The sequence below is a fragment of the Moorena sp. SIO4A1 genome, from assembly GCF_010672065.1.
Classification (GTDB): domain Bacteria; phylum Cyanobacteriota; class Cyanobacteriia; order Cyanobacteriales; family Coleofasciculaceae; genus Moorena.
Window position 1 is genome coordinate 1 of record NZ_JAAHHX010000051.1, and the last position, 47,708, is coordinate 47,708.

Here is a 47,708-nt window from a genome sequence, read left to right on the forward strand (position 1 = left end):
GTAGTCGAAACCGCCATATCCATCTCGAAGTGCTCCTTCGGGTGGGGACGTAGCTTGAACCCTAGCTACATTGGGAGATTTCGGAATCTCCACTTCCTTGAGCGTCTTTCATCGGTCGCCCTTATCCTGACATGATATAAAAGGGCGTGGCTCAATTGTGGCATTATTGAGAATAATGGGTAATCGGTAATGGGTAATGACCTTCGGTCAGGCTCATTGACCAAAACCCTCCGTTGGTGATCGAGAAAAATTTGGTTAAGATCCTCTCAGCAACGGTTTAGCAAAGGGATAAGGATGGCAACTGCGGTTAAATTAATAGCTCCAGGTTTTTGTGTAAAGTACCCGAAAACCCCTTGGAGTGTGATATATGTCGAGGATGCTTCAGGCAAGTTTCATTTCCGCCTTAGTAGTCGAGACTTCAAATTTGAACCCCGCGATCGCTACCGTTACCCCACTCATGAGGCGGCTAAACGGGCAGCATTGTGTTTTCTGGAATTACTCAAACGTATAGAGCGATCGCGGATGCGCATGAGCATTCTGCTAGAAATTGGTATTCTTAAATTTCCCCAACAGACCTATCACTCTTATGAAATTTGGTTATTGATTGATCGCACTCGCTATAGTTGGGAGGCAATAACGCCCAATGGTTTTTGTTTCCGCTCCCAGCGCTGGTACAAAAGTCCTAACAGTCCGATTCTTAAAGCCAAGAAACATATAGACCGGGAGTTGGCGGTATATCAAATCAAAAATGCGGTTGGCTGGGTGTAGTGACTATAGCAAAAATCAAATAGGTGAGATACACAAGTTGTAGATTTTAGGGAACAGGGAATAGGGAACAGGGAATAAATCCTGTGTACCTTATGAATAAGATAAATGAATATTATTACCGCTATCCTTAAAAAGGACGAGTATCAAAAAATTTATGCCCGATAGTGCCATCAGGAAAAAGGTAAAGAGGACAATACGGTAATTCTATGGGTATGCTCACAATTGTGATAGGCTCCTGCTGCGGTTCGTGATTATGAGGCCAACGAATCGTGCGACTTTTACCACCGACAACATCAGGCATTTTCTGATCACTAATGTCAGAGACAAAGCTGTCACTTTCTAACCTCTCGACGAAACCTAGATCAAAGATTTCCATGATAACTATATATCCAATTAATTTATATTAAGTCTTAATATAAACTTCCAGCATGACTAATATAAAAGTCTGGCCATATTGGCTATAAGTTATAAAACTTTATAATCCTAAACTACCAATTAATTAAGGGAATCGGGAATCGGGAATCGGGAATCGGAATCCCCCCTAACCCCCCTTAATAAGGGGGGAAGGGAATCGGGAATCGGGAATCGGGAATCGGGAATCGGGACTAGAGAATAGTGATGCAGTAATATTAATCGTAGGGTGGGCAGTGCTTACCTTCCCGATGGCAAGCCAATTAATCACCAATCATGCACTGCCCACCCTACAGGAATTATTCTCCCCATCTCCCCATCTCCCCATCTCCCCATCTCCCCATCTCCCCACACTCCCTATTCCCTATTCCCTATTCCCTACTCCCTACTCCCTACTCCCTACTCCCTAAAACTATTAAACTTAACTGATACGACTTGCTTTTTCGCGGTACTTGTTAACAAGTTTATTGAACAATTGATTCAGCTGTCCAATGCAAAAAGTATTCGGTGTCATGAATTTAGTGTTAGGATAAAAATAGAATTTGTTTGAGCTAATAGACCCAGAATTAACTTCATTAAAGTTGATAGCAACCTGCTGATTTCCCACGGATATAACTTGAAACCAAGTTGCCATGGTAGCAGGTAATTTTGTACTCAGACGCAAGGAAATTTTGGGACTCGAAAGAGATTGAGCGTAGGCTGGGGTTAAAAATGGTTCATAGCGTTGAGCTTCTGGAGTTAGCTGCTTAATAAACGCTAAACTTACACCTTTGACCAGTTGCCGCAGGCTATGGGCATCGTCCCCAACCACCTCTTTGACTAAAGTACTTCTAGCGATCGCATCGTTAAGATTTTTCGGGTCAGTCACACTGAGGTGAGTGCCACCAATGGCGCTAATCAAATACTTAGAACCCCCCAACTGATTAAAAGACCGTAACTGATGGTCTAGAGCTGGTGTAATGGCATCCTCGGTACCCGTTAACATTAAGGTTGGTACAGTAACATGACGCAAACCCTTAGTACCAAACAAACGCCCCGTTACGCTATTTAATGCGATCGCTTGCACCACTCGCTGATCAGTAAGATTAACCTCGTCTTCTGGTAAATCAGCCGCTGCACATTGGAACCAATCTGCTGGGGATCTGCCCACAGGAGAGCGATTTTTACAAAACTGTCGCAGTTCCTCTAAATTTAGTTTTCCCCCAGCCAACGCTAAAGCCGTGTAGCCCCCCAATGAATGACCAATAATTGTAACTTGTTGAGTATTCAGTTTCCCAAGCATGGTAGAATATCTCTGATTGATGTCAGCCAACTCATCCAGGAGAAAGCTGACATCTTTGGGGCGGTCAATAAACTCCCCCGGAGGTAACAAATCCCCAAGTTTACCTGGTGCTGACAAGTTGTTAATCCTGGTAAAGTTGCTGCCAGGATGCTCTAGGGAAGCAACAGTAAGACCATGAGACGCTAGATGGCGTGCTAAATATCTCAGAAATTTGCGGTCTGCAGCAAATCCGTGGGAGAGAACTACCAAAGGTCCAGTAGTATCATCAGCCCAGTATAGATCTACAATAATAGTACGTTGCCGTTGTTGGTCTCTTAGTCTTAGTTTACGCTGTTTAACCAATTGAGGACCAATACTAGCAGGGTCAAATTTAGGGCGAAAGGTGGCAGCGTCCGCAACAGCCAAATCTTGCTCTAAAATTGGACCAACTGCTAAACTCTTCCAGTAGGAAGCATTGAGCTGTAGGGCAATGCCAACAGCAGACGAAGCATCCAAAGTGATATTTTCTCCTGGATAAGCCCGTAAAAAACTCAGCACACTTAAACCATTGACTTGCCTTGCTCCTAACAACAGCGCAGCTTTTAATTGCTCTAAACTACTATCAGGGAGTGCTAACCCTAGTCTTTCCAACAACCGTGCGCCATCGCTGGAGAGGAGAAGGTCATTAATAAAGGTTTCTGTGGTCTTAGGGTTGAGTTTGAGGCTATTGGTCAAAATCTTCCGGATCTGTGGCGTGAGGATATCTCCATAGGGTTGCAGTGCTGGTGATAACTCCCCTGTCTCAGCAAACTTTTCTAATTCCGTGATAGCGACCGATTGCTCAAATGGCCCTAAACGTAGAGTGAGATACTCAGCGGCAAAAACTGGTGGGGTAATTGCCCAAAACAGAGTCACAAAGAGACTACCTAGAGCACCCTGTCTGATTTTTTTAATTTGACCTATTGAACCATTACAGTGTTTTTTCTTCACAGAAGATTCAGAGGTATGGCGGCGATCAGACCATGGCAGCTGAAAATTCATCATTAGCGATTTATGCAGAATGTGAGTGCGGATATTTCGATCAAAGCCGACTTAATCAAGACTCGACAAGCCTATCGAAATATTTTTTCTGCACCACTTATGCACTAAAGGGTAAGCTATCAGCTATCAGCTATCAGTTATCAGCTATCAGTTATCAGCTATCAGTTAGCAGTTATCAGTTATCAGCTATCAGCTATCAGTTAGCAGTTATCAGTTATCAGCTATCAGCTATCAGCTATCAGCTATCAGTTATCAGCCATCAGCCATCAGCCTATGGGCTACTTGAGGTGCTACTTAAGGTGCTATCAGCGCTCAGGCAAAGGCTGACCGCTGACCGCTGACTGCTGACCGCTGACTGCTGACTACTGAATGCTGACTACTGAATGCTTACTATTAATGAAGTAGACACACCTATTTCTTCCCTACTCCCTGTTCCCTACTCCCTACTCCCTACTCCCTACTCCCTACTCCCTACTCCCTACTCCCTACTCCCTACTCCCTTTCCTATATAACTAAATACTCGTATTCAATATCACCCCATCAAGTTCCGCTTCAATCAGATTAGCCCCCCGAAGGTTGGCATGAGTTAAATCAGCTCCGGTAAGATTCGCTTTTCTGAGGTTGGTTTCACTAAGGTTAGCTTCTCTGAGGTTGGTATAACTAAGATTAGCTTGACTAAGGTTAGCCCCTTTCAGATTAGCCTTAACCAGATCTGCTCCTGTTAAATTAGCTTTATCAAAATTACTACCAATCAGTTGAGCTTCATTAAGATTAGCCCCAGTCATCACCGCCTCAGTGAAGTTGACCCTACTCAGATTGGCTTTGGTGAAATTCACAGCAATCAGGTTAGTTCTATACAAATTAGCTCCCTCAAGGTCTGCCAGAGAAAAGTTAACCCTAATTAGATTAGCCTCTTCCAAAGATGTCATAGTCAGGTCTGCTCTTTGAAAGGATGTACGGGTAAGCTTGGCTCTATTCAAGTAAGCGTGACGAAGAATAGCTTTATCAAAAATTGCCCCAACTACACAAGCCTCAGTCAGGTCAGTATAAATCAGCAATGACCCACTCAAGTTAGCTCCCATTAGCTCCGCTTGAAAGAGATTGAAACCATTGAGGTTTTTCCCACTCAGGTCTACCTCCATCAGGTCAGGGATCAGTTTGGGATGATTGTCTCTCCATTGATTCCAGAGTTTTATACCCTGCTCAAGCTCAGCCAGATGGGTTGGTTCCGCCATGTAGTTGATTAGTCCTCTAGGTACGAATGCTTAAGAAAGTCTTAAATTTAATGTAACATAACGAAAACAAAGTTTACATTTTTGTTAAGATTTTCCCTTATAGCCGCCGTTTTTGTATAAAATAGCCGCCTAAAAAGCCACACCCAAGCCGTTATAGCTTGGGTGTGGCTTTTGTTTCAAAACCAGACATTCTCCCCATCTCCCCATCTCCCCACCTCCCCATCTCCCTACTCCCTACTCCCTACTCCCGACTCCCGAAACCTCAAAGCCGTATTCTAGGACGCCCCAAAGTCGTAATATAAACAACCGCTTCATCAACAGGAATACCCAAAACCTCATTTACCTGGTCATCAAAGAAGCCACCAATACCACTTACTCCTAAACCCAAGTAAATCGCTGCTAGATTCAGCCGCTGTCCTAGATGACCAGCATCCATGTGCAAGTAACGGTAAGCGCGATCGCCTAATCGAGCCACTGCTTTTTGTAAGTCTGCCGTGTGGAACACCACTGCTCTGGCATCTCGACCCAAATCTTGCCCTAAACACAGAAAATGCAATTCCTGCCGGAAGTTTTTAAAGCGAATTTGCCGCAATTCTTGAGCCTTAGGGGCGTAATAATAGCAGCCTTCTTCTAGATCATTTACTCCAGATACTGCTATAAATGTTTCGATTAAACTTAAATCAAAATAATCCGGTGTTCCATCTAACCCTTTTTCAATGTAATGCTGAGGTTGGTATGTAAAATCCAGAAGCGCTTTTAGCTCATCCAAGGTCAGATTAGCTGCACTATAAGCTCGGGTAGAGCGTCGTTTTAGAATAGTATCTAAACATGCTTTCGGAGCATTACCTGACTTGGTCAACTCCCCCCAATCTATGGGTTTTGTAGCCGTCGAAACTTTATCACAAAACGGAAAATTGTACTTGTCTTCTAACTGCTGGTCAATTTCTGTACTCTTTGAATTATTACCTTTAGCCTTCCAATCACCACCCTGCTTAATTTCCGTAGCGCGGTGCAAATACCCCAATAATTCTCCATCTGGAATGTCTGGGTAATTAACCTCAGTAGGAGATGCTAACACAGTTGGGGCGATGGGCAAGTTTTGTTCAACTTTGAGCTGATCGGCCAGGGGAATTACTGCGATCGCTCCTTCTTGTTCCAGGTCTAGATAAAGCAGTTCATTAACTTTTTCATCAGCAAACCCACCAATTAGGTGAGGTCGGTAATCACTCAAAGCCCCAGCTAACTCAATATTACCTAGCAGATGACCAGTGTCTAGAAAAATTCTGCGGTATGCCCGGTCTTCATAGCGCCAGGCGGAGCGATAAAATACCGCTGTAGTTACAATAGCGAGTTCCGTACTCTCCAAAACTGGGTGCCAGAAGCAAGCCTCTTGCAGTGTACTCCAAACGTCACTCTGCCAAAAATGAACTAGAGAATGGGTAAGACACTGATAGTTGTACAGTCCTGATGGTAATACGGGAGTACCACGGGAAATCAAATAAACTTCAGCTGGGTATAAGCCACCAGCAGAGGGAGCTGCCCTCAGATAAAGTGGTGGTCCCATTGTCTCCAGCCTAGCCGTCAAACCATAACTACACAGTAGTAACTGGGACAGCCGCCACCAAGTCTTACTCGGTTCAGAGGTAAACTGCTCCCGGTCTTGTGAGAAGTATGGTTTTAGGTCAAAGTTAGTCCCAACTTTGTAGTCTTTAAAAGGTATCGGCTGCTTCTCCCAGTCTAAGCCCTTATTTTTGGCTGATATGGTTTCTGGAGCATATTTGGTGCGCTCGTGGTAGTGCTGAGCGATTGATACTGGCAGTTGTGACATCTTAGTTGCAACAGAACAGGAAGCTTTGCTTAATATCTTTACACCAATAGACTTCTTGCAGTTGTCGGGAACAGGGAATAGGGAACAGGGAATAGGGAACAGGGAACAGTGGACAAGAATTTACGTAAACACTATCAGAAAAATACTTTTGCAAGAGGTCTAATCTAGACTTATACTTCCTGGATAGCTCCCGACCTTGACCACTAGGCAGTTTCCCCAGTGGCTCTCCCTGCTGATAACATCACTTTTTTCTGTTTGATACCTTGAGCGGTCAGCTATCACCACTCAGCAGCTACTCCCTGCAAAATCTTATCACTGTTCCCTGTTCCCTGTTCCCTGTTCCCTACCTTTACCGATAAAATAAAAACTTCATAACAAAAAAAACTTAGATTGTCAAGTATTTTTATTTTTACGTAGCAAATGTTCACAAATATTAAAAAAAAATTAGAATAAGTGTGTAACGCGCTACAAAGCTATACATTTATAAAAGAATTAAGCATAAATACGCATTGACATGATTTTAGAAATTGGTACGAGGCGGCAAAAGCTGACCTATCTATAGCGCAGTCACGAACCCACCGTTAAACCTAACGGCTATAACGGGGGCTTGAGAAAGTCCACAACGTGACCAGCTTAAGACTTTTGAGTCTACGTTTTTTGAGCCATCACACCTTTGGATGCGTCGCTAGTCCTCTGCTCTGTGGTTAATAGTTAAACAGTTGTAAGTGGGTTAAGACAGTGCTATTAGCTTGACAAACTCAAAAAACATTGGCGAAGCGAACTTTACCCTAGTAATAGGAGAATGCTCACATTATGCGAGTTTTTGTACTTGATCAAAACAGGACTCCTTTAGACCCTTGTAAACCTGCTAGAGCCAGAATCCTACTCAAACAAGGTAGGGCTAAAGTTTTTAGAACATATCCATTTACAATCATTTTGACGGAGGTAGTTGAAGGTGCTGTAACTCACGAGCATCAGTTAAAAATTGACCCTGGTGCCAAAACTACGGGTTTGGCAATTCTCAGCAATAATGTTTTGATTTGGGGTGCTGAACTAACTCACCGTGGTTTTCAAATCCGAGACGCTTTAACCTCAAGACGGCAATTACGACGTTCTCGACGGAACCGTAAGACTCGTTATAGAAAGCCTCGTTTTCTGAACCGGAAAAGACCTGATGGATGGTTACCCCCCAGTCTGACTTCGAGAGTTCATAACATCTTGACTTGGGTAAAAAAGCTAATCCGACTCTGTCCCATTGCAGGTATATCTCAGGAATTAGTGCGTTTCGATCCTCAAAAGATGGAGAACCCAGAAATCTCCGGTACTGACTATCAACAGGGCACACTTTACGGTTATGAAATCCGAGAATATTTGCTTGAGAAATGGAATCGTAAATGTGCTTATTGTGGAGCAACTGATACGCAACTTGAAATCGAACATATTAAGTCCAAATCAAAGGGAGGTTCCGATAGAGTATCTAACCTAGCCATTGCTTGTCGTGACTGCAATCAAGCTAAAGGTAATCAAGATATTGAACAGTTTATATCGTGCAAACCTGATGTTTTGAAATGGGTAAGAAGTCAAGCTAAACGTCCCTTAGCTGATGCCACTGCCGTTAATGCTACTCGCTGGAAACTTTACAACGAATTGAAGCTAACCGGACTGTCAGTAGAAACGGGTTCGGGAGGTCAAACTAAATACAATCGGTATCGGTTCAACCTACCTAAAACTCATTGGTTAGATGCTGCCTGTGTGGGTGAAGTTCCAAGCATTTATGTGGAAAATGATCAAACTCTATTGATTGCAGCTAAGGGGCATGGAACTCGTCAAATCTGTCGAACAGATAAATATGGATTCCCTAAACGGCACTGTTCAAGAACTAAGATTCACAAAGGTTTTCAGACCGGAGACATTGTCAAAGCAGTGGTCACTAAGGGTAAGAAAATCGGAACTTACGTTGGACGGGTTGCCACTCGTCAAACTGGGTCATTCAATATTTCAACCTCTCACGGACTGATTCAAGGAATTAGCCACAAGTACTGTACACCAATTCACAAAAAGGACGGATATGCGTATCAAATTAACGCCCTGTCCTCCCTTTCCTTCCCCCGCTAACCTTTCAGGTATAGCGGGGGTCTCCAGGGAGGCGGAAAGATGAAAAAGATTGGTGGAGCCGAGTTACTTGAACAATACGCTAGGGGTAGACGAGACTTTAGTGGAGTAGATATCAGTGAAGCTGACCTGTTTGAAGCAGATATACAAGCAATTGACCTGACTAGCAGCAATCTTAACAAGACTTACCTGCCTTACTCTAATCTAAGTCAAGCCAAGTTGCAGCAAGCTCAACTTCAAGCAGTTCAGTTAAGTGATGCCCAACTCTACCAGACCAATCTCTCTGGGGCGGATCTTCAGAATGCCAATCTGTTCAGAGCAAATCTACGTCGTGCCAATTTACAGGGCGCAAATCTCGCTGGTGCCAATCTCCAAGCAGCGGACTTGAGGGACACTGACCTTAGCCATGCCAATCTCAGCCATGCCAATTTGAGTAATGCTAACCTGAAAAGAGCTATCCTTACTAAGGCTCAGTTGAGGGGTTGCAACTTATTTCGAGCCGAGAACGTCGATATTTGTGATGCCTACTTGGATAGTTCGACGATTTATCCTGATGGGCATAGAGCTGATGGCTCTGAGTGATCAAACACCTATCCGTTATCCACCAATGACTTTATCAAGACGTCACTTCTTTGCCTTAGCCAGTGCTAGCACCGCCAGTGTAATTCTGGCATCCCCGTTGAAAGAGGTTTTTGCCAAGAAGGCTCTTGGTAAAGCATTTCGAGGTAAAGGCTTCGGTTCACTTCAGCCAGACCCTAATCAATTATTAGACCTGCCAGCCGGATTTAGCTATAAAATTTTATCCCGCACAGGTGACACCATGAGTGATAGCAATTTGGTGCCTGGTAGACCCGATGGCATGGGTGCTTTTCCTGCACCGGGAGGCAATACTGTCCTGGTGCGCAATCATGAACTTAGCCCCCATCAACTGGATAAACATGGATTGGTAGCAGTAGAGTATATCAAGTATGACCCCATGTGTCTGGGTGGGACGACAACACTAGTAGTGGGAGCCAATGGTCAACTGGTCAAACAGTACACTTCCCTTGCTGGTACTGAGCGAAACTGTAGTGGTGGACCAACCCCTTGGGGTTCATGGATTAGTTGTGAAGAAAGCACCGTTACTCCCACCACTTATCCGGTAGATGACCCCAGAAGTGTTTCGATGAAGCACGGCTATAACTTTGAAGTGCCCATTACCGGTGAAGTAGTGCAAGCTGAGCCTCTAGTGGCAATGGGTCGTTTTAACCATGAAGCGGTTGCAGTAGATCCCAAGACTGGGATTGTTTATCAGACTGAAGACAGGATGGATGGTCTGTTCTATCGCTTTATTCCCAAGCAACCAAGCAACTTAAAAGCAGGGGGTGTACTGGAGGCATTAAAGATCCAGGGAACATTTCAGAAAATCACTGTTAAAAACTTCCCTGTCGGTAAACCCATGGCAGTAGAATGGGTTCGGATTGAGGATGTAGACCCGGAAGAAGATACTGTGCGGGTGGAAGGTTTTGCTAAGGGAGCAACCCAATTTACCAGGGGAGAAGGGGCATGGTACGGTAATAATGAGGTTTACTTTACCTGTACTAGTGGTGGTTCTTTAAATCCAAAGACTGGATGGGCCAATGGAGCTGGTCAAGTCTGGCGCTATGTTCCTGGTAGCAATCCCCAAGAGGGTGGCACCATTGAACTGTTTATTGAGTCCCATGACCGCAGCTTACTAGAACACCCAGATAATGTGACCATTAGTCCTTCTGGAGATCTCATCCTCTGTGAAGATGGTGGTGGTGACCAATTCCTGGTTGGGGTCAATCCTAAAGGTGAGCTTTACCAGTTGGCACGGAATGCCCTCAACAGCAGTGAGTTTGCTGGTGCTTGCTTCTCACCAAATGGTCGGCTCATGTTCGTGAACATTCAAGAGCCTGGTATCACATTTGCAATTCAAGGTCCTTGGGTTTAGAGTCTACAGGGGTGGTCAACTCATAGAAGTTGACACAATAAACAATACAAAATAAACAATCAGTCAATCAAGCACTTGACCGATGATAGTTCTATCCCCTCATTATCTCATCACTGCATCACTCGATGATCAATTTACTTTTATGAGCACTTGAGTTAACTGTCTGGCTGGTCTCAAGTGCTCTGGTCTTGGGGAGCAGGTCAAATTCTTAGAACAAATGTACTAAAAACTCCTGACTGGTACTGAAGCCCCGAAAACACTGTAGTTCAAGGGTTTGTAGTTCAAGTGTTCTTACAAAATTGACCTGCTCCCCAAATATTCGGCGCTTTGTGACATGCTCCCCCTATTCCCCATTCCCCATTCCCCATTCCCCATTCCCCAGATAATGTACTAATGTTGCTGCATAAGTGGCATGCTCCCTGAGAGGTGCGAGAGATATGAGTTTTTCTATGAGTTTTTCTATGAGTTTTTCTATGAGTTTTTCTATGAGTTTTATGAGGATCACAGATATATAACAGGGCTACTATTAAATTGTTCTGACAAATTGATGGGGAGCAAGTCTATGTTCCAGAACAAATGAACTATGTACCATATGAGCTTGGCTTTTACCCATGAGGGGGCTATAGCTAATGTACAAATGTTCTGCATAAGTGACATGCTCCCATCGCTTACGTCGCGCTCAGGTAATTCAAACATTGCGCAAACGCCAACCTATACTTGGGATTGCATCATCTATAAAGACGGTCTCAAGACAGGTAGCTTACGCTGTGGTACTGAAAAAACTTCCCAAAGCCTAATCTAGTCAGGTGTCTAGATTAACTTGGCTTTTGATCCTCAAGACTGTTAGATAGCCTGAAATTCTAGGGAACAAAAAAATAAGTTCTTTGAGATTTTTAAGTCAGTTATGTCCAAAATGAAATTTGATAAAAACTCTCATAACTTTCCCTGAATTTTTTGTCAGTAGCCGCGCTCTTGAACTAAAACTGAAGTTAGTAGAGCTTAATAAGGATAAATTACTTGATTACTATCCAAGGTCGTAACTATTATTTCCAAGACATTGAAAGGACAGTAGAAACTAGTCATCCTTCACTGCGACGAAATTTCGGTGCGGCCTTCACTATAGAGGTCAATGGTCACCAGCGGTTGGTGGTTGCTCAGGAGGTGAAGCAGAGTTATCAGCAAAACCTGGATATTAATGAGGTAATTGAGGCTATTGCTCAGGTGCTAGCTCAACACTATCACCTACAGGTCTATGGGGTGCTGCTGCTGGTTAGTGGCACTATTCCCAAAACTAAAAGAGGCACTATTCTACGCCATGCTTGTAAAGCCGCTTTTCTGACTGGAGGCTTGGATTTAGTAGGGGATTGGACTGAGAATCCTTGCAACAAAGCAGAGTTTCTACATCTACACGCGGAAGTAGAATCCCTAGCAGAGTGGTTGCAAATTCTGAAAAAACAGCACTTATTCTCGATTAAAAATAATCCTGAAGAGTACTGCCAACCAAAATATCATACCAAGTTACATTCATACCTAGCACTTTCTTGTCATCACCCTATCACTCCATCACCTTTTGATTAAGATACTATCTTGGAGCGCAACTTAGTGTATGACAGGACTTTTTAAAACTGGTATAATAAAAAATATTGTCGATTTATCATAACATCAAAAAATTTTTGCAGATCTTTAATACTGCTCCCTGCTCCTTTTTTTTATCAATCCTATGTTTACATCTCAACTAAAAATACTATATAATTTAATTTTTGTAAGTTATAGCGATCGCTTCAAATTTTAGGGTAAACACATCTTATTTTTAAACAAATAATGGATATAAAAAATATAGCCATTATTTATTTTTACCTATTTTATGAGTAAAAAATAAATAATTTAAATACTTTTTTAAAGCTTAATTAATTGTCAATAAAATGATAAGAATAAATTAATAAATTTTATAATATAAATCGGATTTTATTAGAAAATTTATTGTAAACTATTTATGGGCTTGGTGAAATAACAACTAAGCCTATTATCTTGTATTACAAAAGTGATCCATTTCCCAACTTCTACGGCGAAGTCTATTGATTACTTTCCAAAGATAGGGATCCGTGTCGGAATTGTGATAATTTCGTTCACTACTCCCTACTCCCTACTCCCTACTCCCTGTTCCCTTCAAAATAACCAATGACTACTACCAAATCTTGGATCACTCGCCCACAACCCAATCCTAAAGCCCGCCTGCGCCTATTTTGCTTTCCTTATGCGGGTGGTGCTGCTTCAAGCTTTCGCACTTGGCCAGACCCATTGGCACCCCATATCGAAGTCTGCCCAGTGGAACTGCCTGGACGGGGCAAGCGAATGCGGGAACCCCTGGTTACTAGCCTATTGCCTCTGATTGAAACCCTAACACCAGCTTTACTGCCCTATCTAGATATCCCCTTTGCCTTTTTTGGTCACAGTATGGGAGCACTCATCAGCTTTGAATTAGCCCGTCAACTCCGCCGCCAGGAAGCCCCGAGTCCTCGACACCTGTTCATTTCCGGTCGCCGCGCTCCTCAAGTACCTGCTCGAAAACCTCCCCTTCATAACTTGCCCAAGTCTGAGTTGATCGAAGCATTGCGTAAATATAATGGCACACCAGAGGCTGTGCTAGCAAACCAGGAGCTAATGGAGCTGTTTCTACCGATCCTGCGAGCGGATTTCGGGATTAACGAAACCTATACCTACACTAGCGAACCCCCACTTAATTGTCCGATATCTGCTTTCGGAGGTTTGGAGGATACCGACGCCAACAGTGATGAGCTTGCTGCCTGGCGTGACCAAACCAGTAGCACTTTCACGGTACACATGTTTCCTGGTGGCCACTTCTTTATTAATAATAATAAGGAGTGTAATCAGCTTTTGCAGCTGATCACAAAGTTTGCGATCGCGCCAGTGTGATTCCTTGGGTCTTTCCTTGAAACCCCGGTCTGGTGAGGGAGCGGGGAGCAAAAGGGTTTGACAAGCTTTTTTATTCCCTGTTCCCTTGTCTGAGTACTGAACAAAACCGATTGTAGATGCTATTCGTTGCCTTCTTGCTGGTCTTCCTTTGAAGAATCTGGTTAATTTTAAACAAAGTTACTAAAGTTTATATCATTCCGCCCCTGCTGGGTTTGTTAATTCCATCAATACCATATCGGCTAGGTCTCCGTTAGGCATAGACCATGAGTTATACATAATCTCTCTAACGACAAATCCTAGATTTTTGAACATATTAATTGACCTTTTGTTTGACAACAAAATTACTGCTCCAATTCTTTTAATTTGTAATTAAAAGAATGTATAAGTTATTAGTCTGTTTAAGGCTATTTTTCCATATCCTTTATTCCGATGTTTTTTATCTAGAATTGCCACGCCAATTTCAGTAGTAAACAAATCCATATTCAATCCTTTTAATACTACATATCCAATTGGCAATTCTTCTGGATCTAAGTAAACTCCAAATGCTAAGGGCTGACTTTTTCGAGAGTAAGGAAAAGCGTAAGATGAAATGGCTTCTATGAATTTCTCTGTCTCATCAAGTTCAAAGAATGTGTTCCAACCCAATAAGTCTGGTAAGCTTGGATCCTGAGCCAGCTTGATTAAATGCTGGATATGACTATCTTCCATAGAAGCCAAGAAAACCTTTAATTCTGTTGCTTTATGGGATTGCTCTAATAATATTCGGTTGTCCATAATGTTATTGATACTTTTTACTTAACGATTAAATGAAATCAAGCAGATATCCTCAGGAAAGTAATAGAAGGAGTTTCTGATCAATGAGTTTAGGGATCGTTGTTCTCTTGTCCAAAGTTGCGAGATCCGAAGTACCCAGCGGTATACCTTTGATCCGGTCCACACTCCTTATTCCGAATTCCGAATTAAGCCTCAGGGGCTGGTCACTGATTTAAAGCTTGATTTAAAGCTTCTCCATAGCCTTTTCTATCGCCTTTTCTATATTTTCTCGGCTACATAAAGTACTTAGACGTAAGAAACCTTCACCACTCGGACCAAATAAGCTACCAGGTACCCCAACAATCCCTGCTTTAAACAACAGTTGGTTAAAGACGTCCCAAGACGTCATTCCCTCCGCTCCTTTGACCCATATATAGGGATTATTAGTGCCACCAAAACAAGTCAGTCCAAAAGCTTCTAAACCTTCCTTGAGGATTCTGGCATTTTCCAGGTAATAGTTAACAATTTCTTGGCATTCTTGTTGGCACTGCTCGGACAAAGCCGCAATGCCCCCTTGTTGTGCTATATTAGAAGCACCCCAAAACCGGATAGATTGACCAATTCTAAACATTTCATTCAACTCTCCTGGCACAGTGCTTTCAAGGGTTAGGGCAACCGGAAGCACAGACCAACCTAATCTTAATCCAGAGAATCCAGCCGTTTTGGAAAAACTACCAACTTCGATGGCACATTCAGTTGCACCTTCTATTTCATAAATACTTTTAGGAATGTTAGGGTCGGTAATAAAAGCACTATAAACAGCATCAAAAATAATCACAGACTTGTGACTTCTGGCATAGTCAACAAAAGCTTTGAGTTGTTCTTTAGTGGCAACTCCTCCTGTAGGATTATTAGGAAAACATAGGTAAATTATATCCACCTTCGATGTAGGAATATCTGGAACAAAATTATTATGATCGTTGCACTCTAGGTAGATAATATTACTTCTACCTGCCAACAGATTTGCTTCTAAATATGGGGGATAAATCGGGTCTTGTAGGGCAATAACATTATCTAGACCAAAGAGATCCTGAAGACCAAAAGTACCTGACTGCGCCCCATCACTAACAAAAATCTCCTCTGGTTTTAGGTCAATTCCACGAGGCTTGTAGTAGTTGTTGCAGATCGCCTCTCTCAGCTTAATATTTCCGTCAAATTCCCCATATCCTGTATAGGTTGAGCGATCTCCTAGCTTAGTGGCAGCATCCACTAAAGCGTCAACCACTTTTGGTGCTAAAGGCTGAGTTGTGTCACCCCAGGCCATAATGTATAGTTCTTTTTGGGGATTGGATGCTTGATGAGCTTCCATCTTCTTCATTAGCTTGTTTTTGATCATATCGGCGAAGGTATCAGAAACAAACAATTTCTTCAGATTCTGATTTGTTGTAGTCATATTTAAGTTTTTAGTTATGTTTTCAATACTTATAATTTATGAAGCTGAAAATCTGGAACTATTGATTACAGAACTTAAGGCAAGCATACAAATTAATTGTGTCTAGGTGCTTATATAAGCAAAAAGCTTGTTATAAACATTTACTGCTTTTTCAACCATGTCTAAGTGTTCGGATCTAATCTGTAGATTAATTTCTTTTGGAGGATTGATTTGAGTGGTATTATTTAAAGTTTCGTGATAACAATCATGGATTTTGGCTTCATGAGGATTCCATTGTTTTAATCTGCCATTTTCCCAAGTTAGCATCTTAGGCGTGAAGGTGATTTCAATTTGTTGACAATAATTAATCAAAATCTTCTTTGGATTCTGGCGAAAGCGATTGGCTTCAACAACAATTGGTTGTTGTCTCAATTCTTTAGTTACTATCTGAAACATCTTATATAATGAATTGAAACCAAATTCTTCTTCCGTAAATTTTGGGTCAAACCCCTGTTCTATAAGTTTTTGCTTGGTTTTGTACAATGAAGCTAAGACTTCATGAGGATGGCGAATTATAAATGTGTTGATAACAGAGCCAAGAAATTCTTGAATATTCTCATCAAGATAGGGCAAAACTTGAAACGGAAAATCTTTAACGAAGACTATGGGCATTACCTGCGCTTTTAATTGTATTTCTTTAATTACTGTGGCACAGTCATGATTTAGCTTATCTCGATAATCACCAAATCGATTGGAACGTCGCCATTTACTAAAGTAATAAGTATCGCTAAAAGGCTCGTGAAAAATTTCTGTATCTGGACGTTGACTAAAAGTCTTCTCAAAAGCAGTGGTTACACATCTAGGTGCGCCCCATAACGCTATTATCTTAGATTGTTCTTTGAAATGATTTTTAGGTAAATTGATATTCATAATGAAACGCTAATACAGTAAGCTATTCGACATTTAAATTGTGAATCTTCTGTTTCCCATTTCCCTGTTTCCTTTCGAGAATTTGCGGATCCGAATCTAAATGCTGAACAGCTTATTTTCAAATAATTTGTGAACAGAGGAAAGACGACTACTCACGATCTGACGGATCGAGCCGATCAAGTAAACGGCGATTGGCTTTCCAGTTGCCTAAGATCTCATCGTAATAGCTGGGTTCTTCATACTGGCGTGCTGTATGTTCGCAAACTTCCGGTGGTGGAATGTTAGGCTTAGCACCAGAACGAAGCACATTGACTTGAACCTCGCAGGCTTTGTTGAGATAATACATATAGTAGAACGCTTCGGCAACGGTTCGACCCACAGTTAAAAGCCCGTGGTTTCTCATGATCAAGAATTTCTTTTGTCCGATCGATGCAAAGATGCGATCGCGTTCATCAAGGTCAAATGATATCCCCTCGTAGTCATGGTAGGCAATGCGATTGTAGAACGCCATCGATATCTGGTCAAGGGGTAACAGCCCCTCTTTCATAGCAGCAACTGACATCCCATTAACACTATGGGTGTGTAGGATTACATTGGCATCAGGACGTTCTAAATGAATGGCGCTGTGTATAGTGAATCCTGCTGGACTTATGTCCGCGTCTGTAGGGTTGATTTTATTACCATTGCCATCAACTGCGACCAAATTTGATGCACATACTTCATCGAAAAATAGATAATGCGGTTTTAGGAGAAATATTGGTGGTTCCTCATTAATGCGCAGGGAAATATGACCGTAGATCATGTCTGACATCCCGTAGTAGTCAATCAAGCGGTAAGCAGCAGCAAGGTCTTCGCGCAAGTTTTGTTCATCCTGACAGTAGGACTTAGTTAAAGTTTCCCTGGTTTTAAGGGTGCTCATTTTTGTATTCATAGTTCCACCTAAATTAATTAGCATTAAATGAAATCAGCAAAATCTCCTCAGGAAAGTAATAGACAGAGTTTCTGAGCAATGAGTTTAGGTATCGTTCCATCTCCGGATGAGAGAGCAAATCCTCCAAGGTAATATTTTTTGATTCAGATAACTGCTCTGCTTCCTTATCCTTGTTAAAGCAGTTAACTGTTGCCTCATTCTTGATGTAATGCTCTAAGGCTGCATAGTCATCAGCCTTGATGGGCTCTTCATAGAATATTCTATGGACTTGATGCTGAATCCCACATTCACCCAGACTCTCGATCACATCTTCCGCCGAGGTAAATCCTTCGCCCCAGGCCATAATGTATAGTTCTTTTTGGGGATTGGATGCTTGATGAGCTTCCATCTTCTTCATTAGCTTGTTTTTAATCATATCGGCGAAGGTATCAGAAACAAACAATTTACTCAGATTCGGATTTGTTGTAGTCATATTTAGGGTTTTAGTTATGTTTTCAATACTTATAATTTATGAAGCTGAAAATCTGGCACTATTGGTTACAGAACTCAAGGCAAGTATACCAGAGCTCGATGTCCAGATCTGGCCAGAAGTTGAGAACCCAGAGAAAATAGAAGCCATATTAACATGGAAGCCTCCTCTAGGAATAATGGAAAAATTTCCCAAGCTTAAGGGAATTATTTCCTTCGGGGCTGGAGTCGAAGAGATTTTACGAGACCCCCATCTTCCCCACAATGTGCCAATTGTTCGTATTGTTGAACCTTATGTGACATCAAGAATGAGTGAATACATCTTGTTAGCTGTTCTTCGTTTTCACAGACAAGCATTTACATATCAAACATTTCAAAAAGCGGGACATTGGGACCCTTTACCTCTACCAGAAACCAGCTCCTGTACTATAGGAATTTTAGGTCTTGGTGTGCTTGGAACAGATGCTGCTGGTAAACTCAAGACTCTTGGTTTCCCGATTCGGGGTTGGAGTCGGACACCAAAGAACATCGATGGTATAGAGTGTTTTCATGGACCAGACCAGTTAAAACTTTGCTTGAGTAAATGTCGAGTGCTGGTGTGTTTACTTCCCTTAACTCCAAAAACAGAAGGGATTCTTAATCGTGAAACATTTTCCGCCATGCCTAAAGGAAGTTATTTGATTAATGTTGCACGAGGGCAACATTTAGTAGAAAAAGATTTATTAGAAGCATTAGATTCAGGTCAACTTTCAGGTGCTTGTCTGGATGTTTTCTCTAGGGAACCTTTGCATGAAAATCATCCATTTTGGTCACACCCTCAAATTACAATAACACCCCATGTAGCAACTCAAACTGATTCTGAGTACTGGACAAAACCGATTGTAGAGGCTATTTGTTGCCTTCGTGATGGTCTTCCTTTGAAGAATGTGGTGAATTGTGAACAAGGTTACTAAGGTTCCCATTATTACTGACGATATGAGGGATCGAGCCGGTCAAGCAAACGGCGATTGGCTTCCCATATCCTGGCGACCTCCTGGTTGTAGAAGGTTGGCTCCTCAAACTGGCGGGCTGTATGTTCACAAATCTCAGGTGATGGCAGGATCGGCTTGGTGCTAGTACCTAGCACATTGACTTGGATCTCGCATGCCTTATTCAGGTTGTACATATAGTAAAGTGCTTCTGCAACGGTTCGACCCACAGTTAAAAGCCCGTGGTTCCGCAGGATTAAACAGTTCTTCTGTCCTAGGGATGCAACCAGGCGATCGCGCTCATCAAGGTCGAGTGAGATCCCCTCATAGTCATGGTAGGCAACACGATTATAGAACTCCATGGAAGCTTGGTTAAGTGGCAACAGACCCTCTTCCATCGCAGCAACCGCCATGCCACTTACAGTATGGGTGTGGGCGATCGCATGAGCATCAGGACAACCTAAATGAATGGCGCTATGGATGGTGAATCCTGCCTGATTTACTTCAGCGTCTGTAGCATCGATTTTGTTACCATTGACATCAACTCGCACTAGATCTGATGCACGGATTTCATCGAACAGCATACCATAGGGATTGATTAGGAATATAGCTGGTTCGGACTGAATGCGTACTGAAATATGGCTATGGATCGTCTCCGTCATCCCGTAGTAGTGAACCAAGCGGTAAGCAGCAGCAAGGTCTTCGCGCAAGTTTTGTTCATCCTGGGAGTAGGACTTGGCTATCGGATTCCTGATGTTAGAGCTTGTTATCTGTACACTCATACTTCCATGTCTTTTGCTTTGTGATCACATCGGTATTCAAAGGAAACAGGACTGCTGTACTACTGGGCTGGGTACAGCAGATGTTTGAAGGAATGAAAATTCAGGCATTCCTTACTTTGGTAAAAAATAGAAACCGATTAACACTGGCTACCATTAAACGAGATCAGCCAGATCTCCTCAGGAAAGTAATAGACGGAGTTTCTGAGCAATGAGTTTAGATATCGTTCCATCTCCGGATGAGAGAGCAAATCTTCCAAGGTAATATTTTTTGATTCAGATAACTGCTCTGCTTCCTTATCCTTGTTAAAGCAGTTAACTGTTGCCTCATTCTTGATGTAATGCTCTAAGGCTGCGTAGTCATCAGCTTTTATGGGCTCTTCATAGAATATCCTATGGACTTGATGCTGAATCCCACATTCACCCAAACTCTCGATCACATCTTCCGCAGAGGTAAATCCTTCGCCTTTTCCATCTTTAAAAATTTGCAGGTATTGCTCGTAGAAATCCACGTAGAAAGATTTACGAGTAGCCAAACCAATAAATCCAACTCCCGTATCATTCAGCAAACTAGCACACTTTTTCAACACAGGTTTCAAGTCTTGGCGTGGAATCATATAAAAGCCGTGCATCGACCACAACAGGTCGTAAGCATTACTTTCCAGCTTTGCTCCTTGAATTGTATTAACATATTGGTTACCTCGCTGGAAAAGAAGAGGAATTTTTTTACTCGCTTGAGACAGTGAACTCCCACAAGGGTCTAAGCAATCGTAGACAACATTATCAATTCCTTGATCAAGTTGGATATAGTGACTAAAAGCTTCCAACCAGCGCCCTGTGCCACAGGCAACATCCAGTAATCTGAGATCAGACGAAGATTTTCCTCGTTGATATTGTGATAAGAAAGTACCCGACCAGTCGAAACGCTGCGCCAACTGCCAATAATCAATTACTGGATCTTGGTCTTCTGGACTTCTTTGTTGAACAGTAACACTGGGAGCTGGCAATACAAAAACCCCAATCGGTTCATTTATAAATGCTTTTCCACTGTCCTCAATCTCAGCCAACCTCCAAAATCCCTGGAGAATCTTGAAAAATTTGGCTTCCTGAAGCTGGCGCAAATCGCATTCCATACAAAATGACATAATTTTGACGCCATTTTCCAAGCCTTGGAGGCATTCCGTCACATCCAGGCGAGCATGGACATGGTGATACTGATGCTGATGAGATTGAGTATCCAGTAAATTTCTAATGTCCTGTGCTGTGAACATCTCATTTTGGTTACCTTTTGCTTCCAGCATATGCTCGCGCTGGATTTGAGGGATACCTGTAGCTGTTTGGTGGACAATTACCACCTGTCCGCCTTCCTTGGTTTGAGTTAGGGCGCTCTGAATTGCTTGGTAAGGCTCGTCAAAGTAGTATAAAACGTGGGTCAACAGAACCAAATCGTACTTCTGTTGGCTTTCAAACTTACCGGGTTCAAAATAGTCATCACGCACCGACACCTCTACATTTTCGCCTAAAGATGCCTGGTCGAGCCGTTCTAGAAAGCGTCCGCGATGGATCGGATTCGGTTCAAGTGCTACATAGTTTAACTGCTTCCACCGTGGATTAAGCCTGGGAATCAGGCTCTGTATGATTTCAAGATCAATATCACCTTCGCCACTGCCAATACTGAGTACCGATAAGGTATCGTCTTGGTGTGAGGGTGAATAACTTCCCTCCAGTAATACTGTTACATTATTGCGGAACCACTCAATGGCAGCAACTGTCATCGTCGAAGCTGCCTTGCGTAACTCATAACTCTCGGCGTAAAACTTATCATCCAGTGGCGGAGCGACAAATTTTTGATGGTGTGGCGAGTGACGCTCACTTGCCGAGGATGTAGGGTTTTCGAGAGATTTATACTGGATTTTCATTGAAAAAAATTATGTGAGGATTAAGACCAAATCAGTCAAAATCACAGAACAACTCTAAGCTATTCTACAATCAGATTTTATTATTTCAAGATTTGGCAACAAAAGTCAAGGGTGTCTGAAATGACGTCAACTTTCAGCCGTCAGCTGTCAGTAAATCATTTATCAATGATTTACTTTATTACAAAAATTAACTGTATTTTATTGATATAATGCTTAATTTGATGGTAAATTTAAACTTTGTTAAATTTAGTTAAATTTTGCAACCAAGAAGGGAGTCAGCAGTGAGGGGAAGGGAAGCTGAGCGCTATTAATAGTTACGAGGCTCCTCCCGGAATGCAGTCAAAGCAGCTGCAGAGGCTTCACTCAGTGTCAGCATAAAGTGGATAATAAAGACAGTCCCCTAGTTGCCTACTAGGGGACATCAGCAAAATATATCTATAATAGAAATTTAACCCATGAGCGAGACACCCATAACAATTACTTACTCCTTAGAGGAAGTCTTAAAAGACATAAACGGGAAGCTAGACAGCCTTCAAAAAGATGTCAATAAGATAAACGAAAGACTAATAAAAGTAGAGACACAAGTAGACGCGACCGCAACGGATATCAAAGAATTAAAAGGTTCAACCAAGGCACAAATTTGGACATTGATCGGCATTTTGTTCACAGCAGTTGGCGCTTTTCTGGTAGCTGTTGGTCGTGTTGTTATTTCAGGTAAACCCTAATCTATTCTCAAAGGATAGATTGGAGCCAGCAGAGGTTACAGCGTTGCTTAATAATGGAATGATTTTAAGAGTGAGGTGGAATAGGCATCTTGCCTGTCCGGCGTACTTTTGGGGCGGGCAGGATGCCCACTCTACTCCTATTCATTCAAAGACTGACGCAACGCCGAGGTTACAGATTTAGATTACGCGATCGCATTTGCCAAAAAACCACTATGCTAGCAGCAGATTGATTACCCTTGCCTTGCCATGACGCCAGAATCTGACCCGTTCACTGAACCCCGTAAAGTCGTGGAAGATACCAATGGGATTGACCTTTGGTCACGCTTTCGGCAGAGCCGACGCTGCGCGAACGCGATCGCTAAATTCTTCCAATTTGATCAACACCAAGCCAAACTTAGTACCGAGATTCTGGCGGGAGTAACCACCTTTGTCACCATGGCATACATTCTGGTGGTCAATCCCGATATTTTGTCTAATGCCATTTTCCTCCAACAACCCAAGGATTTGTTTGGGGAACTAGTGATTGCCACGGGTATTTCAGCTGCTTTGGCAACCCTAGTGATGGGACTCTATGCCAAATATCCATTTGCCCTAGCACCAGGCATGGGTCTCAATGCCTACTTTACCTTTTCAGTAGTGTTGGGTTTAGGCATCGATTGGCGGGTTGCTCTGGCTGCTGTTTTGATTGAAGGACTAATTTTTATAGTGCTGACGGTGACTGGGGTTCGCCGTAAAATTGTGACTGGAATTCCCGAATGTATTAAACAAGCCACCACCACAGGCATTGGTTTATTTATTGCTTATATTGGTCTCAATAGTTCAGGTATCATTGCTCAGTCTCAGGCAACTACCACTACCTTGGGAGAGTTGACTCAGCCAGCCACATTAGTCACCATTGTCGGGATTCTAATTACCTCAGCCTTGATCGCTCGACGCATTACCGGAGCACTGCTGTGGGGTATTATTGCCACCGCATTACTGGCATGGATTTTGGGTATAGCCCCTTGGCCACAAGGAATTGTTGCCTTACCCCAGTGGCCAGGAGATTTACTGGGTCAGGCATTTGTAGGTCTGTCACAGGTAGTTCAGACCAATATCTGGGAACTACTGAGTATCCTATTTGTGCTACTGTTTGTGGATCTGTTTGATACCGTTGGTACCCTAACTGGACTGGGAGTCAAAGCCGGTTATCTCAATCAAAAGGGGCAATTTACCCATGGGTCCCGAGCCTTTATGGCAGATGCAATCGGTACTACTGCTGGGGCAATCTTCGGCACCTCTACCGTAACCACCTATATTGAGTCCGCATCAGGACTATTGGAAGGGGGACGCACTGGCTTGACTGCCGTTGTTACTGCCATTTTATTTGCCCTATCCATAGTTTTCATTCCCTTTCTATCTGCCATTCCCAGCTTTGCCACAGCACCAGCCTTAGTCATGGTTGGAGTGTTGATGATCCCAAGTGTTAGAAAAATCCATTGGGACGATCCAGCCGAGTCAATTCCCTCATTTCTCACCATCTTGATCATGCCTTTAAGTTATTCGATTGCTGATGGCTTAGCTGTCGGTTTAATTACCTTTCCTCTGTTGAAGGCTTTTCAGGGTAAAGTTCACGAAACGACTATTACCATGTGGATTTTAGCAACAGTATTTATCTTAAAGTTTGCCTTAGTAGGAGCTTGACAATCTCTTTTTATATACCATTTTCATTTGACAAGCCATGCCCGATTCCCGATTCCCGATTCCCGATTCCCTACTCCCGATTCCCGATTCCCTACTCCCGATTCCCGATTCCCTACTCCCTACTCCCTACTCCCTGTTCCCTTTGCTATTTAGAGAGTGTCAAACAAATCAGGACGGCGTTCTTTGGTTCTCTGAATTTGCTGCTCTTTACGCCAACGGTCAATTTCCCCATGATGTCCTGATAACAGAACCTCTGGAACCTTCCATCCCCGAAACTCAGCAGGTCTGGTGTACTGAGGATAGTCCAGTAACCCGGCTTCAAAGCTTTCTAATTTAAGGGATTCGGCTTTGCCTACTGTTCCTGGTAGCAACCGGGTGACACCGTTAATCATGGCTAGGGCAGGGATTTCTCCACAGGTTAAGACAAAATCCCCCAGTGATACCTCTCGGGTGACTAAGTGTAATACCCGCTCATCCACACCTTCGTAGTGTCCACAAATTATCACCAGCTGATCATAACCTGTGGCCAATTCTTTGAACAATTGCTGTTTCATGGGTTGCCCCTGGGGAGTCATTAAGATGACATCACGCTGTGGTAAAATGGGTAAAGACTCTACAGCCGCAAAAATCGGCTCTGGTTTCATCAACATTCCTACGCCACCACCGTAGGGTTCATCATCAACTCGTCGATGCTTGTCAGTAGCAAAGTCTCGGGGGTTGATCAGATGCACTTCGGCTATTTGTTTGAGGAGTGCCTTACCAAGCAGCCCTGAACTCAGGGGAGAGGTGAAGAAATCCGGAAACAGAGTGATAATGTCAAATCGCACAAGGAGTTAAGGGGGGTTTGGGGTCTGGAGCTAAGAATCCTGTCAGAAGAGGGTAACATACATAATCAGTGATTATGCATAAATGGTAAGGCTATAATGCGTGAATATCATTAAAAAATCACGGATTCAACGGAAAAATTGCTATAATGTGGCATTTTAACTAAAAAGCACTACTCAAAAGTATTCAACTCACCTCATGCCCATTACTAATATAATGCAGCAGTTAGAATCTCAATTGCAAATAATGAGGATGCCTAAGTCCACTCAACCAGCTATTTTGGTAATCGGCGGCGCTGAAGATAAAGTTCACGGACGAGAGATCCTGCAAACTTTTTTTCGGCGTGCTGGAGGAACTAATGCTCGCCTTGCCATTATCCCTTCAGCCTCCAGAGAACCAAGCGTGATTGGCAGTCGCTATCAACGCATCTTTCAAGACATGGGAGCCGAGGAAATTCGGTTGCTAGATATACGCGATCGCTATCAAGCAGAAAACCAAGACTTACTAGAGTACTTGGAAATCTGTACCGGGGTATTCATGACTGGAGGTGACCAACTACGCTTGTGCGGGCTACTAGCCGATACCCCCTTAATGGAAAAAGTTCGGCAGCGGGTTCATCAGAGCGAGATTACCATAGCTGGGACAAGTGCTGGGGCTGCAGTTATGGGTCATCACATGATTGCTGGTGGTGGTAGTGGTGAGTTTCCTAATCGTTCTTTGGTGGATATAACCATGGGCTTAGGAATCATTCCAGAGGTGATTGTCGATCAACATTTCCACCATCGGAATCGTATGGCACGCCTGATCAGTGCTATTTCGGAACATCCGGAGCGATTGGCCATCGGAATCGATGAAGATACCTGTGCTTTGTTTGAAAAAAATGGTTGGTTAGAAGTGATGGGTAAAGGCACTGTCACAATTATTGATCCCAAGGAAATGTCTTACACCAACCAGCCTAAGATTGGTCATAACGACCCGATCAGTATCCACAATCTGCGAGTGCATGTTCTGTGTCATGGCGATCGCTACCACTTTCACAAGCGTTCGTTATTCGCAGTAGAAAGCTAAACCTTACCTCCTGGACAACAAGCGCAATAACCAGCCCACACTTTTGAGTATGGCTTTACCTGCCCTGTGCCAAGGGATGCAGCGCCTTAATCAGGGGTTTTCCTCATGACTGTAGTTGGGGGAACTCATCTGAGGACTTGCTGGGTGCAATGGATAATTATGGAGAATTTTGAAAAAACTGTTCTGTGTGAACAGTTTTTTTTATCTCCAAGGTTGATAATAATAAGATTATCCCAAATCTAATCACCAGCCTACCGGATCCCCTGATTCCCGGATTGGAGCTAGACTTTTCAAGCGTGCCAATCGTCTCATAATGTGCCAAAGTAGGCGATAAAGGCGAATTTTATTTGATGAATTGCGTCTTTAGGCTTCCTTGCACATTCAGCGAGCATCACCACCGAAGTTTCAGTTGATATGAGAATTCTGAGAATCCAGACTTTACGTGGCCCTAATTATTGGAGTATTGGACATCACAAACTTATTGTCATGCGTCTCGATTTAGAGGAATTGGCAAATACCCCCTCCAACGAGATTCCTGGCTTCTATAAGGGACTAAAGACTGTCCTACCCAGTCTGGAAGAGCATTTCTGTTCCCCTGGTGTCCGGGGGGGATTCCTTGCTCGGGTTGCCAGAGGCACCATGATGGGGCACATCATTGAACACGTTGCCCTAGAACTACAAGATCTGGCAGGCATGGGGGTTGGATTTGGTCGCACTAGGGAAACAGCGACACCAGGAGTCTACCAGGTCATATTTGAGTACATTGATGAGCAGGTGGGTCGTTATGCCGCTAGGGCAGCTGTGCGGCTGTGTCGTAGCATCATTGATAAGCAAACCTATCCCCAAAGTGAATTAGAACAAGACCTGAAAGATTTACAAGAACTGGCTAATAATTCAGCTTTAGGACCAAGCACTCAATCCCTGGTTAAGGAAGCCGAAGCCAGAGAAATTCCCTGGATGCAGCTGAGCGCGAGAGCGATGATTCAACTGGGCTACGGTGTCCACCAAAAGCGGATTCAAGCCACATTGAGTGATTATTCAGGGATTTTAGGGGTTGAGTTGGCTTGTGATAAAGAAGGTACCAAACAAATCCTGAGGGATGCTGGTGTACCGGTTCCCCGGGGGACAACGATTCGATTCCTAGATGAGTTGGAAGGGGCAATTGAGTATGTAGGTGGCTACCCGATTGTGATTAAACCCCTGAATGGGAATCATGGACGAGGCATTACCCTCGATATTAATAGCTGGGAAGAGGCGCAGACTGCCTATAAGACCGCCAAAGAAGTCTCCCGCTCTGTGATTGTGGAGCGCTATTATAAAGGTTTTGACCACCGGATTCTTGTGGTCAATGGCAAGGTAGTAGCGGTAGCAGAGCGTATCCCTGCCCATGTGGTGGGGAATGGTAGGTCTACGATTGAGGAACTGATTGAGCAAACTAACCTTGATCCCCATCGCGGTGAGGGACACGACAATCTCTTGACTAAAATTGTGTTAGACGCTACCAGTGACAGTGTATTGAAGAAGCAAGGGTACAGATTGGACAGTATACCCAGAAAGGGGGAAGTTTGTTACTTGCGGGAAACTGCCAATCTCAGCACTGGGGGTATTGCTGTAGACCACACCGATAACATCCATCCAGAAACTATCTGGCTGGCACAGCGGGTTGCCAAAATTATTGGTCTGGATATTGCTGGAATTGATATTGTCACCTCCGATATCACTAAGCCTTTACGGGAAGCTGATGGGGTGGTGGTTGAGGTGAATGCTGCCCCTGGCTTTAGGATGCATGTTTGTCCTAGTCAAGGTCAGCCCCGGAATGTGGCAGCACCAGTCCTAGATATGCTCTTCCCAAATGGGCAACCTAACCGTATTCCCATCATCGCGATTACAGGTACCAATGGGAAAACCACGACAACCCGCTTAATTGCCCATATCTATCGCCAAACTGGACAGGTTGTGGGCTATACCACTACAGATGGCATCTACATTGATGAATATATGGTGGAAAAAGGTGATACCACTGGACCCCAAAGTGCTCAGGTAATTCTCAGAGACCCTACAGTTGAGGTGGCAGTCCTCGAAACTGCCCGGGGCGGTATCCTGCGTTCTGGCTTGGCCTTTGACAAATGTGATATTGGGGTGGTTTTAAATGTCTCCGCTGACCACTTGGGAATTGGAGACATCGACACCATTGAACAGATGGCCAAGGTGAAGAGTGTTGTGGCGGAAGTGGTGAGTCCGAAGGGCTATGCTATCCTCAATGCTGATGACCCCCTAGTCAGAGCAATGGCAGAAAAGGTAAAGGGTCAAGTGGCTTATTTCTCGATGAACTCAGAGAATGAGTTGGTCAAAAATCACACTAGTGGTGGTGGTCTGGCGGCGGTTTACGAAAATGGTTATTTATCTATCATCAAAGGGGATTGGACCCTGCGGATTGAGCAGGCAGTTAATGTGCCAGTGACAATTGGGGGACGGGCACCTTTTATGATTGCTAATGCTCTAGCTGCGAGTCTCGCTGCCTTTGCTCAAGGAGTCTCGATTGAGGCCATTCGAAAGGCATTGACCACATTTCGGGCTTCTGTAGACCAGACACCCGGACGAATGAATTTGTTCAATCTTGGCAGTTATCATGCTCTAGTGGATTATGCCCACAATGCAGCTAGTTACGAGGCATTGGGTAGTTTTGTGCGCAACTGGCCGGGAGAGCGCTTTGGGGTTGTGGGTGGTCCTGGGGATCGCCGGGATGAAGACTTTATTGAATTAGGACGACTCTCAGCAAAAATCTTTGACAGGATTATTATCAAAGAAGATGATGACTTAAGAGGACGTCCCAGTGGTGATGCAGCTGAGTTAATTCGTAAGGGCATACGAGAGGAAAATCGCGAGTCCAACTATGAGATTATCCTCAACGAAACAGAGGCAATTGATAGGGGTTTGGATAAAGTGGCTGATGGTGGTTTAGTGGTGATTCTGCCAGAAAGTGTCAGTCGTGCGATCAAACTCATTGAGGCTCGTCATCCCTTGCCGGATAATGGCCTTAAGGCAACCAGTGCTGACACCGAAGATGAGTTGAAGCCATCGGTGGTCAATTAAGTTGCGGTTGGTATTGGTTGAATGGTATTGGTTGAATGTTTAAAGTTGAAGGTTAAAGGTTGAAGGTTAAAGGTTGAAGGTTATTGGCCTTGCCTTAGGGTAGGTTGAAGGATGACGGTTGTTTGCGATCGCATTGAGGTGCTGGGCTACAGAAGATTGAGTGAAGGTGATCCCTAGATGGGATTAGCCCAAAGTATAAAACGCGATGTTCCTTCAGAACATCGCGTTTTATACAGCCATGGGATCGAACCTTGATGTGGGTGGTATGACTTCTTTAACAGCAAATGGCTACTAGTGGTTAATTTGTGTTCTCTACCATTTCTAGTGGAGATGTCAATATATTATAGCGTTTCTCAATTGGGTCAGGTACTTCGTCCTAGGTTTCACAGAGTAGTGAGTAGGGAGTAGGGAATGGCCCATGGAAAAATTGAATGTACCTCATAACTATGAGAAACGCTATAGATTACATCCATTGTGCAAAAATGGATAAAATATGCATATTTTATCTCATCTTTATCAAAGCTTTATATAGTTAAAGGTTTAGTGAGTTTTCCGTGAAATTTATAAATTTTCTCTGAGTTAGATATAAAATTTGATTGGATATAAGTAAGCCATCAATACCAAAAGTTTATAAAACTCCTAACTAATTACTTAAATCCAGCTTCAAACTATCTGTCTTCGATAGGTCAGTTCATGGTTCTCGCGTGAGTCTTGGGGTCTAGATGGGCTAATTAATTGACTTGATATGCTTGATTTTTAGATGAACTGACCGGTTAATGAATAAACCAATAACCAATAAAATTACGATTTACTAGCTTTGACTAATAAGGTTTTTACTCGCTACTAACAGAGGCATTTTTGTGATTTTTTTTGGAATCTGTAACTGTCAACATATTGAAAGTTTACTGCATAACTTTTGGTGTTTGGCCTGATCAGTCTATAGATACTTCCTGCATCAGCTATCAGCACTCAGCCTTCAGCTAATGCACTAATTGCTTAATGCTTACCACTAGGGTAGTCATGGCAGTTAGTAATCGGTTGCTCAGAAATACACAAGTTCTACTTAATTCAAACGTTAGAGGTAATAGCAATGACTGGGTTAAAATCTACTAATTACGGTTTAGACTACGACGAGCAACTTGACTCTGGATTATATTTAGTAACTCCTCGTGATGACGATTATTCAGAAGGAAATCTTGGTTATGATACTCTGACCGGATGGCGTAATGATGTTTTAGTACGAGTAGACTCTGATTACTTCAATGGTGGAGCAAGAGACTATAAACGGTTAACTATTGACGGTGACTACAAAATTTTTGTTGAGGGTAACAGTTCGGAAACACTTAGCAATGTTTTGCCAGAAGACATAGAGGATGTTGTTGATGTTCAAGTTAATACCTTAGATCCAGCCACAGAGCAAGAAAATGGATTATCAAATTTAGCATCAGCAGCAGAGTCAACTTCTGAAGAATTAGAATTGTTAGGACAAGAGGATACAAACACCACTCTAACCGTAGAGGATCAGCAAATTGGAATACAGCTATCAGCAGGAACTAATCCAAATCCTTCATTAAATGGAGTTTTCGGTGATGATGACAGAACTAGGGTAACAAATACGACCAGCAATCCTTGGACTAAAGTAGGTTTGATCACAGCTAGGTTTGGGGATGAGTGGTTTGGTTCATCTGGGGTGATGATTGGTCCTCACCATTTTCTAACCTCAGCTCATGGTATCTTCAACAGCACTCGTTCTGACTCTGCAGGAAATGGTGGCTATGCAGACGAAATATCCATATATCTCGGTCAAGATGGTCAAGAAAAATATTATGGTCAAGTGGGTGTAACCTCTTTTCATACGGTGAACGGTTATACAGCAGATAATGATGGTGATGGAATTATTGCTGATGCTGACGATGATGAAAATCACTGGAATTATGATTGGGCGGTCTTAACCCTCGATCGCAATATTGGTAATTACACTGGTTGGATGGGATGGCAATGGAATTCGGATCTTAGTTGGTATAACGACTTAAATGTCAATATAACTGGGTATCCTAAAAACACAATCAACAGTGAGGGAATTGTTGAAAATAATTGGCAAGGTAGTTTTGCTGGAATAGATCATTCTGCGGAAATGTATACAATTTCTGGTACTATTAATTCTGCTAATAACTATCAGATTAAACACCATCTTGATGCTACTGGAGGCAATAGTGGTGGTCCAGTATGGCGTTCTGAAGGTAGCTCAGAATATGTTATTGGTCTGACAAGAGCCATTGTTTCTGATCGGAATGAAGCTATTCGCTTACAGAAATACATGACCGATTTGATAGAGGATTGGAAGACAAACGATCCTAATCCAGTAGATAAACCTGATCTTGTGGATTATGATCAATGGTTTGGTACTGACTTTGAATACCTTTCATCTAACTCGATTAAACCAGGAGATAACTTAACTGCACGTTTTGTAACTCGTAACAACGGTACAGCAGCATCAGGAAACTTCGAAGTCAATTTCTATGCATCTACAGACAATGACGTTACTAACTCCAGCGGTTCTCACTGGTTCCTTGGTAGCGATACAATAAGCTCCTTAGATCCTTTCAATTGGGATTACGCAACATGGAGTGGTTCTTTTCCTAACCTCAACCCTGGTTCCTACTACATCATTGGGTTTATTGATCCTAGCACGTCTATTGATGAGTTTGATGACAGCGCTGCTAGCAATCAAGTGGTCTTTGACTCAATACTTCAAGTTCAATCTTTATTTTAGTAAGCATTCAGCTAATGCGCTACGCGCACGCTACGCGAACAGCTATCAGCTAATGGGTAGGTCCCAGGGTCGTTCGCACAGCGTGGCCAAACGCGCCCCGCGTGGCCTTTTGGCCAAGGCCAAAGCCTGTGCCACAAAGCTGACCGCTGACTGCTGACCACTGACCGCTGACTACTTAAATATCAGCTTTTCAAGGCAGCCAATCTTGATCTAATAATTGTTCGAGAGCATAGGGACAGTCTTCAGGAAATTGAATCATCATAGCGGTTTTTTTTCTGACATATTTTAAGGCTTTTTTATAAACTTTGGCTTGATTTTCTTGTAAATGATTGCGGAGGTTTTGAGTTAAATACTCCTCAAGTTGGGTTCTAAAGCTCATAATTTCCGCTTGCCAATGGTTCGCGTTATAGTCATATTGCTCTTGCCAATAGTTCAGGAGTAATAAATGTCGGATAATTTGTTCTAAAAAACTTTCAACTGTTAATTTATCTCGACGACTCAATCCTTCTAATTCCTCAATTAAATGCTCTATGTCGAGATTTCCTAGTCGTTTTTCTTTTAGGAGTTTCAGAGTTTCTAATAACCATTTTTCATTATCAACATCATACAGAGAATATAGATCACTTGTTTTAGTCATAGCTGTTCTCAAGCTAGTAAGGAGTTTTTGGGTTTTAGGGAACAGGGAACAGGGAACAGGGAGCAGGGAGCAGGGAGCAGGGAGCAGGGAGCAGGGAGCAGGGAGCAGTAAAGTCAAAAGAGGGAAGAAGTAAAAAAATATTTGTACCTCATTAGGCTAAAAACAGCTATACTTATTTTGTTACCTTCCATTAGCGTCTTTAGATTGTCCAATTAGAGGATATCTGAAAAGTTTTTTGATACTGAATTTTGCCCCCCTAGCCCCCCAACTTTGGGGGAAGAGTCAATTTGCTTCTAAAAGTCCCCCGACCGAGGGATTGCTCGCTCGGGGGACCAACGGGGGCTTGGATGTAGCAAATGAGACTTCTCAGACAACCTCTTAGATTATCGATGTAGCTATCCCAAGACATTTTCTTGAGTTTCCTTGAAAATTTTACTTCTTAGGAAATTATACAATATTTTAACTTCCCATCCTGGGAGGGGTTAGGGGTGGGTTACTATTATAAATGAACTGCTCCCTGCTCCCGATTCCCGATTCCCGATTCCCGATTCCCGATTCCCGATTCCCGATTCCCGATTCCCGATTCCATTTAACTTTCATACATTTCTAACGGCAATCCATCTGGGTCTTGAAAAAACGTAAATCGCTTCCCAGTATGCTCATCAATTCTAATCCTTTCTACATCCACACCCTTGGATTTGAGATAATTCACCGACGCTTGAATATCATCTACTTGAAATGCTAAATGTCTCAATCCGCAAGCTTCAGGACGACTAACTCGTTCAGGAGGATTAGGAAAGGAAAATAACTCAATCCTATCCCCATCACCCACTTGTAAATCCAATTTATAAGAATTTCTAGCAGCTCGGAAGGTTTCTTCAATAATCGAAAACCCTAAAATATCCACATAAAACTGTTTCGATTTTTCATAATATGAGCAAATAATCGCTACATGGTGAAATCCTTTAGTCTTCATAAAAATAATCGGAAATTAAGTAAGAGATGAATAATTTTAAATCAAGAAAGCTCATCCCCCATAGTATAGAACCAGATTCAACCAACTTTTGAGGATTTTGCTAGACTGGCAGATATAAAACCCATCATCAAAAGGATATATATCCAAAGGATAAGGAAATTATATATGCCCCCAACCCTACTTCTATCCAAAGAACTACCTACTCTGGAATACCAATCCACATCCTCAAGCTTTGATGAAAGCTGGAGAGCTCCCCTTTCCACCCTCCTGGGATTAGGACGAGCAGCTGGTGCTGATTTCATTGAGTTTTTCCTAGAACGGGTCAACTACATCAGCTGTCTTGCTGAAGATGATGCCATTACTAGCATTTCTCCCCGCCTTTCCTCTGGTGCTGGTATCCGAGTGTTTCGGGGTAAGTCAGATTGCTATGTTAGCACTAATGACCTATCCTTTTCGGGGCTAAAAGCGGCTTTGGAGAAAGCCCTGTCTATTCAAGGGCTGGAATTACCTACCCCTAATGCCTTTATCCCAGAAACTAACCTGGAACTGTTGCGGGATTACGCTACTGCTAAAGGCAAAGACACTTGGCTATCCGGTTGCAGTTCCATGGCAGAAATGGGAGAAGTACTCCTGGATGCCAATGGGGCACTCCAGCGCAAGGCTAGCCATGTCCAATCCCGACGGGCTATTTATTTCCGGGATTGGCAGGAAGTTCTGGTAGCAGCTAGTGATGGCACCTTTGCCAGAGATATTCGTTTAACTCAGTCTGTGGGATATAACCTACTATGTGCTGATGGCGACCATCGCTCTTCGATTGGCAAGCGTGCTGGTAGTACCGGTAACCCAGAGTTTCTAAGAGCCTGGGATTATAATGGTACTGCTGAGGAAGTTGCTGAATCTGCTGGTAAGATGCTCTATGCGGATTACGTAGAGTCTGGAACTTACCCGATTATCATGGCCAATTCCTTTGGTGGGGTAATTTTCCATGAAGCCTGTGGACATCTGTTGGAAACGACCCAGATTGAGCGGAAAACTACTCCGTTTGCTGACAAAAAAGGCGAGAAGATTGCTAACGAAAGCCTTACTGCCTGGGATGAAGGGTTATCTGACAATGCCTTTGGAACCATTGATATGGATGATGAGGGCATGCCAGCCCAAAGAACTCTGTTGATAGAAAATGGCATACTGAAGAATTTTATCGCCGACCGGGCAGGGTCTCAGCTGACTGGACACCCCAGAACAGGTAGTGGCCGCCGTCAGAATTATGCCTATGCTGCTGCTTCACGGATGCGCAATACCTACATTGCTCCTGGTGATTACGAGGTAGAGGATTTATTTGCGTCTATCGATAAAGGTATTTACTGCAAGCGGATGGGCGGTGGTAGTGTTGGTGCTACTGGGGAATTTAACTTTGGTGTCGATGAAGCCTATTTGATTGAAAATGGCAAAGTCACTAAACCCCTGAAAGGGGCAATTCTGATTGGGGAAGCTAAGGAAATTATGAATAAGATTTCCATGTGTTCCAAAGACTTAGGATTAGCCGCTGGTTTCTGTGGTTCCATTAGCGGCAGTGTTTATGTCACCGTCGGTCAGCCTCATATCAAGGTAGATTCGATTACGGTTGGTGGACGGTAAGTTACCCCAGCAGCCAGGCTTTGGGACTAGTGTTAGACTATCATCTCCGGTTAAAGACTTATCGTAAGCATTCAGCTAATGCGCTACGCGCACGCTGCGCGAACAGTCATCAGCCGTCAGTTAATCAACGGTCGGTAGTAAACCAGCTGGGGGGTGCTGGTACGGCTGGTTGAAAATCCCTGCTCTTTTTACTGATCCGACCCCGTGCAGTTAAAGCGCCTGCTAGCACCTCAAGTAGCGTGCGCGTAGCGCTAATCGCTGTTCGCTGATAGCTGATAGCTGATAGCTTACATCCGAAGCGATTAACCGGATTTGATATCATCGCTCTTTTTTTTGTTAATCCAATATTCACATTCTAAGATAAGATGACCAAGATTAATGAGATAGCTGATTCGGCGATTGCGATCGCAAAACGCCTGGGAATTGAAAAATTCGATATTTATGGCTCTGCAGTGGATGAAGCTGGTGTTCAAGTAGACCAGGGTGAGCCAAAACAGGTTGAGGCATCTAATCGCTCTGGTGTAACTGTACGGGTTTGGAATCAAGACCAGAAAGTAGGCATTACTTCAACTACCGATACCAACCCAACTGGGTTGGAACTAGCCTTAAAAACCGCTTATGAGGCGAGTAGTTTTGGGGTGAAGGAAAACGCCCCAGACTTTAGCCCTGAGTCAACAGTATCGATTCCAGAGATTCCCAATAATCAAGTGCCTCAACAGCCAGTATCTAAATTAGTAGAAACCCTACTGGATTCAGAGAAAAAGTTACTGGACGCTCACTCAGCTATTGCCGGAGTTCCTTACAATGGACTATCTCAACGGGATGTTGAGCGCTTTTATCTCAATAGTGATGGGGCATTGCGCCAGCAAGCTAGCTCCTCGGCTTCCATTTATCTTTATACCAAAACTGAGGAAGAAGGGAAAAAGCCCCGTAGTGCTGGTGCCTATAAGATTAGTCAAGGTTTGGAAACTCTGGATATTCAGACTTGTCTGCAAGAAGCTGCTGAGAAAACCATCAGTCACTTGAACTATGAGAAAGTTAAGTCCGGAAAATATCGGGTAGTGTTCTCTCCCGAAGCTTTCCTGAGTCTACTGAATGCTTTTTCTAATTTATTTAATGCTCAGAATATTCTAGACAAGCAAAGCCTCTCGACTCCAGAGTCTCTAGGTACTCCAATTGCTTCTCCTTTGCTTTCTGTCTGTGATGATGAGCTACATCCAAAGAATGTGGCACCGGTCTATTTTGATGGAGAAGGAACACCTACTCGTCGAGTACCGATAATTACAGAAGGGGTGTTAAGCAATTTTCTGCACAGTGCTGGCAGCGCCAAACGCCTGAATGCTAAACCAACAGGTCATGCCAATATGGGGGCAAAAGTTACAGTTAGCCCTAATTTCTATCATGTTTTTCCTGGTCAATCTGCTGAACAAGAATACAGCTTGGAGCAAGCCGAAAATGTGATTTGGATTGATGAGGTGAATGCGCTTCATGCGGGAGTTAAAGCACTCGAAGGTTCCTTTTCTCTACCCTTTGATGGTTGGATGGTGAATAAAGGAGAATTAACTAGTATTGATTCCGCAACCGTAGCCGGAGATTTTCGGGAACTGCTGAAATCCATTATTTATGTGGAAAAAGAGCCTGAGTTTACCTCTGGTGGAGTGTGTCCAAAAATCTGGGTTGATGGTTTGTCCATTACTGGGGATTAAGGGTTTAATGTTAAAAGGTTGTTCGCGTAGCGTGGCCGAAAGGCCAAGGTTATTTGGTTGAAGGTTGAAGGTTGAAGGTTGAAGGTTAAGAGGTTGTTCGCGTAGCGTGGCCTTTTGGCCAAGGTTGAAGGTTAAGAGGTTGTTCGCGTAGCGTGGCCTTTTGGCCAAGGTTGAAGGTTGAAGGTTGACGGTTAAGAGGTTGACGGTTGACGGTTGATTGATAAAACTGAAAAATTAGTAACTTTTTTAAGCATTCAGCTGATAGCTGAATGCTTATTTTTTTAGATTAACTCCCCGGCTAACCTGTCGCGCATTTAAATTGGTTATTATATCATGTCAGGATAATTACCCTTAATAAAAATCTCCCTATCTCCCTATCTCCCCATCTCCCCATCTCCCCATCTCCCCATCTCCCCATCTCCCCATCTCCCTATCTCCCCATCTCCCCATCTCCCCATCTCCCCATCTCCCCATCTCCCCATCTCCCCACCCTCTCCTTAATTATGGGTATTCAAGCAGACTTGATATTACCTATTCCCAGATCCGCTGTTCCCTACAGCTTACCACTCTACATATAAAATATTATCCATCCACGGCAGCTTAACAACTCGTATGCTCCAAGGAATTCTATCTAGTAAAATATCGTAAGTTTCACGTTCAACCTGTAGCAGCCAACTACCATCACGAACTCTCACCATACCGTTTCTCTGCAAAAAAGCTGTTCTAAATCCTTCTATTGATGTATTTTTCAAAATAGACCAATTTTGAATCACAGCATATAATAAGTTTTCACATTCTGCTCGTTCTTGTGGGGTGATTTCTAAATTGGTGTCTATAGGTTCTAATAAATCTATACCGCATAGTATTTTATTAAGAGGTAAACTGTGTTCTGGTATTTCTGTTGAGTTATCAACTAAATACTGGAGTAAAAGGGCTGCTCGTTCAGCAGATATGGTATTAATAAAAATCTTATCTTGTACCAATCCTATTTTGACAAAGAAGCGAGTCAGAAATGGCCATAGCAAAATTAATCCTGCATTATAAATATAGATTTCATCAGAGTCACTAAAAGTATTGACAACATCTGGAAATCTGGTTTGATTAGACTTGAGTTCTTGTTGGATGTTGAGTTTAAGAGTTTGAATACTTTTCTGTAGTTGTTTGAAGCGTGTAATCAGGTCTGATGACCTTTGGACTTGGGCAGGATTATTGATTTCATTTAGTAATATTTCTATTTCAGTCTTAAGTTGATTAATTTGCTGTTTATGTTGGGGTAAGATCTGGCTATTGAAATCAAGGTGTTGCAATTCCCTTAATAGGTGTTCCAGTTGTTCCCTTTCTTTAATAAACTGTGTCTCTTGGCTAGGGATTTGGATTCTATCTAAGATTTCTGGAAGTCGGCTTTTAAATCCTTTTCCTTGTCTGACTAGATGCTCTATCTTAGCAACAATATTCTTTAAAAACTCAGGATAGTTAATCCGATTACTAGTGGCAATATGTAATAAATTGTCTTGGACTAATTTGAGTTTATCTAGTTTAGTCTTACTATCTGAAGAGAGGCTGAACAATAGTCCTTGCCATATCTCCAATCTCAATTTGGCTGCCGGAATATTTCTCGTCTGCTCTAGCTGTTCCAAGACAGGTTTGATGTCTGTATTATAGTCGGCAATAAACGGGACTGAATCCCCAGTAAACAATCTGGCTATTTTGAGAAGTATTGAATCGGAAAATTGGTAAATAAGGCGCTGCAATTGCTTGGAATTTTTTAGGCTTTGCTGAACAATATATTTTACCTGATTTGGGGAATTGGTGATCAGGCGATCGCAATATTGTTCTAGTTGTTGTTTACTTAAGTTTTCGGAGAGTATACCTGTTTGAATAAAGTTGCTAAAAATCTCTAGTTGTGAAGCTCTTTCTTCTGCTCTAATCAACTGTGTATCTTGGCTGGGGATTTGGATTCTATCTAAGATTTCTGTCAGTTGACTTTTAAATCCTTTTCCTTCTCTGACTAGATGCTCTATCTTAGCAACAATATTCTTTAAAAACTCAGGATAGTTAATCCGATTACTGCTGGCAATATGTAATAAATTGTCTTCGATTAACTTGAACTTATCTACTTGAGTCTTACTCTCTGAGGAGATACTGAAAAGTATTCCTTGCCATCTCTCCAATCTCAATTTGGCTTCCGGAATATTTCTGGTCTGCTCTAGCTGTTCCAAGACAGGTTTGATGTCTGTATTATAGTCGGCAATAAACGGGACTGAATCCCCAGTCAACAATCCGGCTATTTTGAGAAGTATTGAATCCGAAAATTGGTAAATAAGCCGCTGCAATTGCTTGGAATTTTTTAGGCTTTGCTGAACAATATATTTTACCTGATTTGGGGAATTGGTGATCAGGCGATCGCAATATTGTTCTAGTTGTTGTTTACTTAAGTTTTCGGAGAGTATACCTGTTTGAATAAAGTTGCTAAAAATCTCTAGTTGTGAAGCTCTTTCTTCTGCTCTAATCAACTGTGCATCTTGGCCAGGGATTTGGATTTTATCTAAGATTTCTGGAAGTGTGCTTTTAAATCCTTTTCCTTCTCTGACTAGATGCTCTATCTTGGCAACAAGATTCTTTAAAAACTCAGGATAGTTAATCCGATTACTGGTGGCAATGTGTAATAAATTTTCTTGGATTAACTTGAGCTTATCTACTTGAGTATTACTATTTGAGGAGATACTGAAAAGTATTCCTTGCCATATTTCTAATCGCAATTTGGCTGCCGGAATATTTCTCGTCTGCTCTAGCTGTTCCAAGACAGGTTTGATGTCTGTATTATAGTCGGCAATAAACGGGACTGAATCCCCAGTCAACAATCCGGCTATTTTGAGAAGTATTGAATCCGAAAATTGGTAAATAAGGCGCTGCAATTGCTTGGAATTTTTTAGGCTTTGCTGAACAATATATTTTACCTGATTTGGGGAATTGGTGATCAGGCGATCGCAATAGTCTTCTAGCTCTTGTTTACTTAAGTTTTCTGCCCACCACGGTAGCATACCTGTTTGGATAAAGTAGCTAAAAACCTCTAGTTGTAAAGCTCTTTTACTAGCAATCTCTGATTTGCAAATTTGATCAGATAGTCTTTGATAGCGAGTTGCACTTACAGAGGTAATTTTATTTACTTCTATATTTTCCCCCGTCTCTCCCTCTGTTCTAGCAAGCAGTGGTGAAGACTCACCCAACTCAGTATTAGGTTGTGGCTGTGTTGACAAACTGGAACTTGAGTGGCTAATTTGTTCTTCTAATTGCTGTTGAATTTGTGCTATAATTTTGTCAATCAATTCCTGTTCTAGATTATTGATATCGATATTGCCTAGGTCTATTTCTAGGGTATTAATTCGATGTATTGTATCTAAATCGCTGAACTGATTAAATAAATTATCAATCAGGGGGAGGACTTTATAGCGATATAGTCTACTTACCTCATTTTGCAGTTCAAAAGCACCTTGCTGTGAACTTAAATTAAGTTCTATAATCTGTTTTTTGATAATATGTCGTTGTTGGTTCACTTCCAAAGGCTTTAACAAATAACTTCAAAATCTGTGCCGATAGTCATATATCCTAAAACATTAAATGGTAGAGTTGAAATACTACCATTTACCAAAAATTCGATCAGGTTATTAGTTGAATTTTTATCCATTTTTGTATTTAGCCAGAGCTGGTAGGCATTTTCAAATTTTATCATATTAGGTTTGTCTAACCAGTGGCAATAAGGAGTTATATGGGCGGGTATTTCGGCAATGATAATGTTATAAATTAGCTGTTTAAAGTTTTCTTCTTGAAAGCGAGGCAGCCAATCAGGGAATACAAAACTGATTTGGAAAGAGTAAGGATCTATTGTGTTTGAATCTGTGTTTGAATCTGTGTTTGATTTAAATTCTGAAAAATTCTCGTCTGAGTCGGGGTCGTTACTGCTGCGAGGACGAAGTAAAATATGTTCGACTATATGGAAACCTTCGGTTTCATCCGATTCATTGCAGAGAGCCAAAGTTTTTCGATGGTAAGGAATTCCTAGTAAACTACAAATTCTTTGTTTTAGTCCCGATACGTTTTCTGTATCCCAAACCTGACTGGAATCAGTGTAATTAAAGGCTTTACCCCTCCCGGCGCTAATTTGGGGATAATTTTGTAAGAAACTAATTTTATCATCAATCAGTTTTTCATCCAGAATTGATTCATATAAAAGTAAAGAATAATCTGTGAACTTTTCACAAAACTGTGCCATTAAATGATCCAGGAAACGGTTTATTCTTATCTTATCAATATCATTTTTATCTTCTGGTAAATTTTGCTCAAGGTTTAGGATTTCTGGCGCACCTGGAATGGGATAAAGTTCCTGGTAAAAGTAGGTTTTCTTGTTCTTAGTTTGAAAAGAGAATAAATCTTTAGCATGGTCTAATTGAGCAAAATAGTTAGCTAAAAGTTGGTCAAAAAACATTAAATAAGCTTGTAGCTGCTTGGCTTGAGCCTTGCGTTTGGGAGATGCGGAAGCCGGTAAACCTATTTCTCCAATACCGTAAGTAGCAGGAAAATCATTTTGGATTGATTCATAGTCAGATAATTCTCGGTATTGTCCCACTGGGATGGGGATATCTTTTCTTTGTGTAGTTGATGGTGTTTGGGTATTTTTTTGTTGTAATGATTCCAGATTAGTTTTAGCTTTAGCCAGGTTCGGATTGCACGGAATTTGTCCTTTATAAAAGGTAATGTTACTTGTCAAGCCATCTATATCTTTGAGTTGGGGTGTTAGATTAGGATCTAATGCTAACGCCCATTCTTCTGATTCTGATGACTTGTCGCTTGAAATAGTAATTATTCTAACAGTTTTTATCCCTGGAATATCTAAAATAATCCGAATTATGTCAGAGGTGTGCAGTTGGTTTTTCTTGATAAAACTATCAAGTTTTTCATCGTCAATGAAGCCATGTTCCAGGGGAACACCATCAAAAATAGCTTCAGGAGTTTTGCCTTGCTCCAGTAGTTCTTTTAAGGTAAAAAATTGTAGGTGAGGAGAAATAAAATTATCTAAGTCCAAATATATCTGTGCCATTAATTCATTCACATCAAATCCTTCTTCAATCTCAATCTCGGCTTTGTTGATGGTGATTTCTTCAATGGGTAAAATTTCGACTGAAGCAAAATCTTCACACAAATTTCGATGCTGATTAAGTTTAGATTTTACTTTTTCGATGAGACTCGCTTCGTCAGAGACATTTTTTTCTTTTTCGATTAGTACCCGATAAATTCCATTTAAGTTGACTTGCTTAGTGCGTTTAGAAGCTTCAAAAGTTAAGGTATGAAGAAGCGAATCGTAATAAATTGGGGGTTGTGAATTCTTAATGGGTTTAACCCATGCATTTTTAACACCATCAATGTCGATTAGCAGTTTGCGATAATCATTAATTGTGAGGGGATTAACGGTGAGGATTTCTCTGGCTGTGAAAAACTGTTTCCTGTTTTCTCCAGTTTTTTCTCCAGGAGCAGGCGCAAGCAAGTCTTTCATCTCGAAGTCAAGGCGATAGCTTAAATCCGTGATGGCATAGCAAAGTTGTTCTAGGATAGTAATACCGGGATCGTGGGTATTGTAGTCTGTCCACAGTTTCCCCCCTAGGCGTTCGATGTGCTTGATTCCTTCTTGTCGCAATAAAGCGAAATTCATGCCAGGATGTTCTGGGGGGGCGTTGGAGATGGTAAGGTTTTCAGTCATGATAGTAGCTTCTTACAGAAGTTGGGGACAGGGAACAGGGAATTCGTGCCCATTTGAAGACCGCTATATCAGGTACAATGGAGCGTGTACCTATGATGCTCGTTGAGCAGCTTCCCGCAGGGTAGCTACAGCGCAATAATGGGAAGGCATAAGCCATTTTTTTGCTTTCTGGGTTTTTGTTGATGCTATTGCACAGCCTGAGCTGCAATCGACTATGCTTTCCTATCAGATAGAGCGTGAGCCTTCTTGGGACATTAAAGGTAAATCCGGTCGCCTAAGGGGTTTGGAAATAATTTTTCTGTTGCTTGCCGTTTGTCGTTTCCGTAAGTCATCACAGATGGCTTTCAAATCGTAATTGAAAGTTCTAGCGTGTTCCTCTCGAATTCTGTAGATCTCTTCTAGAATTTCATCTCTCCACATTTTTATTCTCCCATTAATCAAATAGTGGATAACTCCTATTATACTGGTTTCAATGTAGACGGTTTCGCTCACAGAAATCTCTAAAATCTCTTCATCCCTCATCCTACAGCATTTAATCCTTGTTCTGAGGGTGTGTTGCTAAAGCCTCCGTTTCTAATCCTTGCAAATTGTCTGATTTCGAGGTAGCACCATTATGTTTAGCTAGCTCTTCTTCCAATACCTGAATTGCTCCTTGGATGCGGAGTAAGGTTTCACGGACATTGGCTTGTTTGGCTTCTAAATCGGCGAGTACTTTTTGTCCTGATTCAAATTCGGCTTTTAGTTGGGTTAGGCGTTTTTCTAGTTGTTCTTTCATGTTCCTTGTTGAGGATGATCGGTTACAATACAGCAGTTTTTAATTGGGTGAGGTGCAAATTATTGGGTTTTAGGGAGTAGGGAGTAGGGAATAAAGAAGAGGGAAAAAATCCTCTGTACTTCGTTACTATTAAAACCGCTATAGTATATTATAGCGTTTCTCGCAGTTATGAGGTACAGTCTTCTTTGACGTTGATTCCCTATCTTGATGCAGCGCATCCCTCTTCCCTATTCCCTCTTCTGTCTTCCCTGTTCCCTGTTCCCTGTTCCCTGTTCCCTACAATCCATAAATTGTATATCTCATAGCTATGATAATTGCTATATTTCAGATAGTTTTTGATAATAACTTTTCCACTGACACTTCAACATGGGGAAAAGCAACTGGATATAAAGTTCCATAGGCTTTGGTTTGTTTGATTTGATAACTATCCCCTGATGGTTGCTGAAACACGATCAGTTGTTGAGCTTTTAAATCTACAACCCAGTATTCTAAAATGCCAGCACGAGCATAGGCAATTCGCTTCTGTTCTAAGTCTTTTTCCAAGGTAGTGTCAGATATTTCTATCAATAAGTAAATTTCCTCGGCAGAAGGGTGACGATTGTCATACAAGGAAACTGGCAATTTAACAACAGCAATATCTGGTTCAGGTTCTGAATCAGGAAGGGAAACCGGATGTGCTTCGTAGATTTTAGCGCGTCCCCGGAGCTTTTCCCGTAAATAGTCTGCCATAGAATCGTTGATTTTCCGATGCAATGGTCCCTCTGGTGACATTTCAATAATTTTTCCCTCTAGTAATTCCACATGACGCTCACTGAGGATACCTGCTGCAATCATGTGATGATAGTCTTCAATTGACCATTTAGCTAAGGTAATCATTGCTCTACTCTAATTAAAGATGGCTCTTTTGGAATTGCTCCTTGGATGGGGAGTAAGGTTTTACGAACATTATTTAATAACTTGGCACAATCACCTCAATTTCAGGATGCCAATTAAAATCATCTTCATTAAACGTATAAATACTGGTTACTCCATGGGATATCATAATTGCCAGGTGCATTAAATCAAATACTCTAGCCCCCTTTACAGGGTTTATTTTGAGCAATTCAAACCATTCCTTAAAGATATTATCTGACATGGAGAGAAGTTCTATATTGGGCATTTGCATAAATCTTTCAATCCGCATTATTGTCTCTTGAGTAGTCAGAGGATTGGCTACAGATTTGGAACTAGTAACAACAGCATAAAACTCGGCAATTACCTGAGAAGACAGACAGATAACTTCTCTTTGACTAGGTCTTAAAATTTCTAAAGCTGCCCGATGTTTTTGCCTATTATCCTTACTTAAATCAATTGAATATACCAGAATGTTAGTGTCTAAATACCGTTTTATTTTCTTATTCGATGCCATAGACATTACTTCTAGTAAGTGGTTCTTTTACACCAAGGTCAGCAACCAACCAATCAAACTCTTGATGAAGTTGCTTCAAGTCTTCTTTCTCTTTGTCTTCTTTTTTACTTATATCTTGTGAAAAACTATTCTGTTGAGAAACCGCCTTAAAAGCAGCAATAATTTCTTCAAGCATAGCAATCTGTTTCGGACTTAGATCTGTCACATCTATGACTTTATTTTTCATTACAATTTTCCTCGTTTACTATTAGGTGTTTTGATTATAGCATGAGCGATCTCACTTGGTTCATGTAGGGTGGGCAGTGCCTACCAACTGTTTTGAGTTCGGCTAGACGTTTCTCCAGTTGTTGTTTCATGTTCCTTTAATTTTTAGATTCAGGTTCGGTTGAAATTTGGAGATGGTGCGTTACGCTACCGCTAACGCACCCTACAATATCGGCGATCGCACTAAACACCTATTATTGGTAAGTAAAATGCCATGACCACAAGTGTTCTTCCGCCACCGAAGCCATCTAGGCATGATGGGTTGCTATTCCACCTTGCCACATTGTCGCCAACTTTCTTCGACTGGAGCTTAACGGTATGCTCACCTGTCCCAAGCGGCAAGACGAGATTGCCATTCAAATTCACATTAGGATGATTAGAGCTATGGGCTTGAAAGTGCGAACCAGATTGGGGACAGCCATTACCGTCCACGACTAGCCTTGTTGCAACGAGATTACGACCTTTACAATTCCCCTCTGGTTGGACATTAATTGAATAGGTACAAAAAATTATTGCTTTTCTATCTAGGGTGAAAGTAACTGATGTATCGGAAACATCTTCCCACCCCGCGCATGTGATAGAAACATCAGTCTCTGGTTGGGCTGCCCATATTCCAGCCAAAACCCCGCCACCTTTAATTTTTCCTAACACATCCAGCTTTGCCTCTGGACTATCCGTACCAATCCCCACATTGCCCTTTCCAGGCATTAAGGCAATATGATCGTGACAATGATTAGATGTTCCAATCTCCAGTGTCTTTGCCTCTGGTTCGCATCCTCCACGGTAATATCTGATCCAGGCAGCATCACCACAACTTAGTTGTATCGCTCCAGTTACAGTTAGGTTTTTTACTGAAAGCTCCTGACTCGCAGAACCAGAAAAACGTGTTTTTGTGTCTACATAGGTTTTAATTGCTTTCTCCGTTGGTATTGCACAATCGCTATTACCTTCGAGAGTACAATCACAAGAAAATTCATTCACCGCTACTCCCTGTTGTAGCTTAAGATTGCCCTTCACTTCTAGTTTTGCCCCTGGATTTGTCGTCCCAATCCCCACATTACCATCTTTGGTGACGTTGAATACATCACACGCTTCTGCTGTAGAAAAGCTCAATCGCCCACCAGGTTTATTGGCAATTTCTACCCGATTATTCAATCCTTCGTTGGTGGAAAGTTCTAAGACGGCTAGGTTAGTGCAAGATTGAAATAAGCCTACTGCATCTGATCCTAGGACATGAAACTTGTGAGTTGGATTGCTCGTCCCAATCCCCACATTGCCTTTCCCAGGCATTAAGACAATATGATCGTCACAATGATTAGATGTTCCAATCTCCAGTGTCCTTGCCTCTGGTTCACCTCCTCGACGGTAATATCTGATCCAGGCAGTATCACCACAACTTAGTTGTATCGCTCCATTGACAGTTAGGTTTTTTGCTGAAAAATCCTGACTCACAGAACCATGGAGAAGCGCTTTAGTATCGGCATAGGTTTTAATTGCTTTCTCCGTTGGTATTGCACAATCGCTATTATCTTCGAGAGTACAATCACAAGAAAATTCATTCACCGCTACTCCCTTTAGTAGCTTGAGATTGCCCTTCACTTCTAGTTTTGCCCCTGGATCTATCGTCCCAATCCCCACATGGCAATCTTTGATAACCATCTGTACTGTTCCGTCAGTACCAGGGTTCAGTTCATTTTTATCATGAGTACCACCTTTGTACCAAGCAAAATTATTGTCAGTGCGGAAATATTGAGTGCTATCCTGTATCCCTATCCCGTAATTATTATTACACATGTTAATTATCTGTCTTGTCGGTGTATCAAAGCTAAGACTTCCTGAGACAGATAATTCCTTTGTGGTTGTACGCCCATCTACCAGTAGGTTGTTATTCCCTGGCTCGCAATCACCACCAACGTGCAAACCGCCATTTATAGAGAGTTTAGCCCTTGGATTTGTCGTCCCAATCCCCACATTGCCCTTTCCAGGCATTAAGACAATATGATCGTCACAATCATTAGATGTTCCAATCTCCAGTGTCGTATTTTCTCCTGAATTTCCACAACGGTAATACCTGATCCAGGCAGCATCTTTACTCCCATAATCCGGTTCTTTAGTAAAGAAAATACCGTTGTTTTTTTTATTACCCGCACTTGGTTTAATTACTCCATTTACAGTTAGGTTTTTGGTTGAAAAATTCTCACTCGGAGAACCATTGAGAAGTGCTTTAGTATCGGCATAGGTTTTAATTGCTTTTTCCGTTGGTATGGCCAGATCGCTACAACCTTCGAGAGTACCATCACAAGAAAATGCATTCACCGCTACTCCGTAGCATAGCTTTAAATTTCCCTTAACTTCTAGTTTGGCATCTGGACAGGTCGTCCCAATCCCCACATTGCCTGATTCTCTATCAATGGTTAAATGTTTTCCTTTTGAAACGCAGTCGCTATAGCTTTCTATATAGAATTTGTTGTCTGGATTCCCAATGTACTTAAGGTCAAAACCCCAGTTTGCTGCGGTCGATTCTCGCAATTGAATGGTGGCGGGTAAGGCAGGAGATGTTACCATCTCCTCCTCCCCTAAGAACCGGACTTGAGACTTTCACACTCATCCGGCTCAAGCCTATTCAGTCCACCCTTTTGTGTAGATGTTTATTTTTGGCTTTAT

At 42.3% G+C, this 47,708-nt stretch carries 46 protein-coding genes; 20 read left to right on the forward strand and 26 right to left on the reverse strand.

Features of this window, described 5'->3' with window-relative positions; genetic code table 11:
* Positions 1-360: 360 nt before the first annotated feature.
* Positions 361-768 carry a hypothetical protein gene (locus tag F6K53_RS26175; protein ID WP_293022887.1) on the forward strand — a complete coding sequence of 136 codons (408 nt, stop codon included), beginning with the start codon at positions 361-363 and terminating at the stop codon, positions 766-768.
* Positions 769-895: 127 nt separating this feature from the next.
* Here F6K53_RS26175 and F6K53_RS26180 read toward each other — a convergent pair whose 3' ends face one another.
* Both F6K53_RS26180 and F6K53_RS26185 read right to left on the reverse strand, forming a co-directional pair.
* Entirely contained in the window at positions 896-1,144 is a 249-nt protein-coding gene (locus F6K53_RS26180) for a hypothetical protein (protein WP_293069415.1), read from the reverse strand.
* A gap of 165 nt (positions 1,145-1,309) precedes the next feature.
* On the reverse strand, positions 1,310-1,450 hold the full coding sequence (locus F6K53_RS26185; RefSeq protein WP_293022881.1) for a hypothetical protein: 141 nt from the start codon (positions 1,448-1,450) through the stop codon (positions 1,310-1,312).
* On the opposite strand from F6K53_RS26185, the gene F6K53_RS26190 reads away from it, so the two are divergent.
* Complete coding sequence (locus F6K53_RS26190) at positions 1,431-1,589, forward strand: hypothetical protein (protein ID WP_293022878.1); 159 nt, start codon at positions 1,431-1,433, stop codon at positions 1,587-1,589. The two genes, F6K53_RS26185 and F6K53_RS26190, sit on opposite strands and share 20 nt — an antisense overlap.
* 11 nt (positions 1,590-1,600) lie before the next feature.
* Here the strand turns inward: F6K53_RS26190 and F6K53_RS26195 are convergent, their stop codons facing one another.
* Positions 1,601-3,484: an alpha/beta hydrolase gene (locus F6K53_RS26195; RefSeq protein ID WP_293069418.1), complete on the reverse strand. Its 1,884-nt coding sequence runs from the start codon at positions 3,482-3,484 to the stop codon at positions 1,601-1,603.
* On the opposite strand from F6K53_RS26195, the gene F6K53_RS26200 reads away from it, so the two are divergent.
* Both F6K53_RS26200 and F6K53_RS26205 read left to right on the forward strand, forming a co-directional pair.
* Entirely contained in the window at positions 3,463-3,822 is a 360-nt protein-coding gene (locus F6K53_RS26200; RefSeq protein WP_293069420.1) for a hypothetical protein, read from the forward strand. The genes F6K53_RS26195 and F6K53_RS26200 overlap by 22 nt on opposite strands.
* Positions 3,823-3,864: 42 nt before the next feature.
* Positions 3,865-3,993 carry a hypothetical protein gene (locus tag F6K53_RS26205; protein WP_293069422.1) on the forward strand — a complete coding sequence of 43 codons (129 nt, stop codon included), beginning with the start codon at positions 3,865-3,867 and terminating at the stop codon, positions 3,991-3,993.
* Here F6K53_RS26205 and F6K53_RS26210 read toward each other — a convergent pair whose 3' ends face one another.
* The 3 genes from F6K53_RS26210 to F6K53_RS26220 all read right to left on the reverse strand — a co-directional run bounded on the left by F6K53_RS26210 (position 3,994) and on the right by F6K53_RS26220 (position 6,698).
* Positions 3,994-4,716 (reverse strand): pentapeptide repeat-containing protein, encoded by a 723-nt coding sequence (locus F6K53_RS26210; protein ID WP_293022872.1) that lies wholly within the window; start codon positions 4,714-4,716, stop codon positions 3,994-3,996.
* A gap of 262 nt (positions 4,717-4,978) precedes the next feature.
* A complete protein-coding gene (locus F6K53_RS26215; protein WP_293069424.1) occupies positions 4,979-6,544 on the reverse strand; it encodes a SagB/ThcOx family dehydrogenase in 1,566 nt (521 codons plus the stop codon).
* Between the two features lies 1 nt (position 6,545).
* On the reverse strand, positions 6,546-6,698 hold the full coding sequence (locus tag F6K53_RS26220; protein ID WP_158069392.1) for a hypothetical protein: 153 nt from the start codon (positions 6,696-6,698) through the stop codon (positions 6,546-6,548).
* Positions 6,699-7,357: 659 nt separating this feature from the next.
* Between F6K53_RS26220 and iscB the strand changes: the two genes are divergently transcribed.
* From iscB to F6K53_RS26250, 6 genes are all read left to right on the forward strand, one after another.
* Entirely contained in the window at positions 7,358-8,659 is a 1,302-nt protein-coding gene (gene iscB, locus F6K53_RS26225; RefSeq protein WP_293069426.1) for an RNA-guided endonuclease IscB, read from the forward strand.
* Between the two features lie 39 nt (positions 8,660-8,698).
* Positions 8,699-9,238 (forward strand): pentapeptide repeat-containing protein, encoded by a 540-nt coding sequence (locus tag F6K53_RS26230; protein ID WP_293069428.1) that lies wholly within the window; start codon positions 8,699-8,701, stop codon positions 9,236-9,238.
* Positions 9,177-10,610 carry an alkaline phosphatase PhoX gene (locus F6K53_RS26235; RefSeq protein ID WP_293069430.1) on the forward strand — a complete coding sequence of 478 codons (1,434 nt, stop codon included), beginning with the start codon at positions 9,177-9,179 and terminating at the stop codon, positions 10,608-10,610. Before F6K53_RS26230 ends, F6K53_RS26235 begins: the two co-directional genes overlap by 62 nt.
* Before the next feature lie 1,017 nt (positions 10,611-11,627).
* Positions 11,628-12,188, forward strand: coding sequence for a hypothetical protein (locus tag F6K53_RS26240; RefSeq protein ID WP_293069432.1), 561 nt, complete (start codon positions 11,628-11,630; stop codon positions 12,186-12,188).
* Between the two features lie 463 nt (positions 12,189-12,651).
* Positions 12,652-12,792: a hypothetical protein gene (locus tag F6K53_RS26245; RefSeq protein ID WP_293069434.1), complete on the forward strand. Its 141-nt coding sequence runs from the start codon at positions 12,652-12,654 to the stop codon at positions 12,790-12,792.
* Positions 12,789-13,544, forward strand: coding sequence for a thioesterase II family protein (locus F6K53_RS26250; protein ID WP_293069436.1), 756 nt, complete (start codon positions 12,789-12,791; stop codon positions 13,542-13,544). Before F6K53_RS26245 ends, F6K53_RS26250 begins: the two co-directional genes overlap by 4 nt.
* A gap of 369 nt (positions 13,545-13,913) precedes the next feature.
* On the opposite strand, the gene F6K53_RS26255 is transcribed toward F6K53_RS26250, so the two are convergent.
* The 5 genes from F6K53_RS26255 to F6K53_RS26275 form a co-directional block, all read right to left on the reverse strand.
* Positions 13,914-14,318 (reverse strand): GNAT family N-acetyltransferase, encoded by a 405-nt coding sequence (locus F6K53_RS26255; protein WP_293069438.1) that lies wholly within the window; start codon positions 14,316-14,318, stop codon positions 13,914-13,916.
* A gap of 223 nt (positions 14,319-14,541) precedes the next feature.
* Positions 14,542-15,750: an LL-diaminopimelate aminotransferase gene (locus tag F6K53_RS26260; protein ID WP_293069440.1), complete on the reverse strand. Its 1,209-nt coding sequence runs from the start codon at positions 15,748-15,750 to the stop codon at positions 14,542-14,544.
* 102 nt (positions 15,751-15,852) lie between these two features.
* Positions 15,853-16,659: a hypothetical protein gene (locus tag F6K53_RS26265; protein ID WP_075905086.1), complete on the reverse strand. Its 807-nt coding sequence runs from the start codon at positions 16,657-16,659 to the stop codon at positions 15,853-15,855.
* Between the two features lie 148 nt (positions 16,660-16,807).
* Positions 16,808-17,590, reverse strand: coding sequence for a class II aldolase/adducin family protein (locus F6K53_RS26270; RefSeq protein WP_229415513.1), 783 nt, complete (start codon positions 17,588-17,590; stop codon positions 16,808-16,810).
* Positions 17,591-17,603: 13 nt separating this feature from the next.
* The gene (locus F6K53_RS26275; protein ID WP_293069443.1) at positions 17,604-18,062 is read right to left on the reverse strand and encodes a hypothetical protein; all 459 of its coding nucleotides are present in this window, start codon (positions 18,060-18,062) and stop codon (positions 17,604-17,606) included.
* Between the two features lie 16 nt (positions 18,063-18,078).
* Between F6K53_RS26275 and F6K53_RS26280 the strand changes: the two genes are divergently transcribed.
* On the forward strand, positions 18,079-19,011 hold the full coding sequence (locus F6K53_RS26280; protein WP_293069445.1) for a glyoxylate/hydroxypyruvate reductase A: 933 nt from the start codon (positions 18,079-18,081) through the stop codon (positions 19,009-19,011).
* 11 nt (positions 19,012-19,022) lie between these two features.
* Here the strand turns inward: F6K53_RS26280 and F6K53_RS26285 are convergent, their stop codons facing one another.
* Both F6K53_RS26285 and F6K53_RS26290 read right to left on the reverse strand, forming a co-directional pair.
* A complete protein-coding gene (locus tag F6K53_RS26285; RefSeq protein ID WP_075905080.1) occupies positions 19,023-19,808 on the reverse strand; it encodes a class II aldolase/adducin family protein in 786 nt (261 codons plus the stop codon).
* 137 nt (positions 19,809-19,945) lie between these two features.
* A complete protein-coding gene (locus F6K53_RS26290) occupies positions 19,946-21,724 on the reverse strand; it encodes a class I SAM-dependent methyltransferase (protein WP_081431408.1) in 1,779 nt (592 codons plus the stop codon).
* A gap of 455 nt (positions 21,725-22,179) precedes the next feature.
* On the opposite strand from F6K53_RS26290, the gene F6K53_RS26295 reads away from it, so the two are divergent.
* From F6K53_RS26295 to F6K53_RS26310, 4 genes are all read left to right on the forward strand, one after another.
* Positions 22,180-22,449 (forward strand): hemolysin XhlA family protein, encoded by a 270-nt coding sequence (locus F6K53_RS26295; protein WP_293069449.1) that lies wholly within the window; start codon positions 22,180-22,182, stop codon positions 22,447-22,449.
* A gap of 89 nt (positions 22,450-22,538) precedes the next feature.
* Positions 22,539-22,679, forward strand: coding sequence for a hypothetical protein (locus tag F6K53_RS26300; protein WP_293044154.1), 141 nt, complete (start codon positions 22,539-22,541; stop codon positions 22,677-22,679).
* 16 nt (positions 22,680-22,695) lie between these two features.
* The gene (locus F6K53_RS26305; protein ID WP_293069451.1) at positions 22,696-24,132 is read left to right on the forward strand and encodes an NCS2 family permease; all 1,437 of its coding nucleotides are present in this window, start codon (positions 22,696-22,698) and stop codon (positions 24,130-24,132) included.
* Between the two features lie 27 nt (positions 24,133-24,159).
* Positions 24,160-24,285 carry a hypothetical protein gene (locus F6K53_RS26310; RefSeq protein WP_293022830.1) on the forward strand — a complete coding sequence of 42 codons (126 nt, stop codon included), beginning with the start codon at positions 24,160-24,162 and terminating at the stop codon, positions 24,283-24,285.
* Here F6K53_RS26310 and trmD read toward each other — a convergent pair.
* Positions 24,282-24,959, reverse strand: coding sequence for a tRNA (guanosine(37)-N1)-methyltransferase TrmD (trmD, locus tag F6K53_RS26315; RefSeq protein WP_293044634.1), 678 nt, complete (start codon positions 24,957-24,959; stop codon positions 24,282-24,284). The genes F6K53_RS26310 and trmD overlap by 4 nt on opposite strands.
* 214 nt (positions 24,960-25,173) lie before the next feature.
* Between trmD and F6K53_RS26320 the strand changes: the two genes are divergently transcribed.
* From F6K53_RS26320 to F6K53_RS26330, 3 genes are all read left to right on the forward strand, one after another.
* Positions 25,174-26,025 carry a cyanophycinase gene (locus tag F6K53_RS26320; protein WP_364303277.1) on the forward strand — a complete coding sequence of 284 codons (852 nt, stop codon included), beginning with the start codon at positions 25,174-25,176 and terminating at the stop codon, positions 26,023-26,025.
* Positions 26,026-26,439: 414 nt separating this feature from the next.
* Positions 26,440-29,118: a cyanophycin synthetase gene (gene cphA, locus F6K53_RS26325; RefSeq protein WP_293069456.1), complete on the forward strand. Its 2,679-nt coding sequence runs from the start codon at positions 26,440-26,442 to the stop codon at positions 29,116-29,118.
* Positions 29,119-30,208: 1,090 nt separating this feature from the next.
* Positions 30,209-31,891 carry a CARDB domain-containing protein gene (locus F6K53_RS26330; protein WP_293069457.1) on the forward strand — a complete coding sequence of 561 codons (1,683 nt, stop codon included), beginning with the start codon at positions 30,209-30,211 and terminating at the stop codon, positions 31,889-31,891.
* Positions 31,892-32,081: 190 nt separating this feature from the next.
* On the opposite strand, the gene F6K53_RS26335 is transcribed toward F6K53_RS26330, so the two are convergent.
* Positions 32,082-32,645 (reverse strand): DUF29 domain-containing protein, encoded by a 564-nt coding sequence (locus F6K53_RS26335; protein WP_293069459.1) that lies wholly within the window; start codon positions 32,643-32,645, stop codon positions 32,082-32,084.
* Positions 32,646-33,117: 472 nt separating this feature from the next.
* Positions 33,118-33,504 carry a VOC family protein gene (locus tag F6K53_RS26340; protein ID WP_293069461.1) on the reverse strand — a complete coding sequence of 129 codons (387 nt, stop codon included), beginning with the start codon at positions 33,502-33,504 and terminating at the stop codon, positions 33,118-33,120.
* A gap of 165 nt (positions 33,505-33,669) precedes the next feature.
* Between F6K53_RS26340 and F6K53_RS26345 the strand changes: the two genes are divergently transcribed.
* The gene (locus F6K53_RS26345) at positions 33,670-35,139 is read left to right on the forward strand and encodes a TldD/PmbA family protein (protein WP_293022807.1); all 1,470 of its coding nucleotides are present in this window, start codon (positions 33,670-33,672) and stop codon (positions 35,137-35,139) included.
* Between the two features lie 124 nt (positions 35,140-35,263).
* Here F6K53_RS26345 and F6K53_RS26350 read toward each other — a convergent pair whose 3' ends face one another.
* Positions 35,264-35,461 (reverse strand): hypothetical protein, encoded by a 198-nt coding sequence (locus F6K53_RS26350; RefSeq protein WP_293069463.1) that lies wholly within the window; start codon positions 35,459-35,461, stop codon positions 35,264-35,266.
* Positions 35,462-35,504: 43 nt separating this feature from the next.
* Here F6K53_RS26350 and F6K53_RS26355 point away from each other — a divergent pair, with 43 nt between their 5' ends.
* Positions 35,505-36,845: a TldD/PmbA family protein gene (locus F6K53_RS26355; protein ID WP_293061412.1), complete on the forward strand. Its 1,341-nt coding sequence runs from the start codon at positions 35,505-35,507 to the stop codon at positions 36,843-36,845.
* Here F6K53_RS26355 and F6K53_RS26360 read toward each other — a convergent pair.
* The 9 genes from F6K53_RS26360 to F6K53_RS26405 all read right to left on the reverse strand — a co-directional run bounded on the left by F6K53_RS26360 (position 36,842) and on the right by F6K53_RS26405 (position 47,609).
* Positions 36,842-36,967 carry a hypothetical protein gene (locus tag F6K53_RS26360; RefSeq protein ID WP_293069465.1) on the reverse strand — a complete coding sequence of 42 codons (126 nt, stop codon included), beginning with the start codon at positions 36,965-36,967 and terminating at the stop codon, positions 36,842-36,844. The two genes, F6K53_RS26355 and F6K53_RS26360, sit on opposite strands and share 4 nt — an antisense overlap.
* A 438-nt stretch (positions 36,968-37,405) precedes the next feature.
* Positions 37,406-40,399, reverse strand: a complete 2,994-nt coding sequence (locus F6K53_RS26365) for a contractile injection system tape measure protein (protein ID WP_293082676.1) — start codon at positions 40,397-40,399, stop codon at positions 37,406-37,408.
* Between the two features lie 11 nt (positions 40,400-40,410).
* Entirely contained in the window at positions 40,411-42,534 is a 2,124-nt protein-coding gene (locus F6K53_RS26370; RefSeq protein ID WP_293082678.1) for a hypothetical protein, read from the reverse strand.
* A gap of 288 nt (positions 42,535-42,822) precedes the next feature.
* A complete protein-coding gene (locus F6K53_RS26380) occupies positions 42,823-43,017 on the reverse strand; it encodes a hypothetical protein (protein ID WP_293026188.1) in 195 nt (64 codons plus the stop codon).
* Positions 43,018-43,129: 112 nt separating this feature from the next.
* Positions 43,130-43,372 carry a hypothetical protein gene (locus F6K53_RS26385; protein ID WP_293026186.1) on the reverse strand — a complete coding sequence of 81 codons (243 nt, stop codon included), beginning with the start codon at positions 43,370-43,372 and terminating at the stop codon, positions 43,130-43,132.
* A 324-nt stretch (positions 43,373-43,696) separates the two neighbouring features.
* The gene (locus F6K53_RS26390; RefSeq protein WP_293026184.1) at positions 43,697-44,248 is read right to left on the reverse strand and encodes a Uma2 family endonuclease; all 552 of its coding nucleotides are present in this window, start codon (positions 44,246-44,248) and stop codon (positions 43,697-43,699) included.
* A gap of 73 nt (positions 44,249-44,321) precedes the next feature.
* Complete coding sequence (locus F6K53_RS26395; protein WP_293026182.1) at positions 44,322-44,780, reverse strand: PIN domain-containing protein; 459 nt, start codon at positions 44,778-44,780, stop codon at positions 44,322-44,324.
* Positions 44,767-45,006, reverse strand: coding sequence for a hypothetical protein (locus F6K53_RS26400; protein ID WP_293026180.1), 240 nt, complete (start codon positions 45,004-45,006; stop codon positions 44,767-44,769). Before F6K53_RS26400 ends, F6K53_RS26395 begins: the two co-directional genes overlap by 14 nt.
* A 221-nt stretch (positions 45,007-45,227) precedes the next feature.
* Positions 45,228-47,609 (reverse strand): hypothetical protein, encoded by a 2,382-nt coding sequence (locus F6K53_RS26405; RefSeq protein WP_293069473.1) that lies wholly within the window; start codon positions 47,607-47,609, stop codon positions 45,228-45,230.
* Positions 47,610-47,708: the final 99 nt, after the last annotated feature.

Bases quoted from the DNA above. Each gene is read 5' to 3' on its own strand.
- F6K53_RS26180 (WP_293069415.1), bottom strand. From the start codon at position 1,144: ATGGAAATCTTTGATCTAGGTTTCGTCGAGAGGTTAGAAAGTGACAGC.
- F6K53_RS26190 (WP_293022878.1), top strand. From the start codon at position 1,431: ATGGCAAGCCAATTAATCACCAATCATGCACTGCCCACCCTACAGGAA.
- F6K53_RS26200 (WP_293069420.1), top strand. From the start codon at position 3,463: ATGGCAGCTGAAAATTCATCATTAGCGATTTATGCAGAATGTGAGTGC.
- F6K53_RS26195 (WP_293069418.1), bottom strand. From the start codon at position 3,484: ATGATGAATTTTCAGCTGCCATGGTCTGATCGCCGCCATACCTCTGAA.
- F6K53_RS26205 (WP_293069422.1), top strand. From the start codon at position 3,865: ATGCTTACTATTAATGAAGTAGACACACCTATTTCTTCCCTACTCCCT.
- F6K53_RS26210 (WP_293022872.1), bottom strand. From the start codon at position 4,716: ATGGCGGAACCAACCCATCTGGCTGAGCTTGAGCAGGGTATAAAACTC.
- F6K53_RS26215 (WP_293069424.1), bottom strand. From the start codon at position 6,544: ATGTCACAACTGCCAGTATCAATCGCTCAGCACTACCACGAGCGCACC.
- iscB (WP_293069426.1), top strand. From the start codon at position 7,358: ATGCGAGTTTTTGTACTTGATCAAAACAGGACTCCTTTAGACCCTTGT.
- F6K53_RS26230 (WP_293069428.1), top strand. From the start codon at position 8,699: ATGAAAAAGATTGGTGGAGCCGAGTTACTTGAACAATACGCTAGGGGT.
- F6K53_RS26235 (WP_293069430.1), top strand. From the start codon at position 9,177: ATGCCTACTTGGATAGTTCGACGATTTATCCTGATGGGCATAGAGCTG.
- F6K53_RS26250 (WP_293069436.1), top strand. From the start codon at position 12,789: ATGACTACTACCAAATCTTGGATCACTCGCCCACAACCCAATCCTAAA.
- F6K53_RS26255 (WP_293069438.1), bottom strand. From the start codon at position 14,318: ATGGACAACCGAATATTATTAGAGCAATCCCATAAAGCAACAGAATTA.
- F6K53_RS26260 (WP_293069440.1), bottom strand. From the start codon at position 15,750: ATGACTACAACAAATCAGAATCTGAAGAAATTGTTTGTTTCTGATACC.
- F6K53_RS26265 (WP_075905086.1), bottom strand. From the start codon at position 16,659: ATGAATATCAATTTACCTAAAAATCATTTCAAAGAACAATCTAAGATA.
- F6K53_RS26270 (WP_229415513.1), bottom strand. From the start codon at position 17,590: ATGAATACAAAAATGAGCACCCTTAAAACCAGGGAAACTTTAACTAAG.
- F6K53_RS26275 (WP_293069443.1), bottom strand. From the start codon at position 18,062: ATGACTACAACAAATCCGAATCTGAGTAAATTGTTTGTTTCTGATACC.
- F6K53_RS26280 (WP_293069445.1), top strand. From the start codon at position 18,079: ATGTTTTCAATACTTATAATTTATGAAGCTGAAAATCTGGCACTATTG.
- F6K53_RS26285 (WP_075905080.1), bottom strand. From the start codon at position 19,808: ATGAGTGTACAGATAACAAGCTCTAACATCAGGAATCCGATAGCCAAG.
- F6K53_RS26290 (WP_081431408.1), bottom strand. From the start codon at position 21,724: ATGAAAATCCAGTATAAATCTCTCGAAAACCCTACATCCTCGGCAAGT.
- F6K53_RS26295 (WP_293069449.1), top strand. From the start codon at position 22,180: ATGAGCGAGACACCCATAACAATTACTTACTCCTTAGAGGAAGTCTTA.
- F6K53_RS26305 (WP_293069451.1), top strand. From the start codon at position 22,696: ATGACGCCAGAATCTGACCCGTTCACTGAACCCCGTAAAGTCGTGGAA.
- F6K53_RS26320 (WP_364303277.1), top strand. From the start codon at position 25,174: ATGCAGCAGTTAGAATCTCAATTGCAAATAATGAGGATGCCTAAGTCC.
- cphA (WP_293069456.1), top strand. From the start codon at position 26,440: ATGAGAATTCTGAGAATCCAGACTTTACGTGGCCCTAATTATTGGAGT.
- F6K53_RS26330 (WP_293069457.1), top strand. From the start codon at position 30,209: ATGACTGGGTTAAAATCTACTAATTACGGTTTAGACTACGACGAGCAA.
- F6K53_RS26340 (WP_293069461.1), bottom strand. From the start codon at position 33,504: ATGAAGACTAAAGGATTTCACCATGTAGCGATTATTTGCTCATATTAT.
- F6K53_RS26345 (WP_293022807.1), top strand. From the start codon at position 33,670: ATGCCCCCAACCCTACTTCTATCCAAAGAACTACCTACTCTGGAATAC.
- F6K53_RS26350 (WP_293069463.1), bottom strand. From the start codon at position 35,461: ATGATATCAAATCCGGTTAATCGCTTCGGATGTAAGCTATCAGCTATC.
- F6K53_RS26355 (WP_293061412.1), top strand. From the start codon at position 35,505: ATGACCAAGATTAATGAGATAGCTGATTCGGCGATTGCGATCGCAAAA.
- F6K53_RS26380 (WP_293026188.1), bottom strand. From the start codon at position 43,017: ATGTGGAGAGATGAAATTCTAGAAGAGATCTACAGAATTCGAGAGGAA.
- F6K53_RS26385 (WP_293026186.1), bottom strand. From the start codon at position 43,372: ATGAAAGAACAACTAGAAAAACGCCTAACCCAACTAAAAGCCGAATTT.
- F6K53_RS26390 (WP_293026184.1), bottom strand. From the start codon at position 44,248: ATGATTACCTTAGCTAAATGGTCAATTGAAGACTATCATCACATGATT.
- F6K53_RS26395 (WP_293026182.1), bottom strand. From the start codon at position 44,780: ATGGCATCGAATAAGAAAATAAAACGGTATTTAGACACTAACATTCTG.
- F6K53_RS26400 (WP_293026180.1), bottom strand. From the start codon at position 45,006: ATGAAAAATAAAGTCATAGATGTGACAGATCTAAGTCCGAAACAGATT.
- F6K53_RS26405 (WP_293069473.1), bottom strand. From the start codon at position 47,609: ATGGTAACATCTCCTGCCTTACCCGCCACCATTCAATTGCGAGAATCG.